We start from the raw sequence: 54231 nt of genomic DNA, 5'->3' as shown, positions 1-54231 counted from the left end.
AGGAGCAAGCCTAATGGGTCATAAAGTAAATCCGATCGGCATGCGCCTGCAGGTCAACCGCACCTGGGACAGCCGCTGGTACGCCGACACCAAGGACTACGGTGATCTTCTGCTGGAAGACCTCAAGATCCGTGAGTTCATCAACAAAGAGTGCAAGCAGGCCGGTGTTGCCCGTGTGATCATCGAACGTCCGCACAAAAAGTGCCGCGTTACGATCCACACAGCGCGTCCCGGTGTCATCATCGGCAAGAAAGGTGCAGACATCGAAGTTCTGCGCAAAAAGCTTGCTCGCATGACCGACAGCGAACTGCACCTGAACATCGTCGAAGTGCGCAAGCCCGAGCTTGACGCGCAGCTGGTTGCCGAGTCCATCGCTCAGCAGCTGGAACGTCGAGTTTCGTTCCGTCGCGCCATGAAGCGGTCGGTTCAGAACGCCATGCGCATGGGCGCCCTGGGTATCCGGGTGAACGTCGCTGGCCGTCTGGGCGGCGCCGAAATCGCACGGACCGAGTGGTATCGCGAAGGCCGCGTGCCTCTGCACACCCTGCGTGCCGACATCGATTACGCACATGCCGAAGCGATGACCCCCTACGGGATCATCGGGATCAAGGTCTGGATCTTCAAAGGTGAGATCATGGAGCACGATCCGCAGGCACGTGACCGTAAAGCACAGGAACTCCAGGACGGCCCTGCACCTCGTGGTGCTGGTGGCGGTCGTCGCTAAGGAGGGAAAGATATGCTTCAACCAAAGCGTACTAAATTCCGCAAGATGCACAAAGGCCGGATCAAGGGTCTCGCCAAAGGCGGCTCTGATCTGAACTTTGGCACCTACGGCCTGAAAGCTCTTGAGCCTGAGCGTGTAACTGCACGCCAGATCGAAGCCGCACGTCGTGCCATGACGCGTCACATGAAGCGTCAGGGTCGTGTCTGGATCCGCATCTTCCCCGACACTCCGGTCACGGCTAAGCCGATCGAAGTTCGTATGGGTAAAGGTAAAGGTTCGGTCGACCGCTGGGCATGCAAAGTCAAGCCTGGCCGCGTGATGTTCGAGATCGACGGTGTCAATGACGACATCGCCCGCGAGGCCCTGCGCCTGGCCGCGATGAAGCTGCCGATCAAGACTCGCGTTGTGATCCGCGAAGACTGGTAAGCGATTGGGGGCAACCCCGTTCGTGACAAGATCGACCCCCGTCGGGACACCGGCGGGGGTTTTTCGTTGCGGGAACCGCTTGCGTCGGATCAATCCGAAACGTGCGCATTGTCGTAATTCAATACCCGCGTTGCAAAAAAGTTGTATCTCGGGGGTGGCAATGTTCGACGCTTGATGGAATGAAGCGCTCGGTAAAAATTCGTTTCGCAGGATAGGCAGCCAGCCAACAGGCCGTGCAGGCAGCGCGCGACCCAGACCCTAGCGAACCCGAAGAAAAATCGAGGAAACGCATGGGCCTTACATGCAGGGACGTCATGGTCCCAACCGAAAAACAACGGACAATTCACCCCGATGACACGGTCGCCAAGGCGTTTGATATCATCCGGGACAGCCGCGCTAGATTTCTGCCGGTGGTCGCCGAAGACGGTCAGTTTGTCGGCGTCTTCACCGCACCGACGCTGATCAAGATGATCTTGCCCAAGGCGGCCCTGATCGGGATGAGTTCGGACGCTACGCGCGTACCAATCAGCAATCTCAGCTTTATGAGTCTGACGAAAGAGGACTTTCGCGAGCAAATTGCCCGCCTGAACGAAGAGCGGGTCGGCGATCACACGTCCAATCCGGCAAATATCCCTGTGACTGCGCCTGACACACCGGTGATGGAGGGCATCTTCCTGATCCACAAATTCAAGCGCCACGTCATCCTTGTCGAGCCCGACACCAACCGGTTCGTCGGCACCGTCAGCGCCAACTCGCTGATAGATCACGCGCTCAGCTAACTCTTAAAATACCGGATCAGAACATTGACCGATCATTCCGTTTCGCATGGGGAACACGCGTTCTCCGTCCCTCAACTTTTGGGCATTGATCCGCTTTGGGTGGCCACCGGCATCCTGATTGCCGTCTATGCCGTGCTGATCACCGAAAAGGTCAACCGCGCGATTTTGGCTATGCTGGGCGCGTCGCTGATGGTGCTGTTTGGCATCCTCAATCAGGAACAGGCCGTGGCTGGCGTTGATGCCAATACTCTGGCGCTGCTGATCGGGATGATGGTGATTGTGGGCATCACCAGCAAATGCGGGCTGTTTCAGTATGTGGCGATCAAGGCCGCGAAGGTCGTCAAAGCCAACCCGACCGGCATCCTGATCATGCTGACGCTGATCACGGCGGTGTTCTCGGCGCTGCTGGACAACGTCACCACGGTGCTGCTGATCGCGCCCATCACGCTGCTGATCACCGATGCGCTGGAAACGCCGGTGTTCCCGTTTTTCTTTGCCGAGATTCTGGCCTCGAATGTGGGCGGCACGGCGACACTGATCGGTGACCCGCCGAACATCATCATCGGCTCGGCGGCGGGCCTCAGCTTTAACGAATTCGTCGTGAACCTAGCGCCGATCTCAGCCATCTGTCTGGTTGTGCTGACCGGCATCATCTATTTGATGAACCGTCGCACGCTGGCTGCGATCCCGAAATCGGCCAGCGAAAAGATCATGCGCTTCAACGAAGACGAGGCGATCACAGACGTGCGCCTGATGATCAAATCTCTGTCAGTTCTGGCACTGGTCCTGTTGGGCTTTACGCTGGGCCACAGCTATGGCGTGCAGCCGGGCACATCCGCGCTGGCGGGAGCTGCGCTGCTGATGCTGCTCGCCTTTGGCCATCAACATGGCGAAGAGCAGACGGAATCCGTGCACCACATCTTTGGTGAGGTCGAATGGGTCACGATCTTCTTCTTCGGTGGCCTGTTCGTGATCGTCGCCGGCGTGGAACATGTTGGCCTGCTGGATTTCTTTGGCCAGAAGGTTCTGGAACTGACCGAAGGCGACATGATGTGGACCGCGTTCTTCATATTCTGGGCGTCGGGCATCCTGTCTGCCATTCTGGACAATATCCCCTTTGTTGCCACGATGATCCCGCTGATCGAGTCCACCGCCGATACGTTTGGCGGCCCGGACGCGATCGAACCCCTGTGGTGGTCTCTGGCTCTGGGCGCCTGTCTGGGCGGCAATGGCACGCTTTTGGGTGCCAGCGCGAACCTGACCGTCGCGGCCTTTGCCGAGAAAGCCAAGCAGCCCATCGGCTTCGTCAAGTTCGCGATCCTGGCCTTTCCGATCATGATCCTGACCCTGATGATCGCCAACGTCTACATCTGGCTGCGCTACTTCTACTAAGTCGCACCCGACCAGCCGCTTTTCTGGGGCCGCTGGTCTCGCCCTTGTGCCCCGGCTGGGCTATAGCCGGGGCATGGCACAGATTGAATCACTCTTCGTCACCCGTCTCTACCGCGCCGCCTTGTCCGAGTTTGATCCCAAGATCGATGCGGGCGAATTGGAAAGCTCTTGCCTTGTCATCGCTCAGGATGACGAGGCCGGGCGGGAATGGTGCGAAGAGAACGGATATCCTGGTTATACCAGCTATGCCTCGCTGACCGACTTGCCCTGGCGCTTCCCGATCTTCGCCGATCTGGTTGCCGCGCTGGATCAGCACGTAGCCGCCTTTGCCAAAGATCTGGAGTTCGATCTGGGCGAGGGGGAACTAAAGCTGGAAGACCTCTGGATCAACATCCTGCCCGAAGGCGGAATGCACTCCAGCCACCTGCACCCGCACAGCGTCATCTCGGGCACGACCTATGTCGCGATGCCCGAAGGGGCGAGTGCGTTGAAACTGGAAGACCCGCGCTCAGGCCGTATGATGGCCGCGCCGACGCGTCTGAAAGGCGGGCGGCGTGATTTGCAGCCGTTCATCTACATGAAGCCGCAGGTGGGCGACGTGTTGCTGTGGGAAAGCTGGCTGCGCCACGAGGTGCCGATGAACATGGCTGAAGAAGAGCGGATCAGTGTCAGCTTTAATTATAAGTGGGAGTAGCCGGTAGCGAGCCAAACTAGCAGTTCTAGTGAAATTAACACAATGTTTATCGTTCTTCTTTAATCGTATTAAACTTGCGTAGTTGGGTAACGACATACATATTTGCAGTGTGTTGAGGAATTTCAGATGGCTGAGAACGCAAAGAAAAACCCGGTAAAGGGCGGCTACATCGCTCGTAGTGTCGTCTCTGGTCGTTTTGTCGAGGTTGGTTCTTCTTCGGGCATAAAGAAAGCCACGCCCAAAACAGCTTCAGTTGTGAAGGAGGCTTCGTCAAAGCGCAAATCGGCGTTGAAGCGGTTGGCCAATCGGTAGGTCACATTACCGCGTCACCCTTGCTGACGCTATCACTGCTCATGACGAAGCGTTAACCTATGGTGGCCGCGATGGCGTCACTAGCCTTGATCTTATCGAGTCGGCATTAGGGCGACCTTATTCAGGCTACCACCGCGCGATTTCGCGAAAGGCTGCGGCGCTTTTGCAAAGTATGGTCGGTAACCACGGATTTGTTGATGGTAACAAAAGAACCGCGTGGCTGCTTGTCGAAATCCTCATAGAGCGGAGCGGCTATAGGCTCGATATCGATGACGAAGAGCCTATTGATGATCTAGTTGTCGCGGTCGCGGCAAGAGAGTTGGATTTTGAGGACTTGAACGTATGGTTCAAGTTGCGTTTGGTAAGGGCGCAATGACTAGGCGCTAAACTCAAAGCTTTGCCCAAACTTCCTCTTGCCACCCACCCTCCAAACCCTTATACGGCGGCATCCTGCGGTCTCCCGGCGTTGTCGGGCGATTCGTATGTCTATCATTCATCCACCAGGTCAAAGGTGACCCGTATACGGGGCCTTCTGGTGTTTTGAGCAAAGGAAAAAGGCGATGAACGCCCAAGAACTGCGTGACAAGACCCCGGACCAGCTCCGTGAGGAACTGGCCAACCTGAAGAAAGAGAGCTTTAACCTGCGCTTTCAACAGGCCACCGGTCAGCTGGAAAGCACCGCCGGCATCAAAGCGGCCCGCCGCAACGCTGCCCGCGTCAAAACCATCCTGAACGAAAAGGCCGCTGCCGCGGCATCCGAGGAGTAATCAGATGCCCAAGCGTATCCTGTCCGGCACCGTAACCAGCGACGCCAACGAACAGACCGTAACCGTATCCGTCGAGCGCCGCTTTACGCATCCGGTTCTGAAGAAAACCATCCGTAAGTCCAAGAAATACCGGGCTCACGATGAAAAGAACGCCTTCAAGGTCGGCGATACAGTCCGCATCATCGAATGCGCGCCGAAATCGAAGACGAAACGTTGGGAGGTTCTGGAGGCGTAAGCCTGCAGGACTTTTCCATTTGTCGAAACCCTGGGGGATTTAACAAGACCAGCCCCCACAGGTCGGGAGAAACCACATGATCCAGATGCAGACCAATCTGGATGTCGCTGACAACTCCGGCGCACGCCGAGTTCAGTGCATCAAGGTCCTGGGTGGTTCCAAGCGTAAATACGCCTCCGTCGGCGACATCATTGTCGTCTCGGTGAAGGAAGCCATCCCGCGCGGCCGCGTAAAGAAAGGTGACGTCCGCAAGGCCGTCGTCGTACGCACCGCCAAGGAAGTCCGTCGCGAAGACGGCACAGCGATCCGTTTCGATCGCAACGCCGCCGTCATTCTGAACAACAACAACGAGCCCGTCGGTACCCGTATCTTTGGCCCCGTTGTTCGCGAACTGCGCGGCAAGAACTTCATGAAAATCATCTCGCTGGCTCCGGAGGTGCTGTAATCATGGCTGCTAAACTCCGCAAAGGCGACAAGGTCGTCGTGCTGGCCGGCAAGGACAAGGGCAAAGAGGGAACCATTTCCTCGGTTGACCCGAAAGCCGGTAAAGCTGTTGTTGACGGCATCAACATCGCCATCCGCCACACCCGCCAGACCCAGAACAGCCAGGGCGGCCGTTTGCCTCAGGCAAACCCGATCGAGCTGTCGAACCTGGCACTGCTGGACAAGAACGGCAAAGCAACCCGCGTTGGCTTCCGCATGGAAGGCGACAAGAAGGTGCGTTTCGCCAAGACCACAGGGGACGTGATCGATGCTTGATACCGCAACCTACACCCCGCGTCTGAAAGCTCAGTACGCTGAAACCATCCGTGCCGCTCTGAAAGAAGAGTTCGGCTACAAGAACGACATGCAGCTACCCAAGTTGGAAAAGATCGTTCTGAACATCGGTTGTGGTGCTGAGGCCGTCAAAGACTCGAAGAAAGCCAAATCGGCAGTCGAGGATCTGACTGCGATTGCTGGTCAGCTGGCCGTTGCAACCAAGGCGAAGAAGTCGATCGCGGGTTTCCGCGTCCGTGAAGACATGCCGCTGGGTGCGAAAGTGACCCTGCGCGGCGACCGGATGTACGAATTCCTGGATCGTCTGATCACCATCGCGCTGCCGCGCGTTCGTGACTTCCGCGGTGTTAAGCCGTCTTTCGATGGTCAGGGCAACTTTGCCATGGGCATGAAAGAGCACATCGTGTTCCCGGAAATCGACTTCGACAAGGTCGACGAGGTCTGGGGCCTGGATATCGTAATTGCCACCACAGCGAAAACCGACGCTGAAGCAAAGGCACTGTTGAAAGCATTCAACATGCCGTTCAACGCTTAAGCGCCGGGAGGATTGAGACATGGCTAAAAAAGCAATGATCGAACGCGAGAAGAAGCGCGAACGCCTGGTGGCCAAATATGCCGCAAAGCGTGCCGAGCTGAAAGAAATCGCGAATGACGAGAGCCGCCCGATGGAAGAGCGTTTCAAAGCGCGTCTGAAACTGGCGAAACTGCCGCGCAACAGCTCGGCGACCCGTCTACACAACCGCTGTCAGCTGACCGGTCGTCCCCACGCTTACTACCGTAAGCTGAAGGTCAGCCGTATCGCGCTGCGCGAGCTGGGTTCTGCTGGTCAGATCCCCGGCATGGTGAAATCGAGCTGGTAAGGGAGACATAGATATGAACGATCCTATCGGCGATATGCTCACCCGTATCCGCAACGCGCAAATGCGCGGCAAATCCACTGTTTCCACCCCGGCTTCCAAGCTGCGCGGTTGGGTTCTGGACGTGCTGGCGGACGAAGGTTACATCCGTGGCTACGAAGCGACGACCGGTGAAAACGGTCATCCGGCCATCGAAATCAGCCTGAAATACTACGAAGGCACCCCTGTTATTCGCGAACTGAAGCGGGTCTCGAAACCCGGTCGTCGCGTGTACATGGGCGTCAATGACATCCCGCAGGTCCGTCAGGGTCTGGGCGTGTCGATTGTCAGCACTCCGAAAGGTGTGATGTCGGACGCAAACGCTCGCTCCAACAATGTTGGCGGCGAAGTGCTCTGCACCGTCTTCTAAGGAGGTCTGCAATGTCTCGTATTGGTAAAAAACCGGTCGAGCTGCCCAGTGGCGTTTCCGCCTCTGTGTCGGGTCAGACCATCGAAGTGAAAGGTCCGAAAGGCACCCGCAGCTTCACCGCCACTGACGACGTGACGCTGTCGGTCGAAGACAACGTGGTCAAAATTGACCCGCGTGGTTCGTCCAAGCGTGCCCGCCAACAGTGGGGCATGAGCCGCACCATGGTTGCCAATCTGGTAACCGGTGTGACCCAGGGCTTCAAAAAAGAGCTGGAGATCCAGGGTGTTGGTTACCGGGCACAGATGCAGGGCAACACCCTGAAGCTGAACCTGGGCTACAGCCACGATGTTGATTTCACTGCTCCGGAAGGTGTCACCATCACCGCGCCGAAGCAGACCGAAATCGTTGTGGAAGGAATCGACCAGCAGCAGGTGGGTGAAGTCGCGGCCAAAATCCGCGAATGGCGCCGTCCCGAGCCGTACAAAGGCAAGGGCATCCGCTACAAGGGCGAGTTCATCTTCCGCAAGGAAGGCAAGAAGAAGTAAGGACGCAAACAATGGCAAACAGCAAAAGAACCCTGTTTCTGAAGCGCCGCCTGCGCGTTCGGAACAAACTTCGCAAGGTCAACGCGGGTCGTCCGCGTCTTTCCGTACACCGTTCGAACAAGAACATCTCTGTTCAGCTGATCGACGACGTACGTGGCGTGACCCTGGCCTCGGCCTCGACCCTGGAAAAAGATCTGGGTGTTGTTGGCAAGAACAACGTCGAAGCGGCCACCAAAGTGGGCGCGGCCATCGCCGAGCGTGCCAAGAAGGCAGGCGTCGAAGAGGCCTATTTCGATCGTGGCGGCTTCCTGTTCCACGGCAAAGTGAAGGCTCTGGCCGACGCTGCGCGTGAAGGTGGTCTGAAAATCTAAGACTTGCGGGCAGCTTTGCGGCTGCCCCGATGATCCGGGGGCCTCGGTAACAGTCGGGGCTCACTTGGATTGAACAAACGGCGCCGATAAGCGCCACATGAGAAAAGGGATGCCAAATGGCAGAACGTGAAAACCGCCGGGGCCGTGGTCGTGACCGCGACGAAGCACCGGAATTCGCAGATCGTCTGGTTGCGATCAACCGTGTGTCGAAAACCGTAAAAGGTGGTAAGCGCTTTGGCTTCGCCGCTCTGGTGGTTGTCGGCGATCAGAAGGGCCGCGTCGGCTTTGGCAAAGGTAAAGCGAAAGAAGTACCCGAGGCCATCCGTAAGGCGACTGAACAAGCCAAGCGTCAGATGATCCGCGTGCAACTGCGTGAAGGTCGGACTTTGCACCACGATATCGAGGGCCGTCACGGCGCCGGTAAAGTGGTTATGCGCACCGCACCTGAAGGTACTGGTATCATCGCCGGTGGTCCGATGCGCGCCGTGTTCGAAATGCTGGGCGTGAAGGACGTTGTGTCCAAGTCGCTGGGCTCGCAGAACCCGTACAACATGATCCGCGCCACCATCAACGGCCTGCAGAAAGAGCAGAGCCCGCGTTCGGTTGCCGCACGTCGTGGCAAAAAGGTTGCTGACATCCTGCCCAAGCGGGACGAAGCACCAGCTGCTGCTGAAGCAGAAGCATAAGGAGAGCGACCCATGGCAAAAACCATCGTCGTCAAGCAGATCGGTTCTCCGATCCGCCGCCCCGCCGAACAGCGCGCGACCCTGATTGGTCTGGGCTTGAACAAGATGCATAAAACCCGTGAGCTGGAAGATACTCCTTCGGTTCGCGGCATGGTCAACAAGATCCCGCATCTGGTTGAGATCATCGAAGAGCGCGGCTAAGCACCCGCTCTCGCACTGAACAAGAAAGCCCCCGACATGCTCGGGGGCTTTTTTCTTGGGGGCGATTGCCTGCCTTAGACCCGGTGCTGAACACGCTGCACCCGCGTCAGCATCTGCATTCTGAGCAGATAATCCCGCGGGCTCCTCAAACGCAGTCTTATCGACGGCAATCCATCTCACGTAGAGTTTACCTGCTTTTCCGCCGCGACCGGATTTCAGCCAACAATTCGCCACAGTCCTCAACAATACTGGGTCGCAGTGTTGAGTTTGCAACGTCGTGTCGTTGGCGTTCAGTTGTGTAAGAAAGTGATGTGTGATGGGTATCGAATTTTTTGCTCCGGCCTGCCCAGAGCCGAGCGCCTCGTATCAACGGGGAATTGATCAGGGACATGCGGGATTGACCACGGCTCTGTGCGATGTGGTCAAAGCAATGCCCTCGGATTTTCTGAAAACGCTGATACTCGAACTTGACGAATGCGCGCTGTCAAACAGTCCGTCACCATTGGTTGAGAGAATTTTTCAACGTGCAATCTGTGTTTACCAGGCCGAGCAGCTTTTGGATGCGCGGCAGGTTTCGGACGCGTCGCAATCGGGAATGATCGCAAATGACGCGGCGCGGCCGCAATCAACCGACGTCGTCACAAGGCGGGCGGGCTGATCGATAATCGTCTGCGCGTGTGTGTTCGGCGGGCAGATATTTGAATGTTCAAGAGTAAAATTGGGGTAACGAATATGAAGCACCTTCTTCTGGCAGTCGTGACACTCTCACCAAGCCTCGGTTGGTCGATGACCGAGGGACAAGCCCTCGCAACTTGGATGGCGTCCTGCACGGACGCAGGTGGCGAGCACCTGGTAGACCGGGTCAACGCTGGGGATGCCGGACAAACCCTTCATGTGCTCTATATCTGCGAGCACGAAAGCGGGAAGCAATCGGTCCGGATCGTCCCGGCAGTACCTTCAAGCGCATCCAGTAACGAAAATTTCTGATCTTTTACTGCGGTCGCCTCCCCGGGGCAGCGCGCATCCGGATCGTGGTGCTAAGCCATAAGGCCCCGCGTTTCGCAGGGGTACGACAGGCGTTTTGCCATTCCATTGATGCATACCGGCTAGACCAAAACTTCCGTTGTTAGCGGTATCTCCTGCGCCTATCTCAGCCCTGTCCAAGACAGGAACAAACAAGTGACATCGGGGAATGCGCCCCGACATTCGAAAGGAATAGAGATATGGCACACACAGCAACACTGACACATGGTGGCTTCAACCTGAGCGCCCGTTTTGCAAACCTGATCGAGCGCGTGAAAAAAAACCGCGCCCGGGCTGCAGAATACAGCCGCACTTATACCGAGCTTCAGCATCTGAGCAACCGCGAGCTGGACGACATCGGCATCCGTCGCTGCGACATCGCCGACATCGCGCGCGAGTACGCATATCGCGCGTAAGGTATCGCGTTTGATAAACGAATTCAGAGGCGCCTGCATTGGCGCCTCTTTTGGTTTTGGCTGGCGCGCTACAACAAAGCTTGCAACCGGGTCCGCAACGCTGTAGAGCGCTCCGGTGGCATTGCGCCCACGAGAATCAAAACCAAGAAACGCCGTGGTTGGCCCATCACGCTTCGGGGGTCACATCCGGCTTAGGAGAAGCGATATGAAACTGCACGAATTGCGCGACAATCCCGGCGCCGCACCGAAACGCACCCGCGTTGGCCGTGGTCCCGGTTCCGGCAAAGGTAAAATGGGTGGCCGTGGTATCAAAGGCCAGAAATCCCGTTCGGGTGTGGCCATCAACGGCTACGAAGGCGGCCAGATGCCGTTGTACCAGCGCCTTCCCAAACGTGGCTTCAACAAGCCGAACCGCAAGGCATTTGCCGTCATCAACCTGGGCCTGATCCAGAAATTCGTCGACGCTGGCAAACTGGACGCCAAGGCTGCGATCACCGAGGATGCACTGGTTGCTTCCGGTCTGGTCCGCCGCAAGCTGGACGGTGTCCGCGTCCTGGCCAAAGGCGAAATCAGCGCCAAGGTGAACCTGGAGGTTACCGGTGCTTCGAAAGCTGCCGTTGAGGCAGTTGAGAAAGCGGGCGGTTCACTGACGGTCACAAAAGCTGCTGCAGCAGAGTAAGCGCTTGTGAGCGGGCCAAGACCCGCTTACATAGACCTCAGAGTTTTCCAAGACGCCGCCCGAGCCGGAAAACGGTTCCGGGCGGTGTTTTCATAAGAGAGACCGATTTATGGTATCAGCAGCAGAACAAATGGCAGCCAACACAAGCTGGTCTGCCCTTGGTAAAGCCACCGATCTGCGCAACCGCATCCTGTTCACGCTTGCATTGCTGATCGTCTATCGTCTGGGCACCTTCATTCCGGTGCCGGGGATCGACGGACAAGCGCTGCGCGAATTCATGGAACAGGCGGGGCAGGGCATCGGCGGAATGGTTTCGATGTTCACCGGCGGGGCGCTGGGGCGGATGGGTATCTTTGCCCTCGGCATCATGCCCTACATCTCGGCCTCGATCATCGTGCAGCTGCTGACATCCATGGTTCCCGCGCTCGAACAGCTCAAGAAAGAGGGCGAGCAGGGGCGCAAGAAGATCAACCAATACACCCGTTTCGGCACCGTGGCCTTGGCCACCGTACAGGCCTATGGTCTGGCCGTGTCGCTGGAATCGGGCGATCTGGCGACCGATCCGGGCATGTTCTTCCGCATGTCGACCATGATCACTCTGGTCGGTGGCACCATGTTCCTGATGTGGCTGGGTGAACAAATCACCGCGCGTGGCATCGGCAACGGCATCTCGCTGATCATCTTCGTCGGCATCATTGCCGAGGTTCCCGCCGCGCTGGCGCAGTTCTTCGCCAGCGGACGCAGCGGTGCGATCAGTCCTGCCGTAATCGTGGGCGTGATCATCATGGTCATCGCCGTGATCACCTTTGTGGTGTTCATGGAGCGTGCCCTTCGCAAGATCCACATCCAATACCCGCGCCGTCAGGCCGGTATGAAGGTTTATGAAGGCGGCTCCAGCCACCTGCCGGTCAAGGTGAACCCGGCGGGTGTTATCCCGGCGATTTTCGCCAGCTCGCTGCTGCTGCTGCCGGTGACGATCTCGACCTTCTCGTCGGGTGCGACCAACGGACCGGTGATGTCATGGTTGCTGGCCAACTTTGGCCCCGGACAGCCTTTGTACCTGCTGTTCTTCGCTTCGATGATCGTGTTCTTTGCCTATTTCTACACGTTCAACGTGTCGTTCAAGCCGGACGATGTTGCGGATAACCTGAAGAAGCAGAACGGATTTGTGCCGGGTATCCGTCCGGGCAAGAAAACCTCGGAATATCTGGAATATGTGGTCAACCGCGTATTGGTTCTGGGTTCTGGCTATTTGGCTGCGGTTTGCCTGTTGCCGGAAATCCTGCGCGGTCAGTTTGCCATCCCGTTCTATTTCGGCGGCACCTCGGTTCTGATTATCGTCTCGGTGACCATGGACACGATCCAACAGGTTCAGAGCCATCTGCTGGCGCATCAATACGAAGGGCTGATCGAAAAGTCCCAGCTGCGCGGCAAGTCCAAGAAACGCGGCAGAAAGGGAGCTGCTCGTCGATGAACATCATACTTCTCGGCCCCCCGGGGGCAGGCAAGGGGACGCAGGCGCGTCACCTGGTTGAAACCCGCGGCATGGTGCAGTTGAGCACTGGTGACATGCTGCGCGAGGCCAAAACCTCGGGCACGGAAATGGGCCTGAAGGTTGCTGCGATCATGGACGCAGGCAAGCTGGTCACCGACGAGATCGTGATCGGTCTGATCGAAGAGAAACTGACCACCGAAAAAGGGGCAGGCTTCATCTTTGACGGTTTCCCCCGCACGCTGGCGCAGGCTGATGCTTTGGCAGCGCTGCTGACCAAGCTGGGCCAGTCCCTGCACACGGTGATCGAGATGCGTGTCGATGACGAGGCGCTGGTCGAACGGATCACGGCACGCTCGACCTGTGGCGGGTGTGGTGAGGTTTACAATGACATCACCAAACCGATCCCCGCAGACGGCAAATGCACCAATTGCGGCAAAGAAAATGACTTCCAGCGTCGCGCCGACGACAACGAAGACAGCCTGCGCACGCGTCTGATGGAATACTACAAAAAGACGTCGCCTTTGATTGGTTATTACTACGCCAAAGGCGATCTGCGCCCGGTGAACGGGTTGGCGGATATCAAAGAAGTTACCGCCTCGATCGAGGCGATTCTAGGCTGATACTCATATGGGCTTGACGCCAACGGCAAAAGCCCATATCGACCCCCATCCCTAAAGGGAATCAAGACCGCACGCGGGATTCGTCCCAATTGCCCCGACCACCTCGAATAATGCTGAACCCTCTGGCGACACTGCCACGGTAAAGCGTTGTGAAAAAAGGTTCTGGAGTTACGGAACCGCAACGAAAAGGAAAGTGACACGTGGCACGTATTGCCGGCGTAAACATCCCGACTGCAAAGCGGGTACCAATCGCCCTCACATATATCACCGGTATCGGAAACACTTCGGCCAAAGCGATCTGCGAAGCCGTAGGTATTGAAGCGCACCGTCGCGTCAACGAACTGTCCGACGCCGAAGTTCTGGCCATCCGTGAACACATCGATGCAAACTTCACCGTTGAAGGTGATCTGCGTCGTGAAGTTCAGATGAACGTCAAGCGTCTGATGGACCTGGGCTGCTATCGCGGTCTGCGTCACCGCCGCAACCTGCCGGTTCGCGGTCAGCGTACCCACACCAATGCTCGTACCCGCAAAGGCCCCGCAAAGGCCATCGCTGGTAAGAAGAAATAAGGGAGGGTCTGACCGATGGCACGTGACAAGACTCGCGTTAAGCGCAAAGAGCGTAAGAACATCGCATCGGGCGTCGCCCATGTGAACTCGACCTTTAACAACACCAAGATCCTGATCTCGGACGTACAGGGCAACGCCATTTCGTGGTCGTCTGCCGGCACCATGGGCTTCAAGGGTTCGCGGAAATCGACACCCTACGCCGCTCAGATGGCGGCAGAAGACGCAGGCAAGAAGGCGCAGGAACATGGCGTCAAGACGCTGGAAGTCGAGGTTCAGGGCCCCGGTTCGGGTCGTGAATCGGCTCTGCGTGCGCTGGCTGCCGTGGGCTTCAACATCACGTCAATCCGCGACGTGACCCCGATCGCTCACAACGGCTGCCGCCCGCCGAAGCGCCGCCGCGTCTAAGCGATTTTGAATTTGGCTGGGGCTGTGTTTCTGCACGGCCCCAGCACGTCATTTTGAACCTCGGGCGTCTGCACCTTGTTGGTCATGGGGCGCGGACAGGAATGGAGGGATTACATGATCCATAAGAATTGGGCAGAATTGATCAAGCCAACCCAGCTTGACGGCAAGCCGGGCAACGACCCTGCACGTCAGGCAACCCTGGTTGCCGAGCCGCTGGAACGTGGCTTTGGTCTGACCCTGGGCAACGCGCTGCGCCGCGTTCTGATGAGCAGCCTGCAAGGCGCGGCCATCACCAGCGTTCAGATCGACAACGTCCTGCACGAGTTCAGCTCGGTCGCGGGCGTGCGTGAAGACGTCACCGACATCATCCTGAACCTCAAAGGCGTGTCGCTGCGCATGGAAGTCGAAGGCCCCAAGCGCCTGTCGATCAATGCCAAAGGCCCTGCAGTTGTCACCGCAGGTGACATCAGCGAAAGCGCCGGTATCGAGGTTCTGAACCGCGATCACGTCATCTGTCACCTGGACGATGGCGCTGACCTGTTCATGGAACTGACCGTCAACACCGGCAAGGGTTACGTCTCGGCTGAGAAGAACAAGCCGGAAGACGCACCTATCGGCCTGATCCCGATCGACGCGATCTATTCGCCGGTCAAAAAGGTTGCCTATGACGTTCAGCCGACCCGTGAAGGTCAGGTTCTGGACTATGACAAGCTGACCCTGAAGATCGACACCGACGGCTCGATCACGCCCGAAGATGCGCTGGCCTTTGCCGCTCGTATCCTGCAGGATCAGCTGTCGATCTTCGTCAACTTCGACGAGCCGGAATCGGCTGGCCGCCAGGACGAAGACGATGGTCTGGAGTTCAACCCGCTGCTGCTGAAGAAAGTGGACGAGCTGGAGCTGTCGGTCCGTTCGGCAAACTGCCTGAAGAACGACAACATCGTTTACATCGGCGATCTGATCCAGAAGACCGAAGCCGAGATGCTGCGCACCCCGAACTTCGGCCGCAAGTCGCTGAACGAGATCAAAGAAGTGCTGTCCGGCATGGGTCTGCACCTCGGCATGGATGTCGAGGACTGGCCGCCCGATAACATCGAAGATCTGGCGAAAAAATTCGAAGACGCGTTCTAAGCGCGTCTTCCTCAATGCCCGGCCCGAAATGGGACTATCCGGGGACTATTTGGGCACTTCCGCCCCAAGGAGAGCCGGTGACACGCATCGCCGGCCAGACAAAGCAAAACGCGAAAGAAGGAACTAGAAAATGCGTCACGCACGTGGTTACCGCCGCCTGAACCGTACTCATGAGCACCGCAAGGCTCTGTTTGCGAACATGGCTGGCTCGCTCATCGAGCATGAGCAGATCAAAACAACTCTGCCCAAGGCAAAAGAACTGCGCCCGATCATCGAAAAGCTGGTCACTCTGGGCAAGCGCGGCGACCTGCACGCCCGTCGTCAGGCCGCTTCGCAGCTGAAAGAAGACAAAGACGTCGCCAAGCTGTTCGAAGTTCTGGGCCCCCGCTACGCTGAGCGTCAGGGCGGCTATGTCCGCATCCTGAAAGCTGGCTTCCGCTATGGTGACATGGCTCCGATGGCGATCATCGAATTCGTTGATCGTGACGTCGATGCCAAAGGCGCAGCTGACAAAGCGCGTGTTGCCGCGGAAGAAGCAGCAGAAGAATAAGAAAGCCCGGCTTTCTGGTCAGAACCCCTGCGTCCCTGACGCGGGGGTTTTTGTTTTGAAGCTGTGGCAGTGTCGCATTCAGGCCATTCGCGGGGGTATCCGTTGATGAAATCCCAGCCTGTACAGGCCACGCTGGATGCGGAGGACACAGGATGGCAGAAATTACCCATATACCGGCTGAATTCACCGGGCCTTCGGCCTGGACCGGCCGCGAAATGCAGGCCCGTCAAGACGAGTGGATTGTCGACCTGAGCCAATCAGAGATTGCCGATCTTGAGCAAGCCGCCCGCAGTTACCTGAATCTTGGCAAAGACATTGGCGAGATCACAAGGGCCGAGTTTCCGCTACAAAGCTTTGACAGGCATCTGCGTAGTCTCCGTGACAAGCTGATCTGTGGCGTCGGGTTTGAAGTTCTCCGCGGGCTGCCGGTCCAAGAGTATTCGCAGGAAATGGCGGCAGCGATCTTTTGTGGTGTTGGCGCCCATCTGGGCTCGGCCCGGTCGCAGAACGCTCAGGGGCACATTTTGGGACATGTGCGCGACATTGGCGCGGATGCGAACGATCCCAACACCCGGATCTACCAGACGCATGAACGTCAGACGTTCCACACGGACAGCGCCGATATCGTTGGACTGCTTTGCCTTCGCGACGCCAGGGAAGGCGGGGATTCGCTGCTGGTAAGTGCCGAAACCATCTATAACCGCATGCGCGCAGAATGCCCTGATCTGCTGGAGCGTCTGTTTGATCCAATCGCAACGGATCGACGTGGTGAAGTGCCCGAGGGCATGCAGCCCTTCATGACCATCCCCCCCTTCAGTTGGCATGCCGGCAGGCTAACCGTGTTCTACCAGCGGCAGTATATCGACAGCGCGCAACGTTTCCCCGAGGCGATGCGTCTTACCCCGGATCACGTCGCAGCACTGGACCGGTTCGATGCGCTGGCCAATGATCCAGAGCTTTTCCTGACAATGCGGCTGCAACCCGGGGACATGCAATTTGTCTACAATCACTCTCAACTGCATGACAGAACCGGGTTCGTGGATTGGCCGGACCCTGCGGCGCGGCGCCATCTGTTTCGGTTGTGGCTCTCGCCCGAAGGCGACCGCGAATTGCCCGAGGTGTTCAGGCAGCGGTATGGCACTATTGATGTCGGCAACCGGGGTGGGATCATAACCAAAGGCACAAGACTGCACGCACCGCTTGACTGACGAACCAGCAACCACGTGCTTGCATTAACCGCCGGGTAGTCGCATATCCAACGGAGTTTTGCAGGTTGAGGTATACATGCTCCGCGCGACACTTCTTGCCCTTTCAATCGCACATGCGACCATGGCCGCTGCCGAAACGCGCGTTCCGCAATCGCAGGCCGAGATATCTTTGGGATTTGCGCCGGTCGTGAAACAGGCGTCCCCGGCAGTCGTTAACATCTATGCCAAGATTGTGCGTCAGGGGCGGGCGAACCCGTTCTTCTCGGACCCGTTCTTTCAGGACTTTTTCGGCCGTGGGTTCGGCGAACCTCGGCAGAGGGTGCAAAACTCGCTGGGCTCAGGTGTGATCCTGTCGGGTGATGGCTATGTGGTGTCGAACTATCACGTGGTCGGAACAGCCACCGAGATACGTGTGGTGACAACGGACCGGCGAGAGTTCTCGGCCCAGGTGGTACTTGGCGACAAGGAAAGCGACATTGCCATCCTGCGGTTGGAGGAGGCAGAGGACCTGCCGCATCTGGACCTGCGAGACTCTGATCACGTTGAGGTTGGTGAATTGGCGCTGGCTATCGGAAACCCGTTTGGGGTGGGTCAGACAGTATCGTCAGGCATCATTTCGGGGCTGGCGCGAACCGGAACGGCCACCGGCAACGCGCGAGGGTATTTCATTCAGACCGACGCGGCGATCAATCCGGGCAATTCCGGCGGCGCGCTGATTGATGTGAATGGCGATCTGATCGGGATCAACACGTCGATCCTGACGCGATCCGGGGGATCGAATGGGATCGGGTTTGCCATCCCCGCCAATCTGGTGGCCGAGTTTCTGCGGCAGGCAAAGGCAGGGAACGACAGTTTCGTCAGCCCTTGGGCCGGGATGGCCGGGCAGCATATGAGCGCAGATATCGCTGAATCGCTGGGCCTGGCGATCCCTCTGGGTGTCGTCATATCTGACCTGCACGCTCTCAGCCCGCTGGCGGATGCCGACCTGCGCGTGGGTGATGTCGTGACACATGTCGACGGAGATGAGGTCAACTCTCCGGCAGAGATGAAGTTCCGCATGTCCGTCGCAGGTGTTGGCGGAACATCTGTTCTGACGCGCCTTCGCGGTTCGGACAGCGCCGACGTTAAGGTGGCGCTGATCAAAGCGCCGGATACGCCCGCGGCCGAGGAAACAACGCTGGGCGAAGATACCGTGATGCCAGACCTGACCGTGGCGCGCATCAACCCAAAGATGATCGCGCAGTTGGGATTGGTTCTGTCGCAAACCGGCGTGGTTGTGGTTGATCCCGGACCCTATGGCGGTCGCGCCGGATTGCGTGCCGGTGATGTGCTGATAGCCATCAATGGCGCTGACATGGACCGGTCACATGATGTGGTCAGGGCACTGACCGAGCCGGGCCGTCGCTTGAACATGGATGTGTCGCGCGGCGGACGCTCGGTTTCGTTGCGGTTCCGGCTGTGACGCATGGCTGATCTGTTCGATAACGGGTCGCCCACGCCAGCCGAGGCCCCGCATCGGCCCCTCGCGGATCGGCTGCGCCCGCAGTCACTGGCCGAAGTCATCGGGCAGGACCATGTACTGGGCCCCGAGGCGCCGCTTGGGGTGATGCTGTCATCCGGCAGCTTGTCCAGCCTGATCTTCTGGGGGCCGCCGGGGGTTGGGAAAACCACCATCGCGCGCCTTCTGGCGCAGGAAACCGATCTGCATTTCGTTCAGATCAGCGCGATTTTCACCGGTGTGCCCGACCTGAAGAAAGTCTTTGAGGCCGCCAAGATTCGGCGTCAGAACGGACAAGGGACGTTGCTGTTCGTCGACGAAATCCACCGTTTCAACAAAGCGCAGCAAGACGGGTTTCTTCCGCATATGGAGGACGGGACGATCCTGCTTGTCGGGGCCACGACCGAGAACCCCTCGTTCGAGCTGAACGCAGCTGTCCTTAGCCGCGCGCAGGTTTTGGTTCTCGAACGGCTCAGCCTTGCGGATCTGGAACGCCTGACCCAGCGCGCAGAAAAAGAACTGGGCCGAGCGTTGCCGCTGACGCCTGCGGCGCGGGATGCATTGCAGGAAATGGCGGATGGGGACGGGCGCGCGCTGCTGAACCTGATCGAACAGGTTTCGGCGTGGAAGGTTGATGCACCGCTGGACCCGGATGCGCTCTCAACGCGGCTGATGCGCCGCGCCGCAAAATACGACAAATCGGGGGACGAGCATTACAACCTGATATCGGCGCTGCACAAGTCGGTACGGGGGTCTGACCCCGATGCAGCGCTGTACTGGTTTGCGCGGATGCTGACGGGTGGCGAGGACCCGCGCTATCTGGCGCGGCGGATCACCCGCATGGCGGTCGAAGATATCGGGCTGGCCGATCCGCAGGCGCAGGCAATCTGCCTGCAATCGTGGGAAACATATGAACGTTTGGGCTCGCCCGAGGGAGAACTGGCCTTGGCGCAAGCGCTGGTCTATCTGGCCCTGGCCCCCAAATCGAACGGGGCATATGTGGGCTACAAGGCTGCAATGCGCTTGGCCAAGCAATCGGGCAGCGAACCGCCACCCAAGCATATCCTGAACGCACCGACCTCGTTGATGAAGGATCAGGGGTACGGCGCGGGTTATGCCTATGACCACGACGCCGAAGATGGGTTTTCAGGGCAGAACTATTTCCCCGATGGTATGAAGCGACCGGTTCTCTACCAACCGGTCGAGCGCGGATTCGAGCGCGAGCTGAAAAAGCGGCTGGATTATTTCGGCAAACTGCGTGCGCAGCGGAACACGGATTAGCGCGGCTTGACTCTTTGCGCGATGCGCGCGACAGACGCGCATGTTTTCTAGGGCACTGACACAGTTGCAAATCGGGCGGGTCCGCCGCACGGGGCAAGGGGTAATGGCATGAGTGGCGTACAGATGATCACCGTCGCAGAGGGCGACAGCGACCAGCGCTTGGACCGCTGGCTGCGCCGCATGTTCCCGCATGTCGGTCAGGGCCGCATCGAAAAGATGTGCCGTAAAGGAGAGCTGCGTGTGGACGGAGGCCGGGTGAAGGCCTCGACCCGGCTCGAGACCGGGCAGGTCGTGCGGGTGCCGCCGCTGCCCGATGCCGATCACAAACCTGCTGAGGTCAAACGTCGCGTATCTGACGCTGATGCGAAGATGATCCAATCCTGCGTGATCTATCGAGACGACCACATTCTGGCGCTGAACAAACCCCACGGTCTGCCGGTTCAGGGTGGCAGCGGCCAGACCCGGCATGTCGACAGCCTGTCCGAAGCCTTGCGGTTTGGCCTGGACGAAAGCCCGCGACTGGTACACCGGTTGGACAAGGACACCTCGGGCGTTTTGCTGATGGCGCGCACGCGCGAGGCCGCCAAGGGTCTGACGGCAGCGTTTCGGCACCGCAATACACGCAAGATCTATTGGGCACTGGTTGCCGGGGTGCCGACACCCTATCTGGGCGAGATCAAGACCGGGCTCGTCAAGGCTCCGGGACATGGCAAACAGGGCGAAGGTGAAAAGATGATCCCTGTGCATCTGTCCGAGGTTGACAGCACCCCCGGCGCGAAACGCGCGCATACGCTGTATGCCACGCTCTACCGGGTTGCAGGTCGGGCCGCTTGGGTCGCGATGGAGCCGGTGACCGGTCGCACCCATCAGTTGCGCGCGCATATGGCCGCGATTGGGCATCCAATCATCGGCGACGGAAAATACGGCGGGTCGGGTCAGGAAAATCTGGGCGATGGCTGGGGCGCGCAATTGGGCGGGATCATCAGCCGAAAGCTGCATCTTCACGCGCGGCGATTGTCGTTTGAACATCCGCTGACCCACAAGCCAATCACGATCACAGCACCGCTGCCAGATCACATGAAAGACAGTTGGGATACACTGGGCTGGACCGAGGATCTGGCCGCCGATGATCCGTTCGAGGCCCTGCAATGACATCACCCTTGCGGTTGGCGCTATTCGATGTGGATGGCACTCTGGTCGATAGCCAGGGCAGCATTGTTTCGGCCATGACAGCCAGCTTTACCGCGTTGTCCCTGACGCCGCCGGACAGAGAGGCGACCTTGTCGATTGTCGGCCTGTCGCTGCCGCAGGCGATTGCGCGCCTGGCGCCTGAACAAGCTGACGATGTACAAGCCCGTCTGGTCGCGGGCTATAAAGAGGCTTATCACACGCAGCGACTGGCGGACGGGGCGGCAAGCTCACCTCTCTATCCAGGTGCGCGTGAGGTGCTCGAAGCCTTGCATTCGATCCCCGAAATCCTGTTGGGCGTGGCGACCGGCAAGTCGCAGCGCGGGTTGGACGCATTGCTGGACGCCCACGATTTGGCGCATTTCTTCGTAACCCGGCAAGTCGCAGACCACCATCCGTCCAAGCCGCACCCTTCGATGATCCAGACAGCGCTGTCCGAGACCGGCGTAGCGGCCTCTGACGCGGTGATGATTGGCGACACAAGCTTTGACATGGAGATGGCCGCTGCCGCAGGGGTTGCAGCAATCGGAGTAAGCTGGGGCTATCACGACCACGCGGCCCTGACTTCCGCGGCGCATGTGGTCGACAGCTTTGACGAATTGCATAAGACGCTGAGCAAGATCTGGGAATGAGACGATGAGCGACTGGAAACCAAAACGCTTTTGGAAGACAAGTGCCGTTGTCGAGGCGGAAGGCGGCCATACGGTCGAGTTGGATGGTCGCCGGGTCAAAACACCTGCAAAGGCGGCTTTGCTCCTCCCTACCAAGGCCATGGCAGAGGCCGTAGCCGCCGAATGGGACGCTCAGGAAAAGGTGGTGGACCCGTCGACCATGCCTTTTACCCGGTCAGCTAACGCCGCCATCGACAAAGTGCGCCTTCAGCATGCCGAGGTTGCGGATATGCTGGCCGATTATGGCGATTCCGACCTGTTGTGTTATCGCGCAACCCATCCGCAAGCTTTGCAGCAGCGGCAAGCCGAACACTGGGACCCGGCGCTGGACTGGGCGGCTGAGGTGCTGAAAGCTCGTCTGTTTGCTGTGGCGGGTGTCCTGCATCAGCCGCAGTCTGCGACGGCACTGCAGAGCTTGCGGCAACAAGTTCATGCGCTGGACGCATTTCAGCTTGCGGCGTTCCATGATCTTGTCAGCTTGTCAGGCAGCCTGGTTCTGGGTTTTGCCGCAGCACATGATTGGCGCAGCGCGGACGAAATCTGGGAAATCTCGCGCCTCGATGAGATCTGGCAGATCGAACAATGGGGCCATGATGACGAGGCACAAGAGGTGGCCGAGAAAAAACGGGCGGCCTTCCTGCACGCCAAACGCTTCTTCGATCTCTCGAATTGATCCTTGCAGCCGGTTTTTTGCGCCTGACACCAAATTCCTGTGCTTTTCACCCATCGAATTACCTGATCCTGCCCTTGACGTTTGTTGATGAATGCGCCCAAACTCGGGCCACTAAAGGGGAGACACCTTTTGGGTAACCTTTCCGGCATGGGAGTGCCGGATCGAACCGCTCCTTCCGGGGTGGAAAATCAGGAAGAGGTAAAAATGAAAAAATCCGTAATCTTGGGCGCGGCAACGATTGCCGGTCTAGCCGCTGGCGCTGCTGCGGCGGGTACCGTTGACGACGTGAAAGCGCGCGGTAAGCTGAACTGCGGTGTGACCACCGGTCTGGTCGGTTTTGCTGCACCCGACGCCAATGGCGAGTGGAAAGGCTTTGACGTTTCGCTGTGCCGCGCTGTTGCTGCCGCTGTTCTGGGCGATGCAAATGCCGTTGAATTCATTCCAACCACCGGCAAGACGCGCTTTACTGCGCTGGCTTCGGGTGAGATCGACATGTTGGCCCGTAACACCACCTGGACCTTCAGCCGCGACGTCGACCTGAAGTTCGAATTTGTCGGCATCAACTATTATGACGGTCAGGGCTTTCTGGCGCCCAAAGCGCTGGGCGTAAGCTCGGCCAAGGAACTGGACGGTGCGACCGTTTGCGTTCAGACCGGCACCACGACCGAACTGAACCTGGCGGATTTCTTCCGCTCGAACAACATCAGCTATGAACCGGTTCCGGTTGAAACAAACGCTGAAGGTCAGCAGCAGTATCTGGCTGGCGCATGTGACGTTTACACCACCGACGCATCGGGCCTGGCCGCAACTCGCGCCACGTTCGAAAACCCCGGTGACCACGTTATTCTGCCCGAAATCATCTCGAAAGAGCCGCTGGGCCCGCTGGTCCGTCACGGTGATCACGAGTGGGGTGACGTTGTTCGTTGGACCCTGAACTCGCTGATCTCGGCAGAAGAGCTGGGTGTCACCTCGGTCAATCTCGAAGAGATGGCAGGCAATGCCGACGCAAACCCGGAAATCAAGCGTCTGCTGGGCGTTGAAGGTACTCTGGGCGAGATGCTGGGACTGGACGCTGACTGGGCCGCACGTGCGATCGCCGCAGACGGCAACTATGGCGAAGTCTTTGCCAAGAATATCGGTGAGGAAACTCCGATCGGTCTGGCGCGTGGTCTGAACGCTCAGTGGACCGACGGCGGCCTGCTGTATTCGCCGCCTTTCCGCTAAGATGGACAGAAAAGGGCGCGGGGCAACCTGCGCCCTTTTTTCTAAACAGAATGCTACGGGCTGCTCAAGAGCGGGGAAAACCTCGCCGGTAATGTAGCGCTCGAAAAGCACGGGGATTCCAAAATATGTCAACTATGACTGACCCACCGAAAGCAGACTTTCGGTTGTCTATGCTCATAAACGACACCCGCTATCGCTCACTGACATTTCAGGTGATCGCGGCCGTCGTTATTGCGCTTAGTATCTGGTATCTGGGTAACAACCTGATCCAGAACCTTCGGGCCGCAGGCCTCAACATCTCTTATTCTTTCCTGGGTGATCCTGCCGGGTATGATATCAACCAGGTTCTGGTGGAATACGACAGCCAGTCGTCGCATGCGCGCGCGGCTGTCGTTGGGCTTCTGAATACTCTGCTGGTGGCGTTTCTCGCCTGTATCACTGCGACGTTTTTTGGAGTGATCGCCGGTGTCCTGCGCCTGTCGAACAACTGGCTCGTCTCGAAACTGATGGCAGTATATGTCGAGATCTTCCGGAACATTCCGGTTCTGATCTGGATCATCATCATTTTCACCATCATGACGGCGGTGCTTCCTGGACCGCGGGCCTTCCGGGGTGACAATCCGACCTCCAGCATGGTTCTGGATCTTTTTGCGTTCACGAACAGGGGTGTATACATTCCCCGTCCTGACCTCACCAACGGGTTCTTCAGTTCAACTTTCCTGAACTGGGTTCTGGTCCTCGTCGTTTTGGTTGGGTCCTGGTTTGTTTCCAAGGAAATCGAAAAACGCGCGACACTGAAACAAGAGGAAACGGGTGAGCGTCCAAAGACGCTGCTGCCAAAATTGGCGGTCTGGCTGGTGCCCTTCGTGATCCTCATGTTCCTGATGGGCCTGACTTGGAATGTCCCCGAACTGAAAGGCTTTAACTTCAGCGGTGGCATCAAGGTCGGTGGTCCTCTGATCGCATTGTGGTTCGCACTGTCGATCTACACCGGTGCCTTTATCGCGGAAAACGTCCGCGCGGGCATTCAGGCCATTTCGAAAGGCCAGACCGAGGCGGCTGCTGCTCTTGGTTTGCGTCCGAGCCGGATCATGAATCTGGTGATCCTGCCGCAGGCTTTGCGGGTGATTATCCCGCCGCTGATCTCGCAGTATCTGAACATCACCAAGAACTCCTCGCTTGCGATCGCGGTTGGCTATGCGGATATCACCGCCACGCTGGGCGGTATCACGCTGAACCAGACTGGTCGCGCGATTGAATGTGTGCTGTTGCTGATGTTGTTCTATCTGACAGCTTCACTGCTGATCTCGATGGTGATGAACATCTACAACGCATCCGTCAAGTTGAAGGAGCGCTGAGCCATGGCTGATCAATCAACAAACCCGATCGCATTTGTGGCCGATGGCACCATCCCTCCGTCGCCACCCCCGGCAAACGAAACCGGAATCGTCAAATGGCTGCGCGAGAACCTGTTCTCGGGCGCGACGAACACGATCCTAACAGTGCTCTCGCTGGTGCTGATCTACCTCGTTTTGAAGAACACACTGCCGTGGATTCTGAATGGGGTTTGGAATGCCAACTCGTTGGCCGAATGCCGTGAGATTTTGGCAGGTAAAACTGGGGCCTGTTTCGCCGTTCTGACGGAGCGCTGGCCGCAGCTGATCTACGGGTTCAAATACCCGGATGAGGCCTACTGGCGCCCCAATCTGGCGTTTGTGCTGATGCTGGTTGCGTTTGCGCCGGTCCTGTTCTTCGACCTGCCGCGCAAGCTGCTGATCTTCACTGCACTCTATCCCTTTATCGCCTTCTGGCTGATCTGGGGGGGCACCATTCTGGTTCCCATCGTTGCACTTGTGGGCTGTGTCGCAGCAGGTGCAGTGTTCCAGAAACTTGGCCGGAACAGCTTTGCGGCTGGCTTTTTCGGGGCGATCATTGTCGCCTTGATCATCTGGAATGTTGGCGGGGCTCTGATCCCCGAGGATGCCAACGAAGGCGCCATGCTTACCGCCGTTCCCAGTCGTGATCTTGGCGGGTTCATGCTGAACATGATGCTGGGTGTTACCTGTGTGTCGTTGTCGATCCCTCTGGGCATTGCGTTGGCACTGGGCCGTCAGTCAGACATGCCGCTGATCAAGTGGGTCTGCGTCATCTTCATCGAATTCGTGCGCGGTGTGCCTCTGATCACGCTGCTGTTTGTGGCTTCGGTGATGCTGGCCTATTTCTTCCCGCCTGACAGCACGGTGGACCTGTTCCTGCGCGTCGTGATCATGATCACAATGTTCTCGGCCGCCTATATCGCCGAGGTGATCCGCGGCGGTCTGGCAGCGCTTCCGCGCGGACAGTACGAAGCAGCAGATAGTCTGGGTCTGGATTACCCGCAGGCGATGCGGCTGATCATCCTGCCGCAGGCTCTGAAGATCTCGATCCCCGGCATCGTGAACGTGGCCGTTGGCCTGTTCAAGGACACCACACTGGTTTCGGTCATTTCGATGTTCGATCTGGTGGGCATGATCCGGGGCCCCATCCTGGCGTCGACCGAATGGAACGGCGTCTATTGGGAGCTTCTGGGCTTTGCCGCGCTTCTGTTCTTCGTCGTCTGTTACGGCATCTCTCAATATTCCCAGTGGCTCGAGCGTCGCCTTGCCACGGATCATCACTAAGGAGTTCAACACATGTCTGAACTTGCAGTAGAACGCGAAATCGATCGCTCGAAAATGCAGGTGAGCGACGAGGTCGCCATCGAAATCAACGGCATGAACAAGTGGTACGGATCGTTCCACGTGCTGCGTGACATCAATCTGACCGTCAATCAGGGCGAGCGGATCGTGATCGCGGGGCCGTCCGGATCGGGTAAGTCCACCCTGATCCGCTGCCTGAACGCGTTGGAGGAACACCAGCAGGGTACAATCGTTGTGGATGGGACCGAGCTGTCGAATGACCTCAAGAACATCGACAAGATCCGGTCCGAGGTTGGCATGGTGTTCCAGCACTTCAACCTGTTCCCGCACCTGACCATTCTGGAAAACTGCACGCTGGCCCCGATCTGGGTGCGCAAAACGCCCAAGAAAGAGGCCGAAGAGCGCGCGATGCACTTCCTGGAAAAGGTGAAAATTCCGGATCAGGCGTTGAAATACCCGGGACAGCTGTCCGGTGGTCAGCAACAGCGTGTGGCGATTGCCCGCTCACTTTGCATGATGCCCCGGATCATGTTGTTCGATGAACCGACATCGGCGCTGGACCCCGAGATGATCAAAGAGGTGCTCGACACCATGATCGAACTGGCCGAGGAAGGCATGACCATGTTGTGCGTGACCCACGAGATGGGCTTTGCCCGCCAGGTCGCCAACCGCGTGATCTTTATGGATGCCGGTCAGATCGTGGAACAGAATGAACCCGAAGAGTTCTTCAACAACCCGCAGAGCGAACGGACCAAGCTGTTCCTCAGCCAAATCCTGGGGCACTGATCTCAGCGTACCCAAGCAAGGGCGGGGCTTCGGTCCCGCCTTTTTCTATTCCAGCATCTCACGCGGGATGGCAAAGCCCAGGACCTCGCCGCTCCGCCATTTGACATGGGTCCAGTCGTCGATATCAAAGCGGATCACGGTCGTCGCGCAGGTTGGGTAATCTTGGAACCGCACGTGGTGCGGCGCCTGCTGCGCCAGACGGAAGGCAAAGTCAGCAATGCCCGGGTTGTGACCCAGCATCAGTACGATCCTGCCCTCGGCACTGGACAATTCGGCCATCATGTCGTTGGCGTCCGCGTGGTAAAGCGCGCGGCGAAAGCTGACATTGTCCGCTTGTAGCCCCATCCGATCCCAGGTCTCTCGCGTGCGGGTCGCCGATGAGCTCAGCACTTCGTCCGGCAGCCAGTTGTTCTCGCGCAGCCAATCCGCAATCGCCGGGGCCGAGGCGCGGCCGCGCTTGTTCAGAGGGCGGTCATGATCGGTAAGATCGAAGTTGTTCCAACTGGATTTGGCATGGCGGGTCAGGATCAGAGTGCGGGTCATGACGGATGGAACGCTTTCATGTGATGCGCGGATTGTTCGGCCATCCGTTCGGCACCCTCGCTGAGCGGGCAGGACAGCCGCGCAAGGCAGCCGCCGGTCATGCAAACCTGCCCTGCGTCAGTGGACAAATGACGATGGCAGGCATCGACGTCGTAGAAGCCATGTGCATTCAGCGCGCCCACGGGGCAGGTGCTGGTGCAAGGGGCAGGGCAGGTGGTGCAAGGAGACTCTGCACGCGGGTGGTCGACGTCGAATTCCTCGTCGAAATGCAGCGCGCCGCGAAACGAGATCATCATGCCCACCTGGTCATGCACCAGCGCCCCCACCGGGCTGCTGAACGTCCGCCCGGACTTGAACGCCCAGTCGATGAAAGGTTCGTATGGCGGGCCGCCGAAGGGAAAGTACGCATGTGCGCCCAACTCGGCGGCAAGGGAACCCACAACACGTTTGGACCATCTGTCCACCGGGTCGGGCTGCCCGTCCAGCCATTCCTCCGACGATTTCAGAACGGGCCAGAAGGCCGGGCCAGCGCCGACAAGGATCAGGGTGCCACCGTCGAGTTGTTTGGCGCTTGTCAGCCGTGGCAGAAGCGCGCCCATAACGATCAGACCAGCATCCTGCACGGCGCGTTCAATTTGAGCGTAGGTTACATCGGTTGCGGGGTCGAGTTGGTTTGCCATGCTGCTTCCCCCATCAATGCTCAGTCAGGTCGGATCAACGAACCTGCGCCGTGGTCGGTGAACAGCTCCAACAGGACCGCGTTGGCCGCGCGCCCGTCCAGGATCACAACCGCGCGTACGCCGGAATGCAGCGCATCAAGCGCGGTTTCCGTTTTCGGGATCATGCCGCCAGCGATGGTTCCATCCATCGTCATTTCGCGGATCTGTCCGGCGGTAAGTTCGGTGACAACATCGCCTGCCGCGTTCTTGACACCCGAAACGTCCGTCAGCAGCAGCAGGCGATCCGCTTTCAACGCCGAGGCGACCGCTCCTGCGGCGGTATCACCGTTGACGTTGAACGTCTCACCCTCGGCACCAGCGCCGAGGGGGGCAATCACCGGAATGACGTCATGCGCAAACAGATCATGCAGGATTTTCGGGTCCATCTGTGAGGGTGCGCCCACAAATCCCAGCGAGGGATCGGCCTGTTCACACAACATCAGGTTGGCGTCCTTGCCCGACAGTCCAATTGCGGTTCCGCCCTGTGCGTTGATCGCCTGAACAATGCGTTTGTTGACCAGGCCGGACAGAACCATCTCGACCACTTCGACCGTCGCCTGATCGGTGACGCGCTTGCCGTTCACAAATTCAGACTGGATATCCAGCTTGTCCAGCATCGCATTGATCATGGGGCCGCCGCCATGCACGATCACCGGGTTTACTCCGACCTGCCGCATCAGCACGACATCGCGCGCAAAGCTCTCCATCGCAGCGTCGCTGCCCATGGCGTGCCCGCCCAGCTTGATGACGACGATCGCACCATCATAGCGTTGCAGATATGGCAAGGCGCTGTTCAAGGTTGCGGCGGTGGCGATCCAGTCCCGGTTCATGTCTCTTGTCTTCATGGCTGCTGTCCCTCTGACATTCCGTGTTAGGACCTTTGGAGAGTTCTGCCAAGACTTGATCGTGGTAATGGTCGCTCTCAATGATCCGTAGCGGCCGGACAAGTTCGCTAACGGTGCGTTTGGCTCATTCCAGATGCGCGATGATGGATCGTAGGCTCGGGATGCCATCGCCTTTTTCGGACGAGGTCAGTACGATTTCCGGGAATGCCGCTGGGTGTTTCGACAAAGCGCTGCGCACCTGATCCAATACCTTTGCACGGTCATTGGCTTTGACCTTGTCGGCCTTGGTCATCACGCATTGAAAAGTTACGGCGCTGGTATCCAGCAGTTTCATGATCTCGTCGTCCACAGGCTTTACCCCGTGGCGCGAGTCGATCAAGACAAATGCCCGGCGCAAAGTCTGGCGACCGCTGAGGTATTGCTTCAACAATCGCTGCCATTTCTCGACCACTTTGACCGGCGCGTTGGCATAGCCATAGCCGGGCAGGTCCACCAGATACAGCTCGGGGCCTTGGGTGAAAAAGTTGATCTCTTGCGTGCGGCCCGGCGTGTTGGAGGCGCGCGCCAATCCTTTGGTGCCGGTCAGCGCGTTGATCAGGCTGGACTTGCCCACGTTCGAGCGCCCGGCAAAGCAAACCTCCAACCGATCAGGGGCAGGCAGACCGGTCATCGCAACTACGCCTTTGACGAACTCGGACGGACCCGCAAACAGTTTGCGCCCGGTTTCCAGTGCGAATGGGTCTGGCTCTTGCACCAATGGAAAGCGAAGCGTGGTCATAGCAATTGAACCTTGTCGCCAGTTGTGATGGTGCCGCCCTGCAAAACTTCGGCATAGACGCCGAAATCCTGGTGGCCCCAGCTTTGCAACGCGCCCAGCGTGTCTGCATCCCGCTTTCCCGTATCCGGGTTTGCGGTAGTTGCCAGGCAGCGGGTGATGCGTTCGCGCACGTGAAGGACGGTTTCGCCGATCTGAACATCGCGCCCGATCCAGTCAAACTCCTCCCACAGGGGCATGCCATCGAACCAGATGTTTCCCCGCCAGCGATGGATCGAGAGGTCCTGCCCCAACCTTTGCGAAACGGCGCGATGAGAGGCCATGTTGCACAAGCTGATCGAGGGGAAATCGCTGTCGGTCATACCGCGACCCGGAGCCCGAACAATTCGGGCCGACGCGGCCCTGTCGTCCGGCATCAGCGGCGTGACCCAATCCAGAAAAACATCCTGTTCGGTATCTGGCCGGAACGTCAGGTCGGGCCGGTTCGGGTGGCTCAGCGTGACCTGATCACCGCTCAGTTGTGCTGAAATCGCCATCAACTCCGGCGCTTTTGCACCTCGGCTGAAATTGACGCAGGGCACCCATTCTGATCCGTCCGCCTTTGACGCCTCATGCGCGACGGCCCAAACGCGATCCCCGGGCATGGTCTGCCCGGGGATCACGGTTACATCACTGAGGGTTTCGCGCCCGTGGCTTTTGATCGGATGCCGACACAGGCTTGTGACTTTGCCGCTCATTGGTCATCCGTCTTGGGCTTGCGCTTGAAGCTGGACCTGATGTTGCCAAACACATCGGGCTTGTAACCTTGGCTGCGCATGATCAAGTACTGCTGCGTGAACGTGATCGTGTTGTTGGCGATCCAGTAGACCACCAGCCCGCTGGCAAAGCTGCCCAGCATGAACATAAACACCCATGGCATCCATGCAAAGATCATCGCCTGCGTCGGATCGGTTGGTGCCGGGTTCAGTTTCTGTTGCAGCCACATCGAGATACCCAGCAGGATTGGCAGTATGCCCAGGAAGATCAGCGCCATGAACGTTTCCGGTTGAGGACCGGCCCAGGGCAGCAAGCCAAACAGGTTCATGATCGAGGTTGGGTCAGGCGCGCTGAGATCCTGGAACGGGCCAAACCACGGGGCCTGACGCAGTTCGATGGTGACAAAGATCACCTTATACAGCGAGAAGAAGATCGGGATTTGCATCAGGATCGGCAGACAGCCCGCAGCGGGGTTCACCTTTTCCTTCTTGTAGAGCTCCATCATGCCCTGCTGCATTTTCTGGCGGTCGTCGCCAGCGGCTTCTTTCAGGGCCTCCATCTGCGGCTGGAGTTCCTTCATCTTCGCCATCGAGACGTAGGATTTGAACGCCAGCGGGAACAGGATTGCCTTGATGATCAGCGTCAGGCCGATGATGGACCAGCCCATATTGCCGATCAGAAGGTTGATGTTATGCAGCAGCCAGAAGATCGGCTTGGTCAGGAAAAAGAACCAGCCCCAGTCGATGCTGTCGATGAACTTCTGAACACCTTCCGACTGATACTCGCGAATGGCTTCCCATTCCTTTGCACCGGCAAACAGGCGGGTTGTGACTTCGGCGGTTTCACCCGCTGCGATCGTCAGTGTAGGAAGAACGGTTTCGGTCTGATAGATTTTGCGGCGGGCATCGTATTTGGCCGCAGCCTTGAACGCCGATCCCGGCTCGGGGATCAGAGTGGTCATCCAGTAGTGATCGGTGAAGCCGATCCAGCCGTCCTCCTTGACCTGATAGACCTCGGCTTGGGCGCGCTCGTTGGGGTCGATGTCGAAATCGCGCACATCACCGTAATCGATCTCGGCCAGGGTGTCGTCTGCCATGCCGATCACGCCTTCATGCAGGATGAAGAAGTTCTTCAGGCCTGGCAGATCGCCATCCTCACCGATGCCATGGCGGGCCAGAATGCCGTAGGGTGCCATGCCAACTTCGGCTTGGGTGGCGTTTTCGACAGATTGGGTCACCGAGAACATGTAGTTCTCGTCTACCGAAACCGTGCGGCGGAATGTCAGGCCGTTGCCATTGTCCCACGCAAGGGTGATCGGGCTGTCGACGCCAAGGGTTTCGCCCTGTTCCAGTGTCCAAAGCGTGTTGGGTCCCGGGACGTCTGTGCCACTCAAGCCTGCGCCGGGGGCCCAACCATAAAGCGCGTAATAGGCTGAATCCGATCCGACGGGCGACAGAAGCTCGACAATTGGGGCGTCTTCGGCCAGCGAGACCTTGTAGTCTTTCAGGAACAGCTCATCAATGCGGCCACCCGACAGCGACAGGCTGCCGGACAGGCGTGGGGTATCGATCTGCACGCGCGGGGCTTGCGCCTCTGGCTCAACTTCCGTCGCTGCGGCTGTTGCCTCGCCGACGGTTGTGGTATCCGCGCTGGGCGTCTGGACCTCGGTTTCGCCCGTGGCGCTGATCTCGGCTATATCGGGGGCCGTGGTTTGCTCCGGCGGAGGGAACAGCACGAACCACACGAGGATCACCAGAAAGCTGAGTGCGGTTGCGAGGATGAGGTTCTTATTCTGATCGTCCATCGGGGACAGCCACCTTGCGCAGTGAAAGACACCCGGTGGGTTCAACAGAGTGCAGCCCCAAAGGTCAAGTGGAATCGCCCGCAAAACGCGCAAGACACCGGGTTCCGCTGCGGTGAATTGTACAATTCACCCGGTTTTGCCTCCGATCCTGGGTGCGCCTGCCAGCTTTGCGCGATGCGCGGCTATCCAATCCAGCGTTTTGTCGAATGGCATCGGCTTGCCAAGACCAAATCCCTGCACATGATTGGCACCCAGCTGCGCCATCAGCGCATGTTCGCCTGCGGTTTCTACACCTTCGGCCAAAGTCTCGAGGTTCAGGCGCTCTGCCATGGTTAGAATGGCGCTGACAAGCTGTTGCTGGCTTGGGTCCTGATCCGCTTTGGCCACAAAGGTCCGGTCAATCTTGATACGAGACACATCGAACCGCTTGATCGATGCGATCGACGCGTGGCCGGTTCCGAAATCATCCAGATCAATGCAGCAACCCAAGGCCGCCAACCCAGTAACATTCCGGGTGATGACATCGTCGGGGCGTCGTGAAAAGACGGTTTCCAGAATTTCAACCGCCAGACGGTCCGGTGTCAGGTCGAACTGATCCAGCTCCCATTTGAGGCGGTCGATCAGGCCCGGGTTACGCAACTCGTCGGACGAGAAGTTCACGCCGATCCGGGGAACGATCACGCCAGCGGTATCCCAGGCATGTATGGCAGCGAATGCGTGGTGCCGGATGACCTGGCCCAGCCGCTCCATCAGATCCGCCTGTTCCGCAAAGGGCAAGAATACCTGCGGTCCCATTATGCCCTTTGTAGGGTGTTCCCAGCGGGCCAGCGCCTCGAACCCGGTGATGTTTCCGGTATCGGTTGATATCTGGGGTTGGAACCAGGGGCGGATCTCACCAGTGTCCAGCGCGGTGACAAAATCCTTGCGCAGATTGGCGCGGACCAGGGTGCGTCGACGCGTTTCCGTGGAAAAGGCGCGAATCGTTGATGGCCCGTTTCTCTGCGCCTCTGCCAGCGCGGCGGTGGCGGCATCGACCCAGTCATCTGCGCCACCTTCAGGCAGGCCCGACAGCAGGCAAAAGCCAATCGAGCAGGACAGATACACACTGGTTCCGTTCAGCTGAAACGGTTCTTCGACCGCGTTCTGGACGCGACCCGACATCTGCACGCAGGCTTCCAGATCAAGCTGGGCCGAGGGGGTCAGGCCAATCAGAAACCGATTTTGACTGGTTTGCGCGAACAGGTCCTGATTGCGGATCATGGCCAGAATGCGATCGCCGAACTGCAACGCAACATGGTTCGCCGCCGCCTGACCATGCAGATCCAGAATACCGGCAAAATCGTCAATCGAAACGGCAACACAGGCTGCGTTCTGGCCGGAATTTCTGGCCTCGGTCAGTATGGTGCGCATTTCATCCATGAATACATCAACTGGAACGGACCCGCTGGGGCGCGCGCCTGTGACGGTGGCCTTCATCGATTGGCCACCCGCAATACCCAGCACCGCAAGAGCCAGCGGCAGCCCGAGCGCGGTACCCATCAGCGCAACCTCGCCCCCCAGCCAGAAGGCAGACAGGCAGGCGGCGGGCACGAAGGCCAATGCCGGAGGACCCGTTAGGCCAAGGCGCAGCGCTTCGAGAATTCGTTCAACGGTAAGATTTGTCCGCATCGGTTTTACGGCCTTCGACTTGGGCAGAGATTGCTTGGGTCGACCGTAGGAAACCAATCTGAGTCAGACGTTAACGCAAATCAGGAATTTCCCCTGAATTTTCGTCTATTTTGCTGGGACTTAACGAAAGATTTGCAAAATCGAACAGTTTCGGGTCCAGCAGATGCGATGGGCGTGCGTTGGTCAGGGCGCGGAACATGACCTGGCGCCGTCCGGGAGAGTTCTTTTCCCACTGGTCGAGAATCTGTTTGACCTGCTGACGTTGCAGCCCGTCCTGACTGCCGCACAGATCGCAGGGAATGATCGGGTAGTTCATCGCCTTGGCGAATTTCTCGCAATCCGCCTCGGCCACATGGGCAAGTGGACGGTAGACAAACAGATTGCCCTCTTCGTTGACCAGTTTGGGTGGCATGGTCGCAAGACGTCCTCCGTGGAAGAGGTTCATGAAGAACGTCTCGAGAATATCGTCGCGGTGATGGCCCAGAACGACGGCCGAGCATCCTTCTTCCCGCGCGATACGATAGAGGTTGCCACGTCGCAGGCGCGAACACAGCGCGCAATATGTCCGCCCTTGCGGGACCTTGTCGACAACGACGGAATAAGTGTCCTGATATTCGATCCGATGGGGGACGCCCATGCGTTCAAGAAATTCGGGCAGCACCGTGGCGGGAAAGCCCGGCTGGCCCTGATCCAGATTGCAGGCCAGAAGTTCGACCGGCAACAACCCGCGCCATTTCAGCTCGTGCAGTACCGCCAGCAGGGTATAGCTGTCCTTGCCTCCCGATAAACACACCAACCAGCGCGGCGGCTTACCACCTTTGTCGTGCGCAGACGGATCCACCATCCCGTAATGCTCGATGGCTTCGCGGGTCTGGCGCACAATGCGTTTGCGCAGCTTTTTGAACTCGGTCGTCGAAGGCGCGCCGTTAAAAAGCGGGTGGATATCGTCTGTGTCGTCAAACATGTGCTGGCCCTACAGGACTTGGGGATACCGGGCAAGAGCGGCCTCAGTCGCCGCAGCAATCCTTGGGAACGGGATCATAGCCATCACCGCCCCAGGGATGGCAGCGCCCGATGCGTTTGGCGGCCAGCCATGCGCCCTTGATCGCGCCGTGCTTTTCCAACGCCTCAAGTGCGTAGGCCGAACAGGTCGGTTGATACCGGCAATTGAACCCGACCCAGGGGCTAAAGATCAGACGGTAGGCGCGGACGGGAAGGGCGAAGAGTTGCGCAAGCAGGGTCATTTCCGATCACCGTGGATCTTGCGCAAGGCATAGCGAAGATCGTCCAGCAGGGCCGGGAATGCGCGCGCTGCTGTCACCTCGGCGCGACCGATCAGCACGTAGTCCCAGCCATCCTGCCCTTGGGCCGTCAACACGGCCCGAGCCGCCTCGCGCAATCTGCGTTTGGCGCGGTTACGCGCGACTGCGTTGCCGACCTTCTTGGAGCAGGTAAAGCCAACGCGAATCCCCGCAGGCTCATCTGGTGTGCGCTTTCGCGCCTGTACCATCATGGAAGAGGTGCCCTGCCGACGTGCCCGGGCGGCTTTCAGAAAATCGGATCGTTTTTTTAGAACCGTCAGAGCAACAGGTGCGCAAACGGACGCCGCCGGGGGCGTTTCCCGGGGTTGGTTGATACCATCCTCAGGGGCCTCCGGCGGCGTCATGTTCATAACCTGAAAGGTCGGGCGCTCTTACGCGCTCAGCGACTTGCGGCCGCGGGCGCGGCGTGCGTTCAGGATCTTGCGGCCGGCTTTGGTAGCCATGCGCGCGCGGAAACCGTGGCGGCGTTTGCGAACCAGGTTCGAAGGCTGATAGGTGCGTTTCATCGCTCCGTCTCCAATCTATAGCGGTCGGGTGCGGCGCGGATTCGCCTGGCCCTAGTATTCGAAGCCCGTCCTCTACTGCTAAGCTTGGGGTAAGTCAAACCCTATCGCCGGGGATTTCGCGTCTTTTGCAACAATTCTGTAACCCCACAGAGCAAAAGGTTTCAGAATCCCGGTTTGATGCCCCGATCCCTCACATTCTCGGCCACAAAGTTCAAGGCCGCGTGAGGCCCCTGTTGGAAACCGGCGCAACAGCGCATGTTGGGGTCGAAATGAAGCAAACAGATGCGAATGATCAGATGAGTGATACCTCACAGGCCCCGCGCACCGGGTTTGCGCGGCATGTCCCATTGGCCATCATCCTTGCCGTTGCCTTGGTGGGGTTCTTCACGTTGGGGGACTATCTGACGTTTGAGACGCTGCGTGATAACCGCGAGGCGCTGCTGGGCCTGCGCGATTCTCACTATTGGGCGATGGTGGCCACGTTCGTTGCGATCTACATCGTGATCGTGGCGTTTTCGCTGCCGGGCGCTGCGGTAGCCTCGATGACCGGCGGGTTCTTGTTCGGCCTGTTTGCGGGTACGGTTTTCAATGTCTTTGCAGCGACGGTCGGCGCTTCGGCGATATTCCTGGCTGCGCGCTGGGGCCTGGGTGCATCGCTGACCGCCAAGCTTGAAGCCTCGGAAGGCACCGTCAAGAAGCTCAAGGAAGGTTTGCGCGAGAATGAGATTTCGGTTCTCTTCCTGCTGCGCCTCGTTCCGGTGGTGCCGTTTTTCGTCGCTAACTTGGTGCCTGCGCTGGTCGGTGTGAAGTTTCGCAATTTTCTGCTGACAACCGCGCTGGGCATTATTCCGGGTGGGATCGTCTACACCTGGATCGGCGTAGGCTTGGGTGGCGTGTTCGACAGGGGCGAAACGCCCGACGTTTCCCTTCTGTCGGAGCCCTTTGTCATCGGTCCGATTCTGGGCTTGTGCGCCTTGGCCGCGTTGCCGATTGTCATCAAATCCATCCAAGGCAAGAAGGGCGCCTGATCCATGACAGAGCTGAAAACCGATATCCTGGTGATCGGAGCCGGGTCGGGCGGGCTGTCCGTCGCAGCGGGGGCCAGCCAGATGGGGGCCGATGTCGTGCTGCTGGAAGGGCACAAGATGGGCGGCGACTGCTTGAACTTCGGCTGTGTGCCCTCGAAGGCGCTGATTGCAAGCGGCAAGGCGGCCTATGCACAATATCATTCGTCGGCGTTTGGAGTTGCGGATGTTACGCCGCAGGTCAGCTATGACTCCGCCAAGGATCATGTGCAGGACGTGATCGCTCAGATCGAGCCGATGGACAGTCAGGAGCGGTTCGAAGGGTTCGGAGTCAGGGTAATCCGGGAATACGGTACGTTTATCTCGGCATCGCAGGTTCAAGCCGGAGATCACGTGATCACGGCGCGGCGGGTTGTCATTGCCACAGGGTCATCGCCTCTGGTACCGCCGATCCCCGGTCTGGACAATGTCCCATACTACACCAACGAATCCATTTTCGACCTACGCGACAAGCCCGAGCATCTGTTGATCATCGGCGGCGGACCAATCGGCATGGAAATGGCGCAGGCGCATATTCGTCTGGGCTGCAAGGTTACCGTCATCGAAGGGATGCAGGCGCTGGGCAAGGATGACCCCGAGGCAGCGGCCATCGTGCTTGACGCCCTGCGCGCCGAAGGTGTCGCGATCCACGAACAGGCAATGGTCGCTCAGATCCGCGGGTCCGAGGGCACCATCGAAGTGGTCACCGAGACGGGAGAGATTTTTGCTGGCTCGCACCTGCTGATTGCGGCTGGCCGCAAAGCTAATATCGACCGCTTGAACCTCGAAGCGGCAGGTATCGAGCGGACAAGAAACGGGATCAAGACCGACGACGCCTTGCGAACCACAAATCGCAAGATCTATGCGATCGGCGATGTTGCGGGTGGGCTGCAATTCACCCATGTGGCCGGGTACCATGCAGGGATCATCATCCGCTCGGCCTTGTTTGGGTTGCCCTCAAAGGCCAAGACCATGCACATTCCATGGGCCACCTATACTGACCCGGAACTGGCGCAGGTTGGCCTGACCGAGGCGCTAGCGCGCGCGAAACATGGTAACAAGTTGGAGATCGCGCGTTTCGACTATCACCACAATGACCGCGCCATAGCCGAGCGTAAAACCAAGGGGTTCATCAAAGTCATGGTCGTCAAGGGCCGCCCTGTTGGGGCTACAATCGTAGGGCACCAGGCGGGCGAATTGATCAACTTGTGGTCGCTGGCCTTGGCCAATAACCTGAAGATGGGCCAGGTCGCGGCGATGGTTTCCCCCTATCCGACGATCGGAGAGCTTAACAAACGCGTTGCGGGTGCCTATTTCTCGCCAAGGCTGTTTGAGAATCAGACGGTTAAGAATGTGGTCAGGTTCGTCCAGCGCTGGATCCCCTGATCGGAAAGGGAGAGCAGATTGAACTCGCTGTCAGGCCGATTTCTGATCCTGACCACGGTCTTCGTGATGTTGGCCGAGATTTTGATCTTTGTCCCCTCGATTGCGCGTTTTCGCGAGGATTTTCTGCAAAACCGACTGGAGCGCGCGCAGATTGCCTCGCTCGCCTTGCTCGCTGATGACATGCTGGCCGAAGAGCTTGAGGCCGAACTGCTGGAAAACGCCGGCGTCTACAACGTTGTCCTGAGGCGTGATGAGGTTCGGCAACTGATGCTGTCTTCGCCGATCCCTGAACAGATCGTCAAAACCTATGATCTGCGCGATGCCGGGCCGATGGTACTGATACGCGACGCGATGATCCGGTTCTTTACCGTCGAGAACGAGGTCATCCGTGTCATTGGTGAGCCGGTCAAAGGCGCGGGACTGCTGATCGAGGTCACCATCGATAGCGCGCCTCTGCGAATGGCGATGACCGACTACGGCCTGCGCATCCTGGGCCTGTCCTTTGTCATTTCGATTATCACCGCGTTCTTTTTGTTCCTTGCGGTTCGGGTTGTTCTCGTCCGTCCGATCAAAGGTGTTGTTGGCTATATGCAACGCTATGCCAGTGCGCCGGAAGATGCTCGGGGGGTGATCTCTCCCAACTCCAAAGTGACCGAGCTGCGTGAGGCCGAAGAAGCACTGAAAACGCTGCAAACGGACTTGACCCAGGCTCTGAAACAGCGCGAGCGATTGGCACAGCTTGGCGGCGCAGTGGCCAAGGTCAGCCACGACCTGCGCAACATCCTGACCTCGGCGCAACTGTTCACCGACCGGATCGAGGCCAGCGACGACCCGCTGGTTCGGCGCATGGCGCCAAAGCTGGTAAATTCGATCACGCGTGCGGTGTCGCTGTGTGAAAGCACACTGGCTTTTGGGCGCGCGGAAGAGCCCGCCCCGACGCTCACCATGGTGCGCCTACGCGATATCGCGGCGGACGTCGCCGCCAGCGAGCAGCTGGCGGTCGCGGACGCTTGCGTCGAAATTCGCAACGATGTTCCCGAGGACATGGTCGCCCGCGCCGATCCCGAACAGATCTTTCGCGTCATCTTGAATCTGGTTCGAAATGCCCGTCAGGCGCTTGTGACAGCGGGTAAGCCGGGCCAGGTGATCATCTCGGGCGCTGAATTTCCCGACAGTTGGTGCATTGAAATCAGTGACACCGGCCCCGGCCTGCCGCCCAAAGCCCAGGAAAACCTGTTCACTCCGTTTCAGGGCGGCGTTCGTAAAGGCGGGTCCGGTCTGGGTCTGGCCATATCGCAGGAACTGGTGCGCGGACACGGCGGAGACCTTGTTCTGAAGGATACTGGCCCCGGGGGCACCACCTTCGAAATTCGCCTGCCTCGCGGCGACGGTACTTTTTGAAAGTTTTTTGAAGAATCGCCTTGCACGTGCTCTGAGGTGGGTCTACATAGCGCCTCACCAACGCGGACCGATAGCTCAGCTGGATAGAGTACTTGACTACGAATCAAGGGGTCGGGGGTTCGAATCCTCCTCGGTCCGCCACTTTTTCGCCCAAAAAAGTGGCATCGTTTGGAAAATCACGCAAAAACAATATGTTAGCCTTGGATTTCGCGATTAATAATTAGGCAATCCCGCAACATCTGAAATCCCGCAACATAGTCCGCAACAAATCCCGCAACAATTCCCTCAACATTTGTCTTCAGCGCGGCTTGCAGCCCAAAACACGCACGCACTAGTATGGCGTGATTTGTTTTCTAGGGATTCTGTTTATGGACGAGTTGCAAGCGAAACTGGCAAGGCTGTTTATGCCGTATGCTATGGACCGCGTGGAGGCTGTAGAAGCCGAAAATACCAAGTTCGTTCACTACACTAGTGCATTTGCCGCAACCCAAATCATAAAAAATGAAGAGGTTTGGCTACGCAATGCTCTAGTCATGAACGACTTTAGTGAGGTCCAACACGGCGAAATGTGCCTGGCTGAGAGTTGGAAAGACGAAGAAGTCGGTGGACGGCTAAGAACGCTGTTGAGTGAACTAGCGGATGACTTGGCAGATCGTCTTGCCGAGACGTTTGATTCTCACTCAACAGAAAGAACGGTGCAGAGTTTTCTCATGTCGGTTAGCGAGCACGGGAATCCAGATATTGCCGAGGAGAAATATGGGCGGTTGTCCATGTGGCGAGCATACGGTGGTGATACCAATGTCGCGCTCATTTTTAACAATTCGCCTTTCAGGTCTGAGGAAGTGAAACTCCAGGCATTTTCAAGCCCAGTTCTTTATGCAGACTACGATGGTTTTAAGGAAGAGTTCGTTAGGCTGGTTAAAGGATTGGAAGCAGAATTCGATCTGTTGAACGAGATTGGGCCTGATGAGGTCTTCAAACAGCTCTACTGGGCATTCCACATGGCATCTCTCTCAACAAAGCATCCTGGGTTTTCAGAAGAAAGAGAATGGCGTGTAATTTATTCGCCGACGCTTTTTGGCCGGTCGCCCATCATGAAGGAAGAAATCGAAACTATCGGTGGTGTTCCGCAAAAGGTCATCAAGTTGCCACTAAAGGCGGATGCCACCACCGGCTATTCTGGATATGCCGTCAAAGAAATCCTAGAGGAGATAATCGTGGGTCCAACAGAAACGAGTTGGCCAATTTATGAGTCACTGGCAATGTTGCTTGAGGAGAGCGGCGTGGATGACGCGTGGGGCAAAGTTCGGAGATCAGATATTCCCCTCAGAAGGTAAATGAAATTCCCGCAACAAATCCCGCAACATTTTTCGCGGTGAAATCGTATAAAATATTGAAAATAAACATATTTACAGAGGTAGCCGAATCCTCCTCGGTCCGCCACTTGGTGCTGAAAACATTGAATAAATTGCCGTCAACGTTTTCCTGCCCCTGATCTGCCACTAAAATCAAATCGCTTGCCGGTTCTTCCGCCCGAAACCAGATTGAGTCGGAATGTCGCACCCCACCCCCCGGCCTCACCCGGACGCAGCGCAGTTTTGTTTATTCCCCACGCTTACCAAGCGCGGGGTATCTGGACTTTTTGACTGTTGGGTCAGATTAGACGAGGGCGAAGTTTTGAGAGACGTATTATGACGTGCACATGATAGGACAGCAAAGAGCCCAAAGCGGACCAAGTGCAGCGACGAAGCGCTGGAGGCGAGGGTTACATGACCACGTTGTCTTACGCCATAGACTTAACCGCACAAATCCGAAGCTTCTTTTGATTTCTGGCGCCTCCGTTTAAACTGGCGCTGCGTGGAAGATAAATCAGGTTTTTCGGTTTGCTTCAGTAGAGGAAGGCTTCGAAGTGTTGAACCAAAAACTCAGCCCTACAATTTTTACTTCGCCATGGTGAAATCGAATGGAATTTGCAAAAACGACATCAAGGTCGGCAGAATTCGCTCTTGACCAAGCGAGGGGTCGCTCCGGCGGTGGCGAGTGCTAAAAGACTAAGGCACCGCCTATCCAGCCGTCACCCTCTGACAGTAGTCTCAAGCCCACTTGGTCGAGCGGCAAAAACGGCTTCCATCCTCGTCGAGGAACTTTGCCTCCCCCGCGGAAATCATCGAGTATGAAACCAGTTTGATGGAATGCCGTTTCGGGCGATGGGAAGGCTTGACGAAAAACGAGATCATAAGGCGGTTTCCTCTGGAATGGGACGCGCGCTGTTCTGACCGTTGGAACTATCCTGTGCCGGGCGGAGAATCCTATGCTGACGTACATAACCGGGTTTTTTCTTGGTATTCCGGCAAGTCGTTTGAGGGGGCTGTCATAGTTGTTGGCCGCGGCTTAACCCTGCGCGTGTTTCGAGGGATCTACTTGAACTTGTCCTCAGAAGTAGTTTTTGAATTGAATGAACCTCAAGATGGTTTCATCGAGTTGCGATGCGGACAATCAACCTGCGTTGAGCACTGAGGTGTCGATGTTTGGCGCTTAATCCCATAATATAGGATTTCCGCTGGCTTCAAGCCTAGAAAACAATTTCTGAATGTAAGGGTTAAGCCGTTTTTTCAGAGCAAAGTAGCTATCGACCTAAGTCTAGATAAACAGGAACGTATCAGTTCAAGGTAGCAACTCGCGAATTGATTTGTTCTCTTTAAGGTCGTTTTTTTAGGTCTTAGAGCAAGTCTTCCAGCTCTGGCTGTCTGAGTACTTTCGCAGCTCCTATCGGCGAAAACCAGTGCCTTTTTCTTTCGTGCCTTTCCTTCCAACGGCGCTTCACCTTATGGACGTAGAGCGGGTAAACGGTGGCCTTCACTGGGACACTGGTACCGTCGATAAAAGTCCTAGCGTACTCAAGCTTACCGATCGGCTTGCGAGAAATTGTACATTCCACCCCAGCTTCCTCCAACGCTTCTATTTCTGCCGCGCGCCAGTCTTGCTCGTCGACCATCGGCCAGCCCTTGGGCATGATCCAGCGTCCTGTGTCACGCGACGTGATAAGGAGCACCTTGAGGCGGTCGCCGAACAATTGCAGAGGCAATGCTGCGACTTGTTTTGTACGCTGAGGCACTATGCTTCTCGCCCTCCACAGCAGGTTGTAGTGATGATGGGACCGTTCCTTTCCGATTGTGACTGGTAGAAACACAAAAAAACGTAACCAATTAGCGACGCAGTATTCACTGGTTGTCGATATGCCACCCCATGCCTAAATCCGACAGATGCCTTTGAACCCGCCCAGGGTAGTCAGATACAATTGCATCCACGCGCAAGTCGATCATCCTGTCTATTTCTTCGTGCTCATTGACCGTCCAAACGGCAACACAAAGGCCCAGATCTTTTGCGCGCGCCACATTTTCAGCAGTTACATCAGCGTAGTACGGGCACCAAAGCGAACCGCCAGCTTGCTTGACCAAATTTGGAATTTCATCACGACGACCACGAAAGTCAGGGCAAACCGCTTTCGAGGAATCCTCTCCAACATCATCCGCGTTATCTGGAAGCTGTGTAAGGTAAGAAGACGGCATTTCAGGAGCTTGTCGCTGGCATTCCTCAAGAAGGCTCCAGTCAAAACTGTGCAGTACCGCGCGCGACGAAAGACCTTTGGCGCGGACTTCCTGTAGAACTCGCCCGACAAAGTTCTCCCTATGAAGCGGATCATGGGCCACGTCAGGATCCGACTTCAATTCGAGCATTAGATAGGCATCGCCGTATTTTGGTTCACTTACCAAATTGAGCACTTCCATCAGCCTTGGGACTCGAACGCCTTCCAATTGGGCCTGGTCTGGAAAGCGTTGGCCGTAAGCAGAATGCCCGTCTAACCGTCCAATGTCGAATTGCAGAATTTGTTCGAAAGTCAGTGATGAAACTTTCGGTTCCTCGCCGGTCAGAAACAGGCCATCTGCGCCGCGAAAGCTCGGGGCGTGCAGACGATGGTTATGGGTAATGACCGGAACATTATCGGCCGTCAGGACAACATCAAACTCAAGAAGTGGGACACCGATAGACAGCGAGAAATCAAAACCAATCATGCTGTTTTCAGGCAAAACCCCTCTTGCCCCTCGATGGCCCACGACCCGGATCAGGTTTTCTCCTCCACTGAAGGCTTCGACCTGCGGAAACGCCATTAGCTGCCCAATCTTTTACCGGTTGATTGGTCAAACAGGTGCATGTGCTCGGAGGCGACCGAAAACCGCATATTCGGATGCCGGCCCTCGATCGGATGGACTCCCGGAAGGCTAATCGTGATCGCTCCGCCGACTCTCGCGAGTTGACCGTGCAACAGGGTGTTGGCTCCTAACGGTTCTGCCATCTGGATCGCCGATTCTAGCGGACCATTATCATCCAACAGCAGGTGCTCTGGGCGTATCCCCAGCTTCAACGCGGTATCAGGACCTGCAGATCGGCCGACCTCAATTTCACCGATCTTGATTGTCCCGCTTTCACGCTGGGCGTCAAACACATTCATCGCAGGGCTGCCAATGAACTGTGCAGCGAACAGAGTTCTCGGTGTTTCGTAGACCTCTAACGGCGTTCCAATCTGCTCGGCGATGCCACCATTCATCACGATCATCCTGTCGGCCATCGTCATGGCCTCGACCTGATCGTGGGTCACATAAAGCGCCGTGATCCCCAGCTTTTCCTGGAGTTCGCGAATTTCCAGACGCATCTGAACCCGCAGCTTGGCATCGAGGTTCGAAAGCGGCTCATCAAACAGGAAAACTGCTGGCTCGCGGACAATGGCCCGACCCATCGCCACCCTTTGACGCTGACCGCCTGAAAGTTGTCTGGGTTTGCGATCCAGCAAGGGTTCCAGCTGCAATAGCCTGGCGGCCTCGGTCACTTTCTGGTCAATCTGGGCCTTCGGCAACCCTGCGATTTTCAGGCCATATCCCATGTTCTGGCGCACGGACATATGTGGGTAGAGCGCATAGTTCTGGAACACCATCGCGATATCGCGATCCATCGGCTCTTTGTCATTGGCCCGTTCCTCTCCAATCCGGATTTCGCCGGATGTCACGGTTTCCAGGCCGGCAACCATCCGCAAGAGCGTGGACTTCCCGCAGCCCGAAGGGCCAACGATTACGATGAACTCACCGTCCGCGATATCTATGTCGATGCCGTGGATAACGTCCGTCGGGCCAAAGCTCTTTTTGACATTCTCAAGGGTTACTGTTGCCATTTCCTATTTCTCGCTATCGACAAGGCCGCGGACAAAGAGCTTTTGCATCGACACCACCACGATGACCGGCGGGATCATCGCCAGAATCGAGGTCGCCATGATCACTGGCCATTCGGCCACATCATCACCAGATGGGAACATCTGTTTGATGCCCATTACGATGGTGTTCATTTCAGGATCGGTTGTGATCAGCAGCGGCCAGAGATACTGGTTCCAGCCATAGATGAACAGGATCACGAACAGCGCCGCGATATTGGTCCGGCTCATGGGTACCACGATATCGATGAAGAACCGCATCGGGCGGGCGCCGTCCACACGCGCGGCCTCGGCCAGTTCATCAGGGATCGTCAGAAAGAACTGGCGGAACAGGAAAGTCGCGGTGGCCGAGGCGATCAGGGGAAAGATCAGCCCGTAATAACTGTTGAGCATCCCGAACCCGGCCACAACCTCGAATGTCGGGACGATGCGCACCTCGACCGGCAGCATCAGGGTCAGGAAGATCAGCCAGAAGAATGTCGTGCGCCCCGGAAAGCGGAAATAGACAATTGCAAAGGCCGATAACAGTGAGATGATGATCTTGCCCACGGCGATACCAATCGCCATCACCAGACTGTTGAACAACATCGTGGCGACCGGGACATTCACACCAGAGAACAGGGCGGCCTTGTAGTTCACCCAAAACTGATCACCCGGCAGCAGGGGCATGGGGGGTGACACGATCTCGGGTTGGGTCACGGTGGATGCGACAAAGGCCAGCCAGATCGGGAAGAAGATGATCAGAACGCCAAGGATCATCAGGGCGTGGGTCAGCCAGATGCCGATCCCGCGGTTTTCGACCATTCCGTGTTGCTGGGCTGCCATCAGTAATGCACCCTTTTTTCCACGTATTTGAACTGGATGACGGTCAGCAGCCCCACAACAATCAGCAGGATGACGGATTGCGCCGAGGACGAGCCGAGATCCTGGCCGACGAACCCGTCAGAGAAGACTTTGTAGACCAGGATCGTCGTCGCTTGCTGCGGTCCGCCGCCGGTGATCGTGTGGATCACGCCAAAGGTTTCAAAGAAGGCGTAGACAACGTTTACGACCAGCAGGAAGAACGCGGTCGGGGACAACAGCGGCAAAACGATGGTGAAAAACCGGCGCCAGAAACGCGCACCATCAATGGCTGCGGCTTCGATCACCGACCTTGGCACCGATTGCAGGGCGGCGAAGAAAAACAGAAAGTTGTAACTGATACGCCCCCAGGCTGAGGCGACGACAACCAGACCCATGGCCTCGGCATCATTCAGGACGTGGTTCCAGTCATAGCCCAACTGGCTGAGATACCATGACACCACGCCAACGCGCGTGTTGAACATGAACAGCCACAGCACACCGGCAACGGCCGGGGCGACGGCGTAAGGCCAGATCAGCAGCGTTCGATAGACGCCCGAGCCTTTGATCAGGCGATCGGCAAGGACTGCCAAAAACAGGGCCGGGATCATCGAACATAAGGTGACAAGTGTCGAAAACACCGCAGTTGTCACGAAAGAGGCGCGGTAATACTTGTCGCTCAGCAGAAATTCAAAATTCCCAAGACCCACGAATTGTGACGACAGCCCAAAGGGGTCGGGTATGAACAGGGACTGCCAAACGGCCTGTCCGGCGGGGTAAAAGAAGAAAACGGCGGAAATGATGACTTGCGGTGCGATCAAAGCCAGCGGTAGTAGCCAGCCGCGAAAGGTGACGCGTTTTTCCATTCTGATGACCCGCCGAAGAAAGTGAATGCGGGCCCTGACGAGCCCGCACCGGATTGCGTGTTATTGGTTTGCGGATTCGAACCGGCGCAGCAAGGCGTCGCCGCGTTCTTTCGCGCTGTCCATCGCTTCCTGAGCGGTCTTTTCACCAGCCCAAACAGCCTCGAGCTCTTCGTCGATGATGCCTCGAATCTGATCAAACGATCCCAAACGCAGACCTTTCGAATTTGCAGTGGGCTCTTTCGCCGTCATCTGAATCACAGCGATATCAGTACCGGGGTTTTGCTCATAGAAACCTGCAGCTCGCGTAACATCGCCTGCGTCCGCCGTGATCGGCAGATAACCAGTATTCTGGTGCCACGAAGCCTGTACGCCCGACGATGATAAGAAGCTGAGGAATTCACCCACGCCCTTGTATGCTTCAGGATCGTGGCCTTCCATCACCCAAAGTGAAGCACCACCGATAATGGTGTTCTGCGGCTCGCTCACCAAGGCTTCCCAATAGGGCAGCGGGCGCACGTCGAACTTGAACTCAGCCTCGGAGCTGATACCGGCGTAACCGGCCGAGCTTTCCGTAAACAACGCGCATTCTCCAGCCCGGAAGTTTGCACCACCTTCGTTTCTACGCCCGGTGTAGATAAACTTGCCATCCTTGGCCCAGTCACCCATTGCCGTCAGATGTGCGACCTGCGCCGGACCGTTCAGCATCAGTTCAGTGTCCAGACCGGCAAAACCGTTGTCCTGCGATGCGAACGGAACGTCGTGATAGGCCGACAGGTTCTCGAGGTGAATCCAGCTCTGCCATGCAGTCACCAGCGGGCAGTCCTCGCCGCCGGCCTTCAGCTGTTCTAATACATCACCAACCTTTTCCCAGGTCGATAAATCCGTGTCCGGATCAACGCCCGCCGCTTCGAAGGCATCGCGATTGACCCACAGAACAGGCGTGGACGAATTGAAAGGCAGAGACAGCATCTGACCGTCTGTGGTCGTATAGTATCCTTTGACAGCCCCGATATATGCATCCGGATCAAAGGATGCGCCGCTTTCTGCCATCACTTCATAAACCGGTTTGATCGCACCTTCAGCCGACATCATCGTTGCCGTGCCCACCTCGAAGACCATCAAAATGTGGGGCTGCTCACCGGCACGGAAAGCCGCAATACCTGCGTTCAGAGTTTCCGAGTAGTTACCCTTGTGGCTTTCGACCACGACGAACTCGTCCTGGCTGGCGTTGAACTCTTCAACTTGCGCTTTAACAAGCTCACCCAGTCGGCCGGTGAAGGCGTGCCAGAACTGAACTTCAGTTTGCGCCATCGCCGCCACGGGGGACAACGCAGTAGTTACGGCGAGAGCGCCGAGAAATTGCTTATTCATGATTCCTCCCATGCATCAGTGTTGATGCTTCGTTGAATACCGACCGCAACGCGTAATCAGCACACATGACGATTTCACGACGTTAACGTCACAATTTTATAATTCAAGCATTTAATTTTTGAGAAAAACATAACATTACATTATAAACTTGCAATGCAAACAACGAACCAGGTTCAAAGCATGAGTCAAACTTTGAGGATCCGCCAACTGGAAGCGCTCATGGCAGTTTCTACAAATGGGTCGGTCACTGCTGCAGCTACGGATCTTGGGATAAGCCAGCCTGCGGTCAGCCGACTGCTTTCTGATCTGGAAAAATCGCTTGGCTTTCAACTTTTTGATCGCCGTGAAGGTCGCCTAGTGCCTTCGCAGGAAGTGCGTTATCTGCAACCCAGCGTTGAGCGTGTTTTGGAATTGATGAAGCAAATCTCGGATGTCAGTCAGGACATAACGAAACGCAAAGCGGGACACATCCGCATCGCATGTTTGCCTGGGTTCGCCACCAGTCACCTTCCCAACGTCATCGCCAAGTTTCTAGAAGATCGGCCAGGTGTAACAATGACGATCGAACCAGATAGACCGGAACGCATTCTCGAGTGGATGATCGGTGAGCAATATGATTTCGGAATCACAGACAGCTTTAACGGGCACCCGGCCGTCGAAAGTAGAGACATCGATGTCCGTACAGTTTGCGTGTTTCCTACCGGACATGAATTGGATGAACTCTCCGAGGTGTCACCTACGGACCTTGCGAATGCCAAGATTATTCACACAAGGCGCGACAGCGACTTTTTTGGACAACTTTCAAAAGCGTTTCAAAACGCCAACGTCAGACTCAATTCCCACATCGAAGTCAGGCAGTTCACAGCGGCTTGCGAATTGGCTGTAAAAGGTGTTGGGATTTCCGTGGTCAGCGAGTTGGATGCTGTCCAATATGCGGACGCCGGATTAAGCTACCGACCCTTCAAACCGCTCTTGTCACATACGCTTTCCCTTGTGCGTCCGGTTTTGAAGCAACCGTCATTGGTGACGCTAGAGTTCATCGAGCAGTTCCAACAGAGCCTAACCCCGTTCAAGGCAGGCAAACTCCATCACTGATTGTAGGGCGGCAAACGCCAATGTTCGCTGCCAGCAAGCCGTACATTTTCCATCTTCTTAGCTTGAAACCAATTCTTGAGTATTTGGAATAACCCCCGAGATCGATCTGGCATTGACAGCCAAAAACGTGGAAATACTCAGTAGTTTTTCAGTTGAGCTTGGATGATCTAACTTCTTATACCAGGACAGTCAAGCGACCGCTTTGTCCGCTTTTCGGATCTCCGCTCGTATTCGAGCTTCGTTCGCGCAGCGAAGGTCTCCTCTGACGGGCCGCACCGCAGCGACGGTGATCAAGGTCGAACGGCGTTTACGCTGGCGCTGTCCTGCACGTCTAAGTTAAGCACGTTGAAATTGACGCCAGCGTCAGAGGCTGCCGCATCCAGGGTGCCGCGCTTGGCGAGGTTTCGCATCGTAGCATAGACAGTATGGCCTGCTCGGGCAGCTTGCACGGCAATTTGAAAACCAAGGCCGGTCGACGTGCCGGTGATCAGAATGACTTTGGGCATAAGGGGAGCTCCGAATATCAAATGAATTGCTTGCGGCAACGATCCGATGTGTCAGGGCGAAGGTCAACAGCGGGACTTTAAGACGCCCAAAGCCTCATCGAAGGTATTCACATTCTCTTCTGCGCGTGCGGTCAGATGAGCGCCTTCCAAAAGGGCCAGAATCGCGCGGGCCTCCGAGATCGGATCGGTGATGCCGGTGATTGACTTGTCTTCTTGGCCAAGCTTCAGGATCTCTTCGATTTGGGCAACCATCATGGCGCGGAATTTCCGGATCTTTTGGATCACGTCATCCGACAAGCTCTCCCGGCTGCTGATCAGCGACACGCAGAGACACAGGGTTTTCCCGTCATTGAGTGCATCGCGATACAATGCGATCAGGGCCAGCAATTGCTCAGCCCCGCTTTTGTGTTCTACCCGAATTCGGTTGCACGCTGCCTGCAGGGTCTCATGATAGCGATCCATGAGAGCCGCCGACAGCGCCGCTTTGGTCGGGAAATGATAGTGGATCGACGCCTTGCGAATGCCCACTGCCTCGGCCAGATCGGCATAGCTGAACCCGTCAAATCCGCGCGCCCGTGCGGCGTGTTCGGCAACATCCAGAAGGGCAGTCTTGGTATCACTCGTCATACGTGCTCAAACCTTTTCCGTCATGATCAGGGCCAGCGCGTTGTCCGCAGCCTCCAGGGCGCCTTCGATATAGCCCCCGAACTGTGGCGCAACTTCGGTCCCGCCAAAGATTAGTCGACCATCCCACAGACGGGTCATTGCATGGGGCAGCCCGTATTGCGGATGAGCGTATAACGGCTGTTGATCCGCTTCGACAGAGGTAAACGGATCGAAGGCCCAATCTTTGACAAAGAGTGTCTTTGGCTCCGCGGCTTCAGCGCCGAACAGCCGGGACAGTTGCTCTTTAAGCGCCTGCCGCAGCCGTTTTTCGTTGCTGCGGACGCGGGGAGGCAAGCCGATAAAGCCGAACAACGCGTAAGGTCCGCCCTCGGCAGGGGATGCGTCGTGTATTTCCACCATCGGCCCCCTGCGGCTCATCACGTCACCGGACAGCCCGGCCGTGCGCCAGAACGGGGTATCATAGACAGCGATGGCTTTGGCCTGTCCGGCCATCCAAGTCGCGATCCCGGTCATCGCCGCTAAAGCTTCATCTGCTAATGCAGGTGAGAACGCGATCTTGCTCGCCACGCGAGGAGGGAGGGCCAGTGCGACTTCCCGAGCATGGATGACTTGCCCAGTTTGAGTGGTCGCGGTGATCACAGACGCAGACTTCTCTAACCCGACGATAGGCTCGGATAAGATAAGCCGCTTCTGCGGTATCTCAGCCGCCAACGCATCAATGAGGGCGCCCAGACCACCTTTCAGGCGATAAGACCCTTGCATCGAGGCAAACCCGCGATCGCGCTCGACCTGGCCTATCTCGTTTTCAAAGCTGAGCGCGCCTGTTGAATATTGCTCGAACCACTCGAGTCCGAGCCGCTTTGTTAACGCTGCAATACGCGGCTGCCCGGGCCAGAACCAGGCCGGACCCATGTCGAAATACCCACCCTCCAGCCTTTCCGTCAGGATACGTCCGCCCGGACGCCCCCGCGCTTCGACCAGCAGGTAGTCTTGGTTTTTTGCCTGTAGCTGTCGCGCAAGGCAGAGGCCAGAAAGACCTGCGCCAATGATCAGAGTTTGCGTCTGCACTGATCAGAACCCCTCAGATGCCGGGCGTATGTCCAGCTCATGGGTCCAGGTGGACTGCGGTTGGTGAACGATCTGCCAGTAGGCCTCGGCAATCTCGTCCGGTTTCATCATCTTCGACGGATCCAGCGAGTGCAAATCCCGCGAGCGCGGCGTATCGATGATCCCGTCCAGAACGACGTGCGAGACATGTACGCCAGCCTTTTGATATTCACGTGCCAGCGATTGTGTCAGCCCGCGCAGGGCGAACTTAGCCGACGCAAAAGCGGAAAACCGTGGGCCACCGCGCAGCGACGCCGTGGCCCCGGAAACGATAAGCGCGCCACCACCGCCGCGCACCATCGGTTGCAAAACACATTGCCCCAGCACGACCAGTGATTGCACCATTGATGTCCACGTTCTCTGGTAGTCCTCCAATGTGGTTTCGGGGAATGGCGCGATCACCAGCTCAGCCGTATTGTGTACCACGATCTTCGGCGGGCCATGCGCAGCGATCAATTCAGAAATCACTGGCGCAACCGCACTCGGATCGGACAGATCGACCTGATGAAACGGCGCGATCGTTTCCTGCGGCTGCGTACGTCCAAGTCCAATGGTCGTCATGCCACCTGCCTGAAACCGCGCGAGAAGGGACTGACCAAGGCCAGTCCCCGCACCGGCGACAATCGCCAGAGGTTTGTCAGAATTCATAGATCACACCGCTGGTGGTTGAGCAAAGGGCAGGTGGCCGGTTTTCATCCAGACCTTCGCCCCGTCCGGACCCGCAACTGCAGACAGCGCTTCGCCTTCGGGCAGGCGTAGCCAACCGTTCTTTTTCAGAACGTCATCGCCTGAGGTCAGCGATCCGCCAATCACCAACAGCTCGATACCACCTGGCGCATCCGAGGTAACCTCGGTGCCTGCATCAACATGGCTGTAAGTGACAACCTCGCGGTCATCCTTGTGCAGGGTCGCAGTGGCGACCCCGTTCACCGGTTCAGCCAGTTCGTCGGCCATGGTTTTGCGAAACTGATTGCGGTCATCCATGTCGAACTGCCAGAGTTTGACGAAAATCGTGCAGCCGGGTTCCGAGCCGGGCGTATGCCCGGTTGTGGGCGGATTGCGCACATAAGTGCCTTCCGGGAAATCGCCATGCTCATCCTGAAAGACGCCGTCCAGAACGATGAACTCTTCACCGCCTGTATGGGTGTGGGCCGAAAACTTGCTGCCGGGCGCATAACGCACAATGGTGGTGGCGCGGGCGACTTCGCCACCAATTCGATCCAGCATGCGCCGGTCCACACCCTTCATGGGCGAGGCCTGCCATTCTAGTTGATCAGAGTGAACAACGACACGCGAAGAGAAGTCCGAGTTGAGCTCCATGGGAGAGGTCCTTTCGACTTAAATGGCAGTTTTCGCTTAGGCGGCGATAGATGGACGGGCCGCCATCTTAGCGCGCCAAGCTTGCAGGTTGGTCAGGGTTTCAGGAATTTCAACTTTGGCAAAATCGGCGAATGCCAATCCTGCAAAGGCAGTGATATCAGCCACCGAGAATGCGTCTCCGGCCAAGTATTCATTTTCGGCGAGAACCGAGTCCAGATAGGCCATTGTGTTTCCGGCGATCTCTTTCTGCTTATTGCCCCATTCGGCGCATTGATAGGTTTCCAGATCGGGGCCCAGCCCAGGTGTAGCGTGGTGAAAATAAGTGCCTACTGCATTTAGCAGACCGTTTTCGGCGCGCAGGTTCATCATCGAGATTTGTGCGCGCTCTTTGGGGGTTTCGCCAGTCAGCGATGGGCCTTCGAATTCGGCGTCAATATACTCGGTAATCGCGTTGCACTGCGAAATATGCGAGCCGTCTTCCAGCTCCAGACAAGGCACCGCGGCGTCGGGGTTCTTGGCTTTGAACTCAGGCGTACGATGCTCGCCGCCCATCACATCCACAGGGATGAATTCAACTTTATCCGCCACGCCTTTTTCAGCCAGCGCAATACGAACACGGGCAGGGTTCGGGAACCCTTCGACATCATAAATCTTCATCTGATTACCTCCGTCGGGGTTTGCGTTTCGTGCTATCTACCTATCGATAGGTAGATAGCATTACAACCCTTTTTTACCCTCCTTAACAAATGTTCTAATTCAATATGTTAAGATGCTCTCACTGATTTGGTTTGGTGCTGGTTCACTTTGTAACACCGAACTCAGCAAGAACAGATTCGGTATCTGCGCCATAAGCAGGGGCAATAAATTGTATCGTGCCAGAAGTTTTCGAGAACCGGGCCACAGCATCTGCCTGCCGCGGTCGGCCCGCCAATTGATGATCAAATTCCAACTGGGTTTTGTTCCTGCGGATATGCGGATGTCCAGGTATCTGCGCACGGGTCAGGGCTGGCCGACACCCATGTAGTTCCATCGGTTGTACAGCGTCTTTGACGAGCCCATAAACACCGCAGCGAAAGCGAACTTTGTCCGGATAGTGTTGAAAAATTCCGTTGATTGGTTTGCCTGTCGCTGATTCACTCGTTTTTGAGAGTGGAGGTGCGGTGATGATGGGACCGAGGCA

At 57.4% G+C, this 54231-nt stretch carries 69 protein-coding genes, 1 tRNA gene and 1 pseudogene (1 of these 71 only partly in view); 46 read left to right on the top strand and 25 right to left on the bottom strand.

Going from position 1 to position 54231, the window contains the following annotated elements; genetic code table 11:
* From rplV to ACR0LX_RS20315, 38 genes are all read left to right on the top strand, one after another.
* Positions 1–14 carry the 3' portion of a 50S ribosomal protein L22 gene (gene rplV / locus ACR0LX_RS20500; RefSeq protein ID WP_039538267.1) on the top strand. The gene continues 367 nt to the left of window position 1, outside the view, so the window shows 14 of its 381 coding nt (coding positions 368–381); its start codon lies beyond the left edge, outside the window; the stop codon is at positions 12–14.
* Positions 14–724, top strand: coding sequence for a 30S ribosomal protein S3 (rpsC, locus tag ACR0LX_RS20495; RefSeq protein WP_008758042.1), 711 nt, complete (start codon positions 14–16; stop codon positions 722–724). Before rplV ends, rpsC begins: the two co-directional genes overlap by 1 nt.
* 12 nt (positions 725–736) lie before the next feature.
* Positions 737–1150, top strand: coding sequence for a 50S ribosomal protein L16 (gene rplP, locus ACR0LX_RS20490; protein ID WP_010437070.1), 414 nt, complete (start codon positions 737–739; stop codon positions 1148–1150).
* Between the two features lie 314 nt (positions 1151–1464).
* Positions 1465–1929 carry a CBS domain-containing protein gene (locus ACR0LX_RS20485; protein ID WP_480578293.1) on the top strand — a complete coding sequence of 155 codons (465 nt, stop codon included), beginning with the start codon at positions 1465–1467 and terminating at the stop codon, positions 1927–1929.
* Positions 1930–1953: 24 nt separating this feature from the next.
* Positions 1954–3321, top strand: a complete 1368-nt coding sequence (locus ACR0LX_RS20480) for an ArsB/NhaD family transporter (RefSeq protein ID WP_480785245.1) — start codon at positions 1954–1956, stop codon at positions 3319–3321.
* Positions 3322–3394: 73 nt separating this feature from the next.
* A complete protein-coding gene (locus tag ACR0LX_RS20475; protein WP_480785244.1) occupies positions 3395–4015 on the top strand; it encodes a 2OG-Fe(II) oxygenase family protein in 621 nt (206 codons plus the stop codon).
* A gap of 126 nt (positions 4016–4141) precedes the next feature.
* Positions 4142–4327, top strand: coding sequence for a hypothetical protein (locus ACR0LX_RS20470; RefSeq protein WP_170798226.1), 186 nt, complete (start codon positions 4142–4144; stop codon positions 4325–4327).
* Positions 4320–4703 (top strand): type II toxin-antitoxin system death-on-curing family toxin, encoded by a 384-nt coding sequence (locus ACR0LX_RS20465; RefSeq protein ID WP_170798234.1) that lies wholly within the window; start codon positions 4320–4322, stop codon positions 4701–4703. Before ACR0LX_RS20470 ends, ACR0LX_RS20465 begins: the two co-directional genes overlap by 8 nt.
* Positions 4704–4887: 184 nt before the next feature.
* Positions 4888–5094, top strand: coding sequence for a 50S ribosomal protein L29 (gene rpmC / locus ACR0LX_RS20460; RefSeq protein WP_037311745.1), 207 nt, complete (start codon positions 4888–4890; stop codon positions 5092–5094).
* A gap of 4 nt (positions 5095–5098) precedes the next feature.
* A complete protein-coding gene (gene rpsQ / locus ACR0LX_RS20455; protein ID WP_008757253.1) occupies positions 5099–5329 on the top strand; it encodes a 30S ribosomal protein S17 in 231 nt (76 codons plus the stop codon).
* A gap of 76 nt (positions 5330–5405) precedes the next feature.
* Positions 5406–5774: a 50S ribosomal protein L14 gene (gene rplN, locus ACR0LX_RS20450; protein ID WP_008757934.1), complete on the top strand. Its 369-nt coding sequence runs from the start codon at positions 5406–5408 to the stop codon at positions 5772–5774.
* A 2-nt stretch (positions 5775–5776) separates the two neighbouring features.
* Entirely contained in the window at positions 5777–6088 is a 312-nt protein-coding gene (gene rplX, locus ACR0LX_RS20445; RefSeq protein ID WP_155148683.1) for a 50S ribosomal protein L24, read from the top strand.
* Positions 6081–6641, top strand: a complete 561-nt coding sequence (rplE, locus tag ACR0LX_RS20440; RefSeq protein ID WP_480785243.1) for a 50S ribosomal protein L5 — start codon at positions 6081–6083, stop codon at positions 6639–6641. Before rplX ends, rplE begins: the two co-directional genes overlap by 8 nt.
* A 19-nt stretch (positions 6642–6660) precedes the next feature.
* Positions 6661–6966 carry a 30S ribosomal protein S14 gene (gene rpsN, locus ACR0LX_RS20435; protein ID WP_068340744.1) on the top strand — a complete coding sequence of 102 codons (306 nt, stop codon included), beginning with the start codon at positions 6661–6663 and terminating at the stop codon, positions 6964–6966.
* A gap of 13 nt (positions 6967–6979) precedes the next feature.
* Positions 6980–7372, top strand: coding sequence for a 30S ribosomal protein S8 (gene rpsH / locus ACR0LX_RS20430; protein ID WP_010437099.1), 393 nt, complete (start codon positions 6980–6982; stop codon positions 7370–7372).
* Positions 7373–7383: 11 nt separating this feature from the next.
* Positions 7384–7917, top strand: coding sequence for a 50S ribosomal protein L6 (gene rplF, locus ACR0LX_RS20425; RefSeq protein ID WP_170716663.1), 534 nt, complete (start codon positions 7384–7386; stop codon positions 7915–7917).
* An 11-nt stretch (positions 7918–7928) separates the two neighbouring features.
* Positions 7929–8288 (top strand): 50S ribosomal protein L18, encoded by a 360-nt coding sequence (gene rplR, locus ACR0LX_RS20420; protein ID WP_058283506.1) that lies wholly within the window; start codon positions 7929–7931, stop codon positions 8286–8288.
* Between the two features lie 116 nt (positions 8289–8404).
* Positions 8405–8974, top strand: a complete 570-nt coding sequence (rpsE, locus tag ACR0LX_RS20415; protein ID WP_039538294.1) for a 30S ribosomal protein S5 — start codon at positions 8405–8407, stop codon at positions 8972–8974.
* A 12-nt stretch (positions 8975–8986) separates the two neighbouring features.
* Entirely contained in the window at positions 8987–9175 is a 189-nt protein-coding gene (gene rpmD, locus ACR0LX_RS20410) for a 50S ribosomal protein L30 (protein ID WP_008757946.1), read from the top strand.
* A 316-nt stretch (positions 9176–9491) separates the two neighbouring features.
* Positions 9492–9833: a hypothetical protein gene (locus ACR0LX_RS20405; RefSeq protein ID WP_480578311.1), complete on the top strand. Its 342-nt coding sequence runs from the start codon at positions 9492–9494 to the stop codon at positions 9831–9833.
* A 565-nt stretch (positions 9834–10398) separates the two neighbouring features.
* Positions 10399–10614 (top strand): DUF1127 domain-containing protein, encoded by a 216-nt coding sequence (locus ACR0LX_RS20400; RefSeq protein WP_480785242.1) that lies wholly within the window; start codon positions 10399–10401, stop codon positions 10612–10614.
* Positions 10615–10819: 205 nt separating this feature from the next.
* Entirely contained in the window at positions 10820–11293 is a 474-nt protein-coding gene (rplO, locus tag ACR0LX_RS20395) for a 50S ribosomal protein L15 (protein ID WP_480578320.1), read from the top strand.
* Between the two features lie 109 nt (positions 11294–11402).
* Entirely contained in the window at positions 11403–12767 is a 1365-nt protein-coding gene (secY, locus tag ACR0LX_RS20390) for a preprotein translocase subunit SecY (protein WP_480785241.1), read from the top strand.
* Complete coding sequence (locus ACR0LX_RS20385) at positions 12764–13408, top strand: adenylate kinase (RefSeq protein WP_480578326.1); 645 nt, start codon at positions 12764–12766, stop codon at positions 13406–13408. Before secY ends, ACR0LX_RS20385 begins: the two co-directional genes overlap by 4 nt.
* A 200-nt stretch (positions 13409–13608) precedes the next feature.
* On the top strand, positions 13609–13977 hold the full coding sequence (gene rpsM, locus ACR0LX_RS20380) for a 30S ribosomal protein S13 (protein ID WP_008757392.1): 369 nt from the start codon (positions 13609–13611) through the stop codon (positions 13975–13977).
* Between the two features lie 15 nt (positions 13978–13992).
* Positions 13993–14382: a 30S ribosomal protein S11 gene (gene rpsK, locus ACR0LX_RS20375; protein ID WP_008757289.1), complete on the top strand. Its 390-nt coding sequence runs from the start codon at positions 13993–13995 to the stop codon at positions 14380–14382.
* A gap of 114 nt (positions 14383–14496) precedes the next feature.
* Entirely contained in the window at positions 14497–15513 is a 1017-nt protein-coding gene (locus ACR0LX_RS20370) for a DNA-directed RNA polymerase subunit alpha (protein ID WP_010437127.1), read from the top strand.
* 130 nt (positions 15514–15643) lie between these two features.
* Complete coding sequence (rplQ, locus tag ACR0LX_RS20365; RefSeq protein WP_170805984.1) at positions 15644–16063, top strand: 50S ribosomal protein L17; 420 nt, start codon at positions 15644–15646, stop codon at positions 16061–16063.
* Positions 16064–16215: 152 nt separating this feature from the next.
* Positions 16216–17271, top strand: coding sequence for a TauD/TfdA family dioxygenase (locus tag ACR0LX_RS20360; RefSeq protein WP_480785240.1), 1056 nt, complete (start codon positions 16216–16218; stop codon positions 17269–17271).
* 76 nt (positions 17272–17347) lie between these two features.
* Positions 17348–18733, top strand: coding sequence for a trypsin-like peptidase domain-containing protein (locus tag ACR0LX_RS20355; protein ID WP_480785239.1), 1386 nt, complete (start codon positions 17348–17350; stop codon positions 18731–18733).
* A 3-nt stretch (positions 18734–18736) separates the two neighbouring features.
* Positions 18737–20050 (top strand): replication-associated recombination protein A, encoded by a 1314-nt coding sequence (locus ACR0LX_RS20350; protein ID WP_480785238.1) that lies wholly within the window; start codon positions 18737–18739, stop codon positions 20048–20050.
* A 108-nt stretch (positions 20051–20158) separates the two neighbouring features.
* Entirely contained in the window at positions 20159–21202 is a 1044-nt protein-coding gene (locus ACR0LX_RS20345) for an RluA family pseudouridine synthase (RefSeq protein WP_480785237.1), read from the top strand.
* Positions 21199–21870 (top strand): HAD-IA family hydrolase, encoded by a 672-nt coding sequence (locus ACR0LX_RS20340; protein WP_480785236.1) that lies wholly within the window; start codon positions 21199–21201, stop codon positions 21868–21870. Before ACR0LX_RS20345 ends, ACR0LX_RS20340 begins: the two co-directional genes overlap by 4 nt.
* A gap of 4 nt (positions 21871–21874) precedes the next feature.
* A complete protein-coding gene (locus ACR0LX_RS20335) occupies positions 21875–22582 on the top strand; it encodes an ATP12 family chaperone protein (protein ID WP_480785235.1) in 708 nt (235 codons plus the stop codon).
* Between the two features lie 204 nt (positions 22583–22786).
* A complete protein-coding gene (locus tag ACR0LX_RS20330) occupies positions 22787–23806 on the top strand; it encodes an amino acid ABC transporter substrate-binding protein (RefSeq protein WP_480578341.1) in 1020 nt (339 codons plus the stop codon).
* Positions 23807–23931: 125 nt separating this feature from the next.
* Positions 23932–25164: an amino acid ABC transporter permease gene (locus tag ACR0LX_RS20325; RefSeq protein WP_480785234.1), complete on the top strand. Its 1233-nt coding sequence runs from the start codon at positions 23932–23934 to the stop codon at positions 25162–25164.
* Between the two features lie 3 nt (positions 25165–25167).
* A complete protein-coding gene (locus ACR0LX_RS20320) occupies positions 25168–26466 on the top strand; it encodes an amino acid ABC transporter permease (RefSeq protein ID WP_480785233.1) in 1299 nt (432 codons plus the stop codon).
* Positions 26467–26478: 12 nt separating this feature from the next.
* Positions 26479–27270 (top strand): amino acid ABC transporter ATP-binding protein, encoded by a 792-nt coding sequence (locus ACR0LX_RS20315; protein WP_269149813.1) that lies wholly within the window; start codon positions 26479–26481, stop codon positions 27268–27270.
* A gap of 45 nt (positions 27271–27315) precedes the next feature.
* Here the strand turns inward: ACR0LX_RS20315 and ACR0LX_RS20310 are convergent, their stop codons facing one another.
* The 11 genes from ACR0LX_RS20310 to rpmH all read right to left on the bottom strand — a co-directional run bounded on the left by ACR0LX_RS20310 (position 27316) and on the right by rpmH (position 36208).
* The gene (locus ACR0LX_RS20310) at positions 27316–27813 is read right to left on the bottom strand and encodes a SixA phosphatase family protein (RefSeq protein ID WP_480785232.1); all 498 of its coding nucleotides are present in this window, start codon (positions 27811–27813) and stop codon (positions 27316–27318) included.
* Positions 27810–28493 (bottom strand): ferredoxin, encoded by a 684-nt coding sequence (locus ACR0LX_RS20305; RefSeq protein WP_480785231.1) that lies wholly within the window; start codon positions 28491–28493, stop codon positions 27810–27812. Before ACR0LX_RS20305 ends, ACR0LX_RS20310 begins: the two co-directional genes overlap by 4 nt.
* Positions 28494–28513: 20 nt before the next feature.
* Positions 28514–29377, bottom strand: coding sequence for an acetylglutamate kinase (gene argB, locus ACR0LX_RS20300; protein ID WP_480785230.1), 864 nt, complete (start codon positions 29375–29377; stop codon positions 28514–28516).
* 124 nt (positions 29378–29501) lie between these two features.
* Positions 29502–30155 carry a ribosome biogenesis GTP-binding protein YihA/YsxC gene (yihA, locus tag ACR0LX_RS20295; RefSeq protein ID WP_480785229.1) on the bottom strand — a complete coding sequence of 218 codons (654 nt, stop codon included), beginning with the start codon at positions 30153–30155 and terminating at the stop codon, positions 29502–29504.
* The gene (locus tag ACR0LX_RS20290) at positions 30152–30889 is read right to left on the bottom strand and encodes an MOSC domain-containing protein (protein ID WP_480785228.1); all 738 of its coding nucleotides are present in this window, start codon (positions 30887–30889) and stop codon (positions 30152–30154) included. The genes yihA and ACR0LX_RS20290 overlap by 4 nt, the downstream gene beginning before the upstream one ends.
* On the bottom strand, positions 30886–32712 hold the full coding sequence (gene yidC / locus ACR0LX_RS20285) for a membrane protein insertase YidC (protein WP_480785227.1): 1827 nt from the start codon (positions 32710–32712) through the stop codon (positions 30886–30888). Before yidC ends, ACR0LX_RS20290 begins: the two co-directional genes overlap by 4 nt.
* Positions 32713–32838: 126 nt before the next feature.
* Entirely contained in the window at positions 32839–34380 is a 1542-nt protein-coding gene (locus ACR0LX_RS20280; protein WP_480785226.1) for a putative bifunctional diguanylate cyclase/phosphodiesterase, read from the bottom strand.
* A gap of 70 nt (positions 34381–34450) precedes the next feature.
* Positions 34451–35344, bottom strand: a complete 894-nt coding sequence (gene ttcA / locus ACR0LX_RS20275) for a tRNA 2-thiocytidine(32) synthetase TtcA (protein ID WP_480785225.1) — start codon at positions 35342–35344, stop codon at positions 34451–34453.
* A 43-nt stretch (positions 35345–35387) separates the two neighbouring features.
* The gene (gene yidD, locus ACR0LX_RS20270) at positions 35388–35624 is read right to left on the bottom strand and encodes a membrane protein insertion efficiency factor YidD (RefSeq protein WP_480785224.1); all 237 of its coding nucleotides are present in this window, start codon (positions 35622–35624) and stop codon (positions 35388–35390) included.
* Positions 35621–36046 carry a ribonuclease P protein component gene (gene rnpA / locus ACR0LX_RS20265; protein ID WP_480785223.1) on the bottom strand — a complete coding sequence of 142 codons (426 nt, stop codon included), beginning with the start codon at positions 36044–36046 and terminating at the stop codon, positions 35621–35623. The genes yidD and rnpA overlap by 4 nt, the downstream gene beginning before the upstream one ends.
* Positions 36047–36073: 27 nt before the next feature.
* Positions 36074–36208, bottom strand: a complete 135-nt coding sequence (rpmH, locus tag ACR0LX_RS20260; RefSeq protein WP_005980833.1) for a 50S ribosomal protein L34 — start codon at positions 36206–36208, stop codon at positions 36074–36076.
* Positions 36209–36504: 296 nt separating this feature from the next.
* Between rpmH and ACR0LX_RS20255 the strand changes: the two genes are divergently transcribed.
* The 5 genes from ACR0LX_RS20255 (at position 36505) to ACR0LX_RS20235 (ending at position 41396) form a co-directional block, all read left to right on the top strand.
* Positions 36505–37236, top strand: coding sequence for a TVP38/TMEM64 family protein (locus ACR0LX_RS20255; RefSeq protein ID WP_480785222.1), 732 nt, complete (start codon positions 36505–36507; stop codon positions 37234–37236).
* A 3-nt stretch (positions 37237–37239) separates the two neighbouring features.
* Entirely contained in the window at positions 37240–38658 is a 1419-nt protein-coding gene (locus tag ACR0LX_RS20250) for a dihydrolipoyl dehydrogenase family protein (protein ID WP_480785221.1), read from the top strand.
* An 18-nt stretch (positions 38659–38676) separates the two neighbouring features.
* Positions 38677–40059: a sensor histidine kinase gene (locus tag ACR0LX_RS20245; protein ID WP_480785220.1), complete on the top strand. Its 1383-nt coding sequence runs from the start codon at positions 38677–38679 to the stop codon at positions 40057–40059.
* A gap of 64 nt (positions 40060–40123) precedes the next feature.
* Positions 40124–40200, top strand: a tRNA-Arg gene (locus ACR0LX_RS20240).
* Positions 40201–40427: 227 nt separating this feature from the next.
* Complete coding sequence (locus ACR0LX_RS20235; protein WP_480785219.1) at positions 40428–41396, top strand: DUF2971 domain-containing protein; 969 nt, start codon at positions 40428–40430, stop codon at positions 41394–41396.
* Here the strand turns inward: ACR0LX_RS20235 and ACR0LX_RS20230 are convergent.
* The gene (locus ACR0LX_RS20230; protein WP_480785218.1) at positions 41386–41622 is read right to left on the bottom strand and encodes a hypothetical protein; all 237 of its coding nucleotides are present in this window, start codon (positions 41620–41622) and stop codon (positions 41386–41388) included. The two genes, ACR0LX_RS20235 and ACR0LX_RS20230, sit on opposite strands and share 11 nt — an antisense overlap.
* 386 nt (positions 41623–42008) lie before the next feature.
* Between ACR0LX_RS20230 and ACR0LX_RS20225 the strand changes: the two are divergent.
* A pseudogene (locus ACR0LX_RS20225) lies at positions 42009–42236 on the top strand (histidine phosphatase family protein); the annotation flags it as partial.
* A complete protein-coding gene (locus ACR0LX_RS20220) occupies positions 42163–42576 on the top strand; it encodes a histidine phosphatase family protein (RefSeq protein WP_480785217.1) in 414 nt (137 codons plus the stop codon). The pseudogene ACR0LX_RS20225 and the gene ACR0LX_RS20220, both read left to right, overlap by 74 nt.
* 202 nt (positions 42577–42778) lie before the next feature.
* Here ACR0LX_RS20220 and ACR0LX_RS20215 read toward each other — a convergent pair whose 3' ends face one another.
* From ACR0LX_RS20215 to ugpB, 6 genes are all read right to left on the bottom strand, one after another.
* On the bottom strand, positions 42779–43174 hold the full coding sequence (locus ACR0LX_RS20215; RefSeq protein ID WP_480785216.1) for an NUDIX hydrolase: 396 nt from the start codon (positions 43172–43174) through the stop codon (positions 42779–42781).
* 106 nt (positions 43175–43280) lie between these two features.
* A complete protein-coding gene (locus ACR0LX_RS20210; protein ID WP_480785215.1) occupies positions 43281–44228 on the bottom strand; it encodes a glycerophosphodiester phosphodiesterase family protein in 948 nt (315 codons plus the stop codon).
* Positions 44228–45283, bottom strand: a complete 1056-nt coding sequence (gene ugpC / locus ACR0LX_RS20205) for a sn-glycerol-3-phosphate ABC transporter ATP-binding protein UgpC (RefSeq protein WP_480785214.1) — start codon at positions 45281–45283, stop codon at positions 44228–44230. The genes ACR0LX_RS20210 and ugpC overlap by 1 nt, the downstream gene beginning before the upstream one ends.
* Before the next feature lie 3 nt (positions 45284–45286).
* Complete coding sequence (gene ugpE, locus ACR0LX_RS20200) at positions 45287–46123, bottom strand: sn-glycerol-3-phosphate ABC transporter permease UgpE (protein WP_480785252.1); 837 nt, start codon at positions 46121–46123, stop codon at positions 45287–45289.
* 20 nt (positions 46124–46143) lie between these two features.
* Positions 46144–47025, bottom strand: a complete 882-nt coding sequence (gene ugpA, locus ACR0LX_RS20195) for a sn-glycerol-3-phosphate ABC transporter permease UgpA (protein WP_480785213.1) — start codon at positions 47023–47025, stop codon at positions 46144–46146.
* A 60-nt stretch (positions 47026–47085) separates the two neighbouring features.
* Complete coding sequence (gene ugpB, locus ACR0LX_RS20190) at positions 47086–48396, bottom strand: sn-glycerol-3-phosphate ABC transporter substrate-binding protein UgpB (RefSeq protein WP_480785212.1); 1311 nt, start codon at positions 48394–48396, stop codon at positions 47086–47088.
* A gap of 180 nt (positions 48397–48576) precedes the next feature.
* Between ugpB and ACR0LX_RS20185 the strand changes: the two genes are divergently transcribed.
* On the top strand, positions 48577–49491 hold the full coding sequence (locus ACR0LX_RS20185) for a LysR substrate-binding domain-containing protein (protein WP_480785211.1): 915 nt from the start codon (positions 48577–48579) through the stop codon (positions 49489–49491).
* A gap of 290 nt (positions 49492–49781) precedes the next feature.
* On the opposite strand, the gene ACR0LX_RS20180 is transcribed toward ACR0LX_RS20185, so the two are convergent.
* The 7 genes from ACR0LX_RS20180 to ACR0LX_RS20150 form a co-directional block, all read right to left on the bottom strand.
* On the bottom strand, positions 49782–49997 hold the full coding sequence (locus ACR0LX_RS20180; protein WP_480785210.1) for an SDR family NAD(P)-dependent oxidoreductase: 216 nt from the start codon (positions 49995–49997) through the stop codon (positions 49782–49784).
* A 63-nt stretch (positions 49998–50060) separates the two neighbouring features.
* Positions 50061–50624, bottom strand: coding sequence for a TetR/AcrR family transcriptional regulator (locus ACR0LX_RS20175; protein ID WP_480785209.1), 564 nt, complete (start codon positions 50622–50624; stop codon positions 50061–50063).
* Positions 50625–50630: 6 nt separating this feature from the next.
* The gene (locus tag ACR0LX_RS20170; protein WP_480785208.1) at positions 50631–51692 is read right to left on the bottom strand and encodes a flavin monoamine oxidase family protein; all 1062 of its coding nucleotides are present in this window, start codon (positions 51690–51692) and stop codon (positions 50631–50633) included.
* 3 nt (positions 51693–51695) lie between these two features.
* The gene (locus ACR0LX_RS20165) at positions 51696–52379 is read right to left on the bottom strand and encodes an SDR family NAD(P)-dependent oxidoreductase (RefSeq protein WP_480785207.1); all 684 of its coding nucleotides are present in this window, start codon (positions 52377–52379) and stop codon (positions 51696–51698) included.
* A gap of 3 nt (positions 52380–52382) precedes the next feature.
* On the bottom strand, positions 52383–53051 hold the full coding sequence (locus ACR0LX_RS20160) for a cupin domain-containing protein (RefSeq protein ID WP_480577467.1): 669 nt from the start codon (positions 53049–53051) through the stop codon (positions 52383–52385).
* A gap of 36 nt (positions 53052–53087) precedes the next feature.
* Positions 53088–53708, bottom strand: coding sequence for a glutathione S-transferase family protein (locus tag ACR0LX_RS20155; RefSeq protein ID WP_480785206.1), 621 nt, complete (start codon positions 53706–53708; stop codon positions 53088–53090).
* A 142-nt stretch (positions 53709–53850) separates the two neighbouring features.
* Positions 53851–54231 (bottom strand): hypothetical protein (locus ACR0LX_RS20150; RefSeq protein WP_480785205.1); only part of this gene is annotated, 381 nt, incomplete at its 5' end.

It is taken from the genome of Ruegeria sp. CH11, assembly GCF_056537105.1.
This window is presented reverse-complemented; position numbering and strand designations above follow the sequence as displayed.

Bases quoted from the DNA above. Each gene is read 5' to 3' on its own strand.
- rpsC (WP_008758042.1), top strand. From the start codon at position 14: ATGGGTCATAAAGTAAATCCGATCGGCATGCGCCTGCAGGTCAACCGC.
- rplP (WP_010437070.1), top strand. From the start codon at position 737: ATGCTTCAACCAAAGCGTACTAAATTCCGCAAGATGCACAAAGGCCGG.
- ACR0LX_RS20485 (WP_480578293.1), top strand. From the start codon at position 1,465: ATGGTCCCAACCGAAAAACAACGGACAATTCACCCCGATGACACGGTC.
- ACR0LX_RS20475 (WP_480785244.1), top strand. From the start codon at position 3,395: ATGGCACAGATTGAATCACTCTTCGTCACCCGTCTCTACCGCGCCGCC.
- ACR0LX_RS20470 (WP_170798226.1), top strand. From the start codon at position 4,142: ATGGCTGAGAACGCAAAGAAAAACCCGGTAAAGGGCGGCTACATCGCT.
- rpmC (WP_037311745.1), top strand. From the start codon at position 4,888: ATGAACGCCCAAGAACTGCGTGACAAGACCCCGGACCAGCTCCGTGAG.
- rpsQ (WP_008757253.1), top strand. From the start codon at position 5,099: ATGCCCAAGCGTATCCTGTCCGGCACCGTAACCAGCGACGCCAACGAA.
- rplN (WP_008757934.1), top strand. From the start codon at position 5,406: ATGATCCAGATGCAGACCAATCTGGATGTCGCTGACAACTCCGGCGCA.
- rplX (WP_155148683.1), top strand. From the start codon at position 5,777: ATGGCTGCTAAACTCCGCAAAGGCGACAAGGTCGTCGTGCTGGCCGGC.
- rplE (WP_480785243.1), top strand. From the start codon at position 6,081: ATGCTTGATACCGCAACCTACACCCCGCGTCTGAAAGCTCAGTACGCT.
- rpsN (WP_068340744.1), top strand. From the start codon at position 6,661: ATGGCTAAAAAAGCAATGATCGAACGCGAGAAGAAGCGCGAACGCCTG.
- rpsH (WP_010437099.1), top strand. From the start codon at position 6,980: ATGAACGATCCTATCGGCGATATGCTCACCCGTATCCGCAACGCGCAA.
- rplF (WP_170716663.1), top strand. From the start codon at position 7,384: ATGTCTCGTATTGGTAAAAAACCGGTCGAGCTGCCCAGTGGCGTTTCC.
- rplR (WP_058283506.1), top strand. From the start codon at position 7,929: ATGGCAAACAGCAAAAGAACCCTGTTTCTGAAGCGCCGCCTGCGCGTT.
- rpsE (WP_039538294.1), top strand. From the start codon at position 8,405: ATGGCAGAACGTGAAAACCGCCGGGGCCGTGGTCGTGACCGCGACGAA.
- rpmD (WP_008757946.1), top strand. From the start codon at position 8,987: ATGGCAAAAACCATCGTCGTCAAGCAGATCGGTTCTCCGATCCGCCGC.
- ACR0LX_RS20405 (WP_480578311.1), top strand. From the start codon at position 9,492: ATGGGTATCGAATTTTTTGCTCCGGCCTGCCCAGAGCCGAGCGCCTCG.
- ACR0LX_RS20400 (WP_480785242.1), top strand. From the start codon at position 10,399: ATGGCACACACAGCAACACTGACACATGGTGGCTTCAACCTGAGCGCC.
- rplO (WP_480578320.1), top strand. From the start codon at position 10,820: ATGAAACTGCACGAATTGCGCGACAATCCCGGCGCCGCACCGAAACGC.
- secY (WP_480785241.1), top strand. From the start codon at position 11,403: ATGGTATCAGCAGCAGAACAAATGGCAGCCAACACAAGCTGGTCTGCC.
- ACR0LX_RS20385 (WP_480578326.1), top strand. From the start codon at position 12,764: ATGAACATCATACTTCTCGGCCCCCCGGGGGCAGGCAAGGGGACGCAG.
- rpsK (WP_008757289.1), top strand. From the start codon at position 13,993: ATGGCACGTGACAAGACTCGCGTTAAGCGCAAAGAGCGTAAGAACATC.
- ACR0LX_RS20370 (WP_010437127.1), top strand. From the start codon at position 14,497: ATGATCCATAAGAATTGGGCAGAATTGATCAAGCCAACCCAGCTTGAC.
- rplQ (WP_170805984.1), top strand. From the start codon at position 15,644: ATGCGTCACGCACGTGGTTACCGCCGCCTGAACCGTACTCATGAGCAC.
- ACR0LX_RS20360 (WP_480785240.1), top strand. From the start codon at position 16,216: ATGGCAGAAATTACCCATATACCGGCTGAATTCACCGGGCCTTCGGCC.
- ACR0LX_RS20355 (WP_480785239.1), top strand. From the start codon at position 17,348: ATGCTCCGCGCGACACTTCTTGCCCTTTCAATCGCACATGCGACCATG.
- ACR0LX_RS20350 (WP_480785238.1), top strand. From the start codon at position 18,737: ATGGCTGATCTGTTCGATAACGGGTCGCCCACGCCAGCCGAGGCCCCG.
- ACR0LX_RS20345 (WP_480785237.1), top strand. From the start codon at position 20,159: ATGAGTGGCGTACAGATGATCACCGTCGCAGAGGGCGACAGCGACCAG.
- ACR0LX_RS20340 (WP_480785236.1), top strand. From the start codon at position 21,199: ATGACATCACCCTTGCGGTTGGCGCTATTCGATGTGGATGGCACTCTG.
- ACR0LX_RS20335 (WP_480785235.1), top strand. From the start codon at position 21,875: ATGAGCGACTGGAAACCAAAACGCTTTTGGAAGACAAGTGCCGTTGTC.
- ACR0LX_RS20330 (WP_480578341.1), top strand. From the start codon at position 22,787: ATGAAAAAATCCGTAATCTTGGGCGCGGCAACGATTGCCGGTCTAGCC.
- ACR0LX_RS20325 (WP_480785234.1), top strand. From the start codon at position 23,932: ATGTCAACTATGACTGACCCACCGAAAGCAGACTTTCGGTTGTCTATG.
- ACR0LX_RS20320 (WP_480785233.1), top strand. From the start codon at position 25,168: ATGGCTGATCAATCAACAAACCCGATCGCATTTGTGGCCGATGGCACC.
- ACR0LX_RS20315 (WP_269149813.1), top strand. From the start codon at position 26,479: ATGTCTGAACTTGCAGTAGAACGCGAAATCGATCGCTCGAAAATGCAG.
- ACR0LX_RS20310 (WP_480785232.1), bottom strand. From the start codon at position 27,813: ATGACCCGCACTCTGATCCTGACCCGCCATGCCAAATCCAGTTGGAAC.
- ACR0LX_RS20305 (WP_480785231.1), bottom strand. From the start codon at position 28,493: ATGGCAAACCAACTCGACCCCGCAACCGATGTAACCTACGCTCAAATT.
- argB (WP_480785230.1), bottom strand. From the start codon at position 29,377: ATGAAGACAAGAGACATGAACCGGGACTGGATCGCCACCGCCGCAACC.
- yihA (WP_480785229.1), bottom strand. From the start codon at position 30,155: ATGACCACGCTTCGCTTTCCATTGGTGCAAGAGCCAGACCCATTCGCA.
- ACR0LX_RS20290 (WP_480785228.1), bottom strand. From the start codon at position 30,889: ATGAGCGGCAAAGTCACAAGCCTGTGTCGGCATCCGATCAAAAGCCAC.
- yidC (WP_480785227.1), bottom strand. From the start codon at position 32,712: ATGGACGATCAGAATAAGAACCTCATCCTCGCAACCGCACTCAGCTTT.
- ACR0LX_RS20280 (WP_480785226.1), bottom strand. From the start codon at position 34,380: ATGCGGACAAATCTTACCGTTGAACGAATTCTCGAAGCGCTGCGCCTT.
- ttcA (WP_480785225.1), bottom strand. From the start codon at position 35,344: ATGTTTGACGACACAGACGATATCCACCCGCTTTTTAACGGCGCGCCT.
- yidD (WP_480785224.1), bottom strand. From the start codon at position 35,624: ATGACCCTGCTTGCGCAACTCTTCGCCCTTCCCGTCCGCGCCTACCGT.
- rnpA (WP_480785223.1), bottom strand. From the start codon at position 36,046: ATGACGCCGCCGGAGGCCCCTGAGGATGGTATCAACCAACCCCGGGAA.
- rpmH (WP_005980833.1), bottom strand. From the start codon at position 36,208: ATGAAACGCACCTATCAGCCTTCGAACCTGGTTCGCAAACGCCGCCAC.
- ACR0LX_RS20255 (WP_480785222.1), top strand. From the start codon at position 36,505: ATGAGTGATACCTCACAGGCCCCGCGCACCGGGTTTGCGCGGCATGTC.
- ACR0LX_RS20250 (WP_480785221.1), top strand. From the start codon at position 37,240: ATGACAGAGCTGAAAACCGATATCCTGGTGATCGGAGCCGGGTCGGGC.
- ACR0LX_RS20235 (WP_480785219.1), top strand. From the start codon at position 40,428: ATGGACGAGTTGCAAGCGAAACTGGCAAGGCTGTTTATGCCGTATGCT.
- ACR0LX_RS20210 (WP_480785215.1), bottom strand. From the start codon at position 44,228: ATGGCGTTTCCGCAGGTCGAAGCCTTCAGTGGAGGAGAAAACCTGATC.
- ugpC (WP_480785214.1), bottom strand. From the start codon at position 45,283: ATGGCAACAGTAACCCTTGAGAATGTCAAAAAGAGCTTTGGCCCGACG.
- ugpE (WP_480785252.1), bottom strand. From the start codon at position 46,123: ATGGTCGAAAACCGCGGGATCGGCATCTGGCTGACCCACGCCCTGATG.
- ugpA (WP_480785213.1), bottom strand. From the start codon at position 47,025: ATGGAAAAACGCGTCACCTTTCGCGGCTGGCTACTACCGCTGGCTTTG.
- ugpB (WP_480785212.1), bottom strand. From the start codon at position 48,396: ATGAATAAGCAATTTCTCGGCGCTCTCGCCGTAACTACTGCGTTGTCC.
- ACR0LX_RS20185 (WP_480785211.1), top strand. From the start codon at position 48,577: ATGAGTCAAACTTTGAGGATCCGCCAACTGGAAGCGCTCATGGCAGTT.
- ACR0LX_RS20180 (WP_480785210.1), bottom strand. From the start codon at position 49,997: ATGCCCAAAGTCATTCTGATCACCGGCACGTCGACCGGCCTTGGTTTT.
- ACR0LX_RS20175 (WP_480785209.1), bottom strand. From the start codon at position 50,624: ATGACGAGTGATACCAAGACTGCCCTTCTGGATGTTGCCGAACACGCC.
- ACR0LX_RS20165 (WP_480785207.1), bottom strand. From the start codon at position 52,379: ATGAATTCTGACAAACCTCTGGCGATTGTCGCCGGTGCGGGGACTGGC.
- ACR0LX_RS20160 (WP_480577467.1), bottom strand. From the start codon at position 53,051: ATGGAGCTCAACTCGGACTTCTCTTCGCGTGTCGTTGTTCACTCTGAT.
- ACR0LX_RS20155 (WP_480785206.1), bottom strand. From the start codon at position 53,708: ATGAAGATTTATGATGTCGAAGGGTTCCCGAACCCTGCCCGTGTTCGT.